The organism is Stenotrophomonas sp. YJH_SMC_4, assembly GCF_059371575.1.
This window is the reverse complement of sequence record NZ_JCAFUR010000006.1, coordinates 164,445-220,722: the sequence shown is the minus strand read 5'-3', so window position 1 is coordinate 220,722 and position 56,278 is coordinate 164,445. Positions and strand designations below refer to the sequence as shown.

52 protein-coding genes (2 of these 52 only partly in view) are annotated in these 56,278 nt (G+C 66.6%); 15 read left to right on the top strand and 37 right to left on the bottom strand.

What is annotated here, in order from left to right:
• Positions 1-1,111: the 3' portion of a MacB family efflux pump subunit gene (locus tag AC5P9F_RS12160; RefSeq protein WP_099481564.1), read on the top strand. The gene continues 833 nt to the left of window position 1, outside the view; only the last 1,111 of its 1,944 coding nucleotides appear in the window; its start codon lies beyond the left edge, outside the window; it ends in the stop codon at positions 1,109-1,111.
• A 109-nt stretch (positions 1,112-1,220) separates the two neighbouring features.
• On the opposite strand, the gene AC5P9F_RS12155 is transcribed toward AC5P9F_RS12160, so the two are convergent.
• From AC5P9F_RS12155 to AC5P9F_RS12145, 3 genes are all read right to left on the bottom strand, one after another.
• Entirely contained in the window at positions 1,221-1,814 is a 594-nt protein-coding gene (locus tag AC5P9F_RS12155; protein ID WP_049395964.1) for a mechanosensitive ion channel domain-containing protein, read from the bottom strand.
• Between the two features lie 5 nt (positions 1,815-1,819).
• Positions 1,820-2,686 carry a glucose 1-dehydrogenase gene (locus tag AC5P9F_RS12150; RefSeq protein WP_012480369.1) on the bottom strand — a complete coding sequence of 289 codons (867 nt, stop codon included), beginning with the start codon at positions 2,684-2,686 and terminating at the stop codon, positions 1,820-1,822.
• Positions 2,687-2,786: 100 nt separating this feature from the next.
• Complete coding sequence (locus tag AC5P9F_RS12145; protein ID WP_274849851.1) at positions 2,787-3,170, bottom strand: sensory rhodopsin transducer; 384 nt, start codon at positions 3,168-3,170, stop codon at positions 2,787-2,789.
• 59 nt (positions 3,171-3,229) lie between these two features.
• Between AC5P9F_RS12145 and AC5P9F_RS12140 the strand changes: the two genes are divergently transcribed.
• Positions 3,230-4,216 (top strand): TIGR03885 family FMN-dependent LLM class oxidoreductase, encoded by a 987-nt coding sequence (locus AC5P9F_RS12140; protein WP_111118069.1) that lies wholly within the window; start codon positions 3,230-3,232, stop codon positions 4,214-4,216.
• Here the strand turns inward: AC5P9F_RS12140 and AC5P9F_RS12135 are convergent.
• On the bottom strand, positions 4,186-5,772 hold the full coding sequence (locus AC5P9F_RS12135; protein ID WP_088429704.1) for an alpha-amylase family protein: 1,587 nt from the start codon (positions 5,770-5,772) through the stop codon (positions 4,186-4,188). The genes AC5P9F_RS12140 and AC5P9F_RS12135 overlap by 31 nt on opposite strands.
• 161 nt (positions 5,773-5,933) lie before the next feature.
• Here AC5P9F_RS12135 and xth point away from each other — a divergent pair, with 161 nt between their 5' ends.
• A complete protein-coding gene (gene xth, locus AC5P9F_RS12130) occupies positions 5,934-6,725 on the top strand; it encodes an exodeoxyribonuclease III (RefSeq protein WP_012480366.1) in 792 nt (263 codons plus the stop codon).
• Here xth and AC5P9F_RS12125 read toward each other — a convergent pair whose 3' ends face one another.
• The 14 genes from AC5P9F_RS12125 to AC5P9F_RS12060 all read right to left on the bottom strand — a co-directional run bounded on the left by AC5P9F_RS12125 (position 6,726) and on the right by AC5P9F_RS12060 (position 19,609).
• A complete protein-coding gene (locus AC5P9F_RS12125; RefSeq protein ID WP_005413551.1) occupies positions 6,726-8,444 on the bottom strand; it encodes a sensor domain-containing diguanylate cyclase in 1,719 nt (572 codons plus the stop codon).
• A gap of 120 nt (positions 8,445-8,564) precedes the next feature.
• The gene (locus AC5P9F_RS12120) at positions 8,565-8,759 is read right to left on the bottom strand and encodes a hypothetical protein (RefSeq protein ID WP_005413550.1); all 195 of its coding nucleotides are present in this window, start codon (positions 8,757-8,759) and stop codon (positions 8,565-8,567) included.
• The gene (locus AC5P9F_RS12115) at positions 8,759-9,394 is read right to left on the bottom strand and encodes a DNA-3-methyladenine glycosylase (protein WP_180881190.1); all 636 of its coding nucleotides are present in this window, start codon (positions 9,392-9,394) and stop codon (positions 8,759-8,761) included. The genes AC5P9F_RS12120 and AC5P9F_RS12115 overlap by 1 nt, the downstream gene beginning before the upstream one ends.
• 72 nt (positions 9,395-9,466) lie before the next feature.
• The gene (locus tag AC5P9F_RS12110; RefSeq protein ID WP_076740035.1) at positions 9,467-10,426 is read right to left on the bottom strand and encodes a cation diffusion facilitator family transporter; all 960 of its coding nucleotides are present in this window, start codon (positions 10,424-10,426) and stop codon (positions 9,467-9,469) included.
• Positions 10,427-10,495: 69 nt separating this feature from the next.
• Positions 10,496-11,080: an AprI/Inh family metalloprotease inhibitor gene (locus AC5P9F_RS12105; protein ID WP_005409785.1), complete on the bottom strand. Its 585-nt coding sequence runs from the start codon at positions 11,078-11,080 to the stop codon at positions 10,496-10,498.
• A gap of 210 nt (positions 11,081-11,290) precedes the next feature.
• Positions 11,291-11,548, bottom strand: coding sequence for a hypothetical protein (locus AC5P9F_RS12100; RefSeq protein WP_005409784.1), 258 nt, complete (start codon positions 11,546-11,548; stop codon positions 11,291-11,293).
• Entirely contained in the window at positions 11,545-12,897 is a 1,353-nt protein-coding gene (locus AC5P9F_RS12095) for a membrane protein (RefSeq protein ID WP_005409783.1), read from the bottom strand. The genes AC5P9F_RS12100 and AC5P9F_RS12095 overlap by 4 nt, the downstream gene beginning before the upstream one ends.
• Positions 12,898-12,917: 20 nt before the next feature.
• Positions 12,918-14,057, bottom strand: coding sequence for an SPFH domain-containing protein (locus AC5P9F_RS12090; RefSeq protein ID WP_062607140.1), 1,140 nt, complete (start codon positions 14,055-14,057; stop codon positions 12,918-12,920).
• A 142-nt stretch (positions 14,058-14,199) separates the two neighbouring features.
• On the bottom strand, positions 14,200-15,492 hold the full coding sequence (locus tag AC5P9F_RS12085) for a transporter (protein WP_065183549.1): 1,293 nt from the start codon (positions 15,490-15,492) through the stop codon (positions 14,200-14,202).
• Between the two features lie 46 nt (positions 15,493-15,538).
• Positions 15,539-16,288, bottom strand: a complete 750-nt coding sequence (locus AC5P9F_RS12080; RefSeq protein ID WP_111173785.1) for a hypothetical protein — start codon at positions 16,286-16,288, stop codon at positions 15,539-15,541.
• A gap of 12 nt (positions 16,289-16,300) precedes the next feature.
• The gene (locus AC5P9F_RS12075; RefSeq protein WP_123958612.1) at positions 16,301-17,005 is read right to left on the bottom strand and encodes a C39 family peptidase; all 705 of its coding nucleotides are present in this window, start codon (positions 17,003-17,005) and stop codon (positions 16,301-16,303) included.
• A gap of 99 nt (positions 17,006-17,104) precedes the next feature.
• On the bottom strand, positions 17,105-18,421 hold the full coding sequence (locus AC5P9F_RS12070) for a FapB/FapC family functional amyloid domain-containing protein (RefSeq protein ID WP_005409778.1): 1,317 nt from the start codon (positions 18,419-18,421) through the stop codon (positions 17,105-17,107).
• A 43-nt stretch (positions 18,422-18,464) separates the two neighbouring features.
• Positions 18,465-19,082 carry a FapB/FapC family functional amyloid domain-containing protein gene (locus AC5P9F_RS12065; RefSeq protein ID WP_111118066.1) on the bottom strand — a complete coding sequence of 206 codons (618 nt, stop codon included), beginning with the start codon at positions 19,080-19,082 and terminating at the stop codon, positions 18,465-18,467.
• On the bottom strand, positions 19,079-19,609 hold the full coding sequence (locus AC5P9F_RS12060) for a FapA family amyloid fibril periplasmic chaperone (protein ID WP_065183551.1): 531 nt from the start codon (positions 19,607-19,609) through the stop codon (positions 19,079-19,081). The genes AC5P9F_RS12065 and AC5P9F_RS12060 overlap by 4 nt, the downstream gene beginning before the upstream one ends.
• Positions 19,610-20,005: 396 nt before the next feature.
• Between AC5P9F_RS12060 and AC5P9F_RS12055 the strand changes: the two genes are divergently transcribed.
• Positions 20,006-21,361: a sigma-54 dependent transcriptional regulator gene (locus AC5P9F_RS12055; RefSeq protein WP_060380358.1), complete on the top strand. Its 1,356-nt coding sequence runs from the start codon at positions 20,006-20,008 to the stop codon at positions 21,359-21,361.
• Here AC5P9F_RS12055 and AC5P9F_RS12050 read toward each other — a convergent pair whose 3' ends face one another.
• The 4 genes from AC5P9F_RS12050 to AC5P9F_RS12035 all read right to left on the bottom strand — a co-directional run bounded on the left by AC5P9F_RS12050 (position 21,362) and on the right by AC5P9F_RS12035 (position 24,185).
• Positions 21,362-21,670, bottom strand: coding sequence for a DUF6958 family protein (locus AC5P9F_RS12050; protein WP_005413537.1), 309 nt, complete (start codon positions 21,668-21,670; stop codon positions 21,362-21,364).
• Complete coding sequence (locus AC5P9F_RS12045) at positions 21,663-22,199, bottom strand: GFA family protein (RefSeq protein WP_111118065.1); 537 nt, start codon at positions 22,197-22,199, stop codon at positions 21,663-21,665. The genes AC5P9F_RS12050 and AC5P9F_RS12045 overlap by 8 nt, the downstream gene beginning before the upstream one ends.
• 67 nt (positions 22,200-22,266) lie before the next feature.
• Positions 22,267-23,148, bottom strand: a complete 882-nt coding sequence (locus AC5P9F_RS12040; RefSeq protein WP_111118064.1) for a TolB family protein — start codon at positions 23,146-23,148, stop codon at positions 22,267-22,269.
• Entirely contained in the window at positions 23,145-24,185 is a 1,041-nt protein-coding gene (locus tag AC5P9F_RS12035) for a hypothetical protein (protein WP_111118063.1), read from the bottom strand. Before AC5P9F_RS12035 ends, AC5P9F_RS12040 begins: the two co-directional genes overlap by 4 nt.
• A gap of 91 nt (positions 24,186-24,276) precedes the next feature.
• On the opposite strand from AC5P9F_RS12035, the gene AC5P9F_RS12030 reads away from it, so the two are divergent.
• Genes AC5P9F_RS12030 through AC5P9F_RS12015 form a run of 4 tightly spaced genes read left to right on the top strand, consistent with a single transcriptional unit; the run spans position 24,277 to position 26,324 of the window.
• Positions 24,277-25,203, top strand: coding sequence for a LysR substrate-binding domain-containing protein (locus AC5P9F_RS12030; protein WP_111118062.1), 927 nt, complete (start codon positions 24,277-24,279; stop codon positions 25,201-25,203).
• The gene (locus AC5P9F_RS12025; RefSeq protein WP_043033399.1) at positions 25,200-25,661 is read left to right on the top strand and encodes a helix-turn-helix domain-containing protein; all 462 of its coding nucleotides are present in this window, start codon (positions 25,200-25,202) and stop codon (positions 25,659-25,661) included. The genes AC5P9F_RS12030 and AC5P9F_RS12025 overlap by 4 nt, the downstream gene beginning before the upstream one ends.
• A gap of 10 nt (positions 25,662-25,671) precedes the next feature.
• Entirely contained in the window at positions 25,672-26,097 is a 426-nt protein-coding gene (locus AC5P9F_RS12020; RefSeq protein ID WP_032966828.1) for a VOC family protein, read from the top strand.
• Positions 26,094-26,324: a hypothetical protein gene (locus AC5P9F_RS12015; protein WP_180881191.1), complete on the top strand. Its 231-nt coding sequence runs from the start codon at positions 26,094-26,096 to the stop codon at positions 26,322-26,324. The genes AC5P9F_RS12020 and AC5P9F_RS12015 overlap by 4 nt, the downstream gene beginning before the upstream one ends.
• A gap of 6 nt (positions 26,325-26,330) precedes the next feature.
• Here AC5P9F_RS12015 and AC5P9F_RS12010 read toward each other — a convergent pair whose 3' ends face one another.
• From AC5P9F_RS12010 to AC5P9F_RS12000, 3 genes are all read right to left on the bottom strand, one after another.
• Entirely contained in the window at positions 26,331-27,026 is a 696-nt protein-coding gene (locus AC5P9F_RS12010; protein ID WP_154329449.1) for an HAD family hydrolase, read from the bottom strand.
• A gap of 104 nt (positions 27,027-27,130) precedes the next feature.
• Positions 27,131-27,871 carry a DNA/RNA non-specific endonuclease gene (locus tag AC5P9F_RS12005; protein WP_099523575.1) on the bottom strand — a complete coding sequence of 247 codons (741 nt, stop codon included), beginning with the start codon at positions 27,869-27,871 and terminating at the stop codon, positions 27,131-27,133.
• Between the two features lie 289 nt (positions 27,872-28,160).
• Entirely contained in the window at positions 28,161-29,474 is a 1,314-nt protein-coding gene (locus AC5P9F_RS12000) for an adenine nucleotide alpha hydrolase family protein (protein WP_308678759.1), read from the bottom strand.
• Positions 29,475-29,617: 143 nt separating this feature from the next.
• Here AC5P9F_RS12000 and AC5P9F_RS11995 point away from each other — a divergent pair, with 143 nt between their 5' ends.
• Entirely contained in the window at positions 29,618-31,192 is a 1,575-nt protein-coding gene (locus AC5P9F_RS11995; RefSeq protein WP_180881193.1) for a S15 peptidase family protein, read from the top strand.
• 87 nt (positions 31,193-31,279) lie between these two features.
• The gene (locus AC5P9F_RS11990) at positions 31,280-32,731 is read left to right on the top strand and encodes a S41 family peptidase (RefSeq protein ID WP_180881194.1); all 1,452 of its coding nucleotides are present in this window, start codon (positions 31,280-31,282) and stop codon (positions 32,729-32,731) included.
• 58 nt (positions 32,732-32,789) lie between these two features.
• On the opposite strand, the gene AC5P9F_RS11985 is transcribed toward AC5P9F_RS11990, so the two are convergent.
• The 7 genes from AC5P9F_RS11985 to AC5P9F_RS11955 all read right to left on the bottom strand — a co-directional run bounded on the left by AC5P9F_RS11985 (position 32,790) and on the right by AC5P9F_RS11955 (position 41,780).
• Complete coding sequence (locus AC5P9F_RS11985; RefSeq protein WP_099497465.1) at positions 32,790-33,719, bottom strand: DUF6708 domain-containing protein; 930 nt, start codon at positions 33,717-33,719, stop codon at positions 32,790-32,792.
• Positions 33,720-33,780: 61 nt separating this feature from the next.
• Entirely contained in the window at positions 33,781-34,800 is a 1,020-nt protein-coding gene (locus AC5P9F_RS11980) for a sugar kinase (RefSeq protein WP_099497466.1), read from the bottom strand.
• A 10-nt stretch (positions 34,801-34,810) separates the two neighbouring features.
• On the bottom strand, positions 34,811-35,998 hold the full coding sequence (locus tag AC5P9F_RS11975; protein WP_099562189.1) for a GDSL-type esterase/lipase family protein: 1,188 nt from the start codon (positions 35,996-35,998) through the stop codon (positions 34,811-34,813).
• Positions 35,999-36,019: 21 nt separating this feature from the next.
• Entirely contained in the window at positions 36,020-36,772 is a 753-nt protein-coding gene (locus AC5P9F_RS11970; protein ID WP_308678756.1) for an SDR family NAD(P)-dependent oxidoreductase, read from the bottom strand.
• Positions 36,773-36,814: 42 nt separating this feature from the next.
• Positions 36,815-38,119 carry an MFS transporter gene (locus AC5P9F_RS11965; RefSeq protein WP_024956790.1) on the bottom strand — a complete coding sequence of 435 codons (1,305 nt, stop codon included), beginning with the start codon at positions 38,117-38,119 and terminating at the stop codon, positions 36,815-36,817.
• The gene (locus AC5P9F_RS11960) at positions 38,116-40,344 is read right to left on the bottom strand and encodes an oligoalginate lyase (protein ID WP_308678755.1); all 2,229 of its coding nucleotides are present in this window, start codon (positions 40,342-40,344) and stop codon (positions 38,116-38,118) included. Before AC5P9F_RS11960 ends, AC5P9F_RS11965 begins: the two co-directional genes overlap by 4 nt.
• A complete protein-coding gene (locus AC5P9F_RS11955) occupies positions 40,341-41,780 on the bottom strand; it encodes a polysaccharide lyase 6 family protein (protein ID WP_099527459.1) in 1,440 nt (479 codons plus the stop codon). The genes AC5P9F_RS11960 and AC5P9F_RS11955 overlap by 4 nt, the downstream gene beginning before the upstream one ends.
• A gap of 241 nt (positions 41,781-42,021) precedes the next feature.
• Here AC5P9F_RS11955 and AC5P9F_RS11950 point away from each other — a divergent pair, with 241 nt between their 5' ends.
• From AC5P9F_RS11950 to AC5P9F_RS11935, 4 genes are all read left to right on the top strand, one after another.
• A complete protein-coding gene (locus AC5P9F_RS11950; protein WP_049460002.1) occupies positions 42,022-44,913 on the top strand; it encodes a TonB-dependent receptor in 2,892 nt (963 codons plus the stop codon).
• A gap of 102 nt (positions 44,914-45,015) precedes the next feature.
• A complete protein-coding gene (locus AC5P9F_RS11945) occupies positions 45,016-45,759 on the top strand; it encodes a FadR/GntR family transcriptional regulator (protein WP_005409753.1) in 744 nt (247 codons plus the stop codon).
• Positions 45,760-45,876: 117 nt separating this feature from the next.
• Positions 45,877-47,643, top strand: a complete 1,767-nt coding sequence (locus AC5P9F_RS11940; RefSeq protein ID WP_049460001.1) for a hypothetical protein — start codon at positions 45,877-45,879, stop codon at positions 47,641-47,643.
• Between the two features lie 164 nt (positions 47,644-47,807).
• Positions 47,808-48,407, top strand: a complete 600-nt coding sequence (locus AC5P9F_RS11935; protein ID WP_065183560.1) for an NADPH-dependent FMN reductase — start codon at positions 47,808-47,810, stop codon at positions 48,405-48,407.
• A gap of 19 nt (positions 48,408-48,426) precedes the next feature.
• Here the strand turns inward: AC5P9F_RS11935 and AC5P9F_RS11930 are convergent, their stop codons facing one another.
• Positions 48,427-50,073: a fatty acid--CoA ligase gene (locus AC5P9F_RS11930; RefSeq protein WP_180881196.1), complete on the bottom strand. Its 1,647-nt coding sequence runs from the start codon at positions 50,071-50,073 to the stop codon at positions 48,427-48,429.
• A 129-nt stretch (positions 50,074-50,202) separates the two neighbouring features.
• Here AC5P9F_RS11930 and AC5P9F_RS11925 point away from each other — a divergent pair, with 129 nt between their 5' ends.
• Positions 50,203-50,877, top strand: a complete 675-nt coding sequence (locus AC5P9F_RS11925) for a response regulator transcription factor (protein WP_062607091.1) — start codon at positions 50,203-50,205, stop codon at positions 50,875-50,877.
• Between the two features lie 4 nt (positions 50,878-50,881).
• Here AC5P9F_RS11925 and AC5P9F_RS11920 read toward each other — a convergent pair whose 3' ends face one another.
• The 4 genes in view from AC5P9F_RS11920 to AC5P9F_RS11905 are tightly spaced (at most 36 nt apart) and all read right to left on the bottom strand, a layout consistent with a single transcriptional unit that may run on beyond the window.
• A complete protein-coding gene (locus tag AC5P9F_RS11920) occupies positions 50,882-54,211 on the bottom strand; it encodes a hybrid sensor histidine kinase/response regulator (RefSeq protein ID WP_180881197.1) in 3,330 nt (1,109 codons plus the stop codon).
• A gap of 36 nt (positions 54,212-54,247) precedes the next feature.
• The gene (locus tag AC5P9F_RS11915; protein WP_180881198.1) at positions 54,248-54,724 is read right to left on the bottom strand and encodes a MaoC family dehydratase; all 477 of its coding nucleotides are present in this window, start codon (positions 54,722-54,724) and stop codon (positions 54,248-54,250) included.
• Positions 54,721-55,599 carry an alpha/beta fold hydrolase gene (locus AC5P9F_RS11910; RefSeq protein ID WP_180881199.1) on the bottom strand — a complete coding sequence of 293 codons (879 nt, stop codon included), beginning with the start codon at positions 55,597-55,599 and terminating at the stop codon, positions 54,721-54,723. The genes AC5P9F_RS11915 and AC5P9F_RS11910 overlap by 4 nt, the downstream gene beginning before the upstream one ends.
• 32 nt (positions 55,600-55,631) lie before the next feature.
• Positions 55,632-56,278, bottom strand: the 3' end of a protein-coding gene (locus AC5P9F_RS11905) for a TonB-dependent receptor (RefSeq protein ID WP_258014608.1). The gene runs 1,552 nt beyond the window's last position; only the last 647 of its 2,199 coding nucleotides appear in the window; its start codon lies off the right edge, out of view; the stop codon is at positions 55,632-55,634.

Genomic DNA, 56,278 nt, shown 5'->3' with positions numbered 1-56,278 from the left:
CATGCTGGGCATCATCATCGGCGTGGCTGCGGTGGTGACCGTGGTTGCGTTGGGCAAGGGCGCACAGGCGCAGGTCGAGTCACAGATCAACGAACTGGGTGCCAGTACGCTGGAGATCTTCCCGGGTGCGGATTTCGGCGACCCGCGCTCGGCCGAGATTGAAACGCTGGTCGTGGACGATGCCGATCACCTGGCCGCATTGAGTTACGTAGACAGCGTAAGCCCCAACCTGAGCAGCTCGGTGGCCGCTCTGCAGGGCAACCGGCGCGCCAACACACAGGTGCTTGGCGTGGGCGCTGATCTACCCCGCGTGCGCGGGCTGCGCCTGAAGGCGGGCCGGTTCTTCACCGATGCCGAGGTGGATGCGCATCGCGCGGTGGCCGTGCTCGACCAGAAGGCGGCCAAGGCACTGTTCAACGGCAATCCGATCGGCGGCACGGTACTGCTGGGCGGCATGCCGGTGGACGTGATCGGTGTGGTGGGTGCCAGTGCATTCGCAGGCGGCGCGACGCCCACGGTCTACGTGCCTTACACCTCGGCGGCCTCGCGCCTGCTTGGCAGCCAGCGGCTGGAGAGCATCACCGTACGCGTGCGCGATGACGTGCCAACCCGTGCAGCTGAGGCCTCGCTGGGTGCGGAACTGCAGCGGCTGCATGGGCGCCGCGATTTCTTCATCTACAACTCGGACCAGATCCGCAAGGCGGTAATGAAATCCAGCCAGACCATGGCGGCGCTGGTCTCGGCGATTGCGGCGGTGGCGCTGGTGGTCGGAGGCGTGGGCGTGATGAACATCATGCTGGTGTCGGTGAAGGAGCGCGTGCGCGAGATCGGTGTGCGGCTGGCAGTGGGGGCCCGGCAGGGCGACATCCTGCGCCAGTTCCTGATCGAGGCCGTGCTGATCTGCCTGTTCGGTGGGGTGCTGGGCGTGTTGTCCGCGTTGGGTGTGGGAGCCTTGTCCAGTCTGCTGTCACTGGGCGTGCCGTTCCAGTTCACGCCTGGGCCGGTGCTTGCCGCGCTGGCATGTTCGTCGGCAATCGGGCTCGGTTTCGGCTACTTCCCGGCCCGCAATGCCGCGCAGCTGGACCCGATCCAGGCATTGGCGGCGGAGTAGCGTCGTCCGCGGTGGCATCGTAGAGCCGGGCCCGCGCTCGGCTGCTCTCCATTCAGACCGCGCTGCGCCCTGCGCCGCGCGCCGAGCATGGGCTCGGCGCTACAGCGACTCAGCGCGCCTTGCCTTTGATCGGCACGCTTCCTGGCAGCTGCGCATAGCCGCTGTCACCCCAGTGGCGGGTAATGCGCTGGAAGAACAACGAGTTGGGCACGCGCAGCAGGCAACCGCGCGCGCCTTCGCCACGATCACTCAGCGTGGTGTAGATCAGGTTGATGTCCACCACCTGACCACACAGGCCCGGTTTGTCCACGCTTTCCAGCACTTCGATGGTGTCATTGATGCGGAATGGGCGCGTGGCGACGATCAGGAACGAACAGAACAGGTTGGACAACACGCTCCACGCGGCAAAGAACGCCACCGCGCCGACGGCCATGAACCCGGTCAGCGCGGTCCACAGCACCGAGCGCGAAACGCCCAACCGCTCCAGTATCAGCAGCGCGGCCGCCAGATACAGCAGCAAGGCACCGCCGCGACGCAGGCCGACATGAAGCTCTGGAGCCAGCCTGCCGCGCTGCCGGGCCTGCACCAGCAGCCACGCCAGCGCACGCACCATCACCCACGCGACGCCGAGGATGGCCAGCACCTCGGCCACCGGCACCACCACGGTCAGCCAGTCCTCGATCCAGGCAGGCAATCCGGTCATGGAGGCTACAGCGTCGCCGCGCCGCCAGAAATGGTCAGCAGTGCACCAGAGGTATAACTGGCGCTGTCCGAAGCCAGCATCACATAGGCCGATGCCAGTTCGGCTGGCTGGCCGGGGCGGCCGAACGGCGTCTGCGAGCCGAACTGCTCGACCTCCTCGGCGGCCATGCCTGCCGGAATGAACGGCGTCCAGATCGGGCCGGGCAGCACCGCATTGACGCGGATCTGGTGCTCGGCCAGCAGGCCCGCCAGCCCCAGCGTCAGGTTGGCCACCGCGCCCTTGGTCGCGGAGTACGGAAGGATGTTCGGGGTCGGTCGCTTGGAATTGACCGATGCGGTGTTGATGATCGCGCCGCCACCGCGCAGGTGCGGGACGCACAACCGGGTCAGATTGAACACGGCATGGACATTGGTATCGAACGTCCGCTTCCAGTCATCCAGGGTGATGTCGTCGAAGTGCTCGTAGTAGCGCTGGTAGGCCGCGTTGTTGACCAGGATGTCGAGACCGTCCAGCTCGCTGGCCACGCGGTCGACCAGCGAGCGCGCCTGTGCCGGGTCGCTGATGTCACACGGCACCAGTACGGCTTTGCGCCCGGCCTGTTCGATCTGCTGCTGCACATGGCGGGCATCGTCCTGCTCACCATCGAGGAACGCGATGGCAACGTCGGCGCCTTCGCGCGCAAAGGCGATGGCCACGGCTGCGCCGATGCCGCTGTCACCGCCGGTGATCAGTGCCTTTTTGCCCTGCAACAAGCCATGGCCGCGGTAGCTGTCTTCGCCGTGGTCCGGACGCGGTTGCATCTGCGCGGTCTTGCCGGGGAAGGATTGCTGTTGGGCGGGGAAGGGCGGGCGTGGGTAGTCGGGCAGGGCCATCGTCACTCTCCGGAAGGAAACCGGCGCCAGTCTCCCTCCATACGGGTAAACGGCCGGAGGGCGCGGTGTCGTTGCAGCGTGGACGCCTGCGCGGAGGACTTCACAACGGATGGGCGATCGTGGTCATGATGCTGTTGGCCGGTTGCCGTGAATCCAGCCGCGTGTGCTGCACGATGATCGGCTGGTCGGATTCAACGAGGGTGGCAAAGCCGGTGCCGCGCGGCACCGGCGCCGGATCCTGCAGGTCGTTGAAGCGCAGGTGACAGGTGCGTCGCGCCGGCACGGTGACCCGGTAGGGGCCCACCGGATCACGGTCTTCGAAGTAGAGGGTCAGCGCGACATGCGCGGGCTCGTCGCCGGCATTGAGTACGCAGCAGGTTTCGTGACTCTGCATCTCCGGTGACGGGCCGTTGCTCCAGGCTGGAATGTAGCCCTCGGCGATAGCCCAGCGTCGATGCCCGATGCAGGAAGCGTTCGTTTCCATGACGCGGTTTTAGCTGGAGGGGTGTTGCCATCGTGTCCAGTCCCCGCACGGAATCCGTGATGACCATCGGCTACCACGCATCGCATGAGCAGTTCCCGCCCGCCACCTTGCTGGGCCTGGCGCTGCGCGCCGAACAGGCGGGATTCGAGGCCGTGATGTGCTCGGACCATTTCCATCCATGGACGACTGCGCAAGGGCAGTCCGGCCACAGCTGGGTGTGGGCCGGTGCGCTGGCGGTGCAGAGCGCGTTGACCCTGGGCATGGTGACCTGCCCGATGCTGCGCCAGCACCCGGCATTGGTGGCACAGGCAGCGGCGACGCTGGAGCAGCTGGCGCCGGGCCGGATCTGGCTGGCGCTGGGTACCGGCGAGGCCCTGAACGAGCGCATCACCGGCCAGCCGTGGCCAGCCAAGCGCGAGCGGCAGAAGGCACTGCGCGATGCGGCCGAGGTGATGCGGCGGCTGTGGGGTGGCGAGCAGGTCGACCACGACGGTGGCTTCCAGGTGCGCCAGGCACGGCTCTACAGTCGCCCGGCGCTTCCCCTGCCGCTGCTGGGTGCAGCGGTCACGGAGGAGACTGCACGTTGGATGGGGGGCTGGGCCGATGGTCTGATCACCATCAGCCAACCGCTGGCGCAGTTACAGCGTGTGGTGGCAGCGTTCGAGGCAGGCGGTGGCAGGGGCAAGCCGATGTACCTGCAGGCCAAGCTCTCCTACGCGCGCGCCGAACAGGCGGCGCTGGAAGGTGCGATGGAGCAGTGGAGTGCCAACGTGCTGTCGCCGGAACTGGCCGAAGGCCTGGACCAGCCCGAACAGTTTGAAGCACAGGCCCGATCGGTCAGCGCCGAGGTGGTGCGCCAGCACGTGCATGTCTCGGCAGACCTGGGCCAGCATCGGGCCTGGCTGCAGGAGCTGCAGGGACTGGGGTTCGATCGCATCTACCTGCACAACGTGAACCGCGAGCAGGAACGCTTCATCGACGACTTCGCCGAACACGTGCTGCCCGCGCTGCGCACTCAGGCACCTTCGGCAGCCAGCCACGTATAGCCGTGACCCTGCAGGTAACAGCGGCGACCCTGCAGTTTGGCGCCGTGGCCCACCAGCGTGTTCAGCGGGCCGCGCAGGGGCACGTCCACCTCCGCTGGCTCGTCGCCGAAGTTGATCAGTGCCAGTGCCTGATGGGGTGCCTCACCGTAGCGGAGCATCAGCAGCGCAGGTGAGGGCGGGTCGAGCGTGTGAGGACCCTGCTGCAGCACGGAATGTGCATTGCGCTGCTGCAGCAGCTCGCGCACCCGCAGCAGCAGTGAACCTGGCGTCGCGCGTTGCGCCTCGACGTTCACCGTGCGGTAACCGTAGGGGCCGTCTGCCGGTGGCGCGCGCCAGGCATGCCGCGGTTCGTCGGTGAACCCAGCCCCTGGGCCGTTATGCCAGTGCATCGGCATGCGCACGGCATTGCGTTCGGGCAGTTCCAGGCAATCACCGAGGCCGATCTCTTCGCCATAGCGGATCACCGGCACCTGGCCCAGCGACAGCAGCGCCGCCCAGGCCATGGCCTGCCATGCGATGTCGCCCTCCAGCATCGGTGCCAGCCGGCGGCGGATGCCACGGCCATAGATGCGCATGCCACGCTCAGGGGCGAAGCGTTCCATCACCGCTTCGCGCTCATCCGGCTCCAACTGCTCAAGGTCCAGTTCATCATTGTTGCGCAGCCAGGCAATGCGTGTGTCCGGCGGCGCGTGCGGGCCGTACTCGGCCATGACCCGCGCCACTTCGCTGGCATCGCCACGTGCCAGTGCGAGGAAGAAATGATTGTTGAGGTGGAAATCCAGCAGGTGCGAAAGCCGCCGCCCGTGGCACAGGAAGTCACCGTAGTGGGACGCGCGGACATCCGCTTCGCCGATCAGTGGCAGCCCTGGTTGCTGCGCGTCTGCCGTGGCGCGCATCGCCTCCAGCAGCCACAGCCCGTCGTCGCGCGGGTCGGCGTGGCGGGCGCGCTCGACCATGTACGGAACGGCGTCCACGCGGAAGCCGGCCACGCCGCGCTGCAGCCAGAACGTCATTACCCGCAGGAGTTCCTCGCGTACCGGCGCATGGGCCAGGTCGAGGTCCGGCTCGTGCCGGTAGAACATGTGCCGGTTGAACGCGCCGGCCTCGGCATCCCATGTCCAGACAGAGGCCTCGATCGGCGGGAACATCGGCTGCAGGCCGTCGTCAGGCATGTGGTCGCTCCACAGGTACCAGCGGCGCCAGGCCGGGTCGCCCTGCTGTGCGGCGACGAACCACGGGTGCGCGCTGGCGGTGTGCTGCATCACCAGTTCGACGATGATGCCGATGCCGCGCGCGTCGGCCGCATCGACCAGGCGCTGGAAGGCGGTCTCGTCGCCCAGGCGTGGATCGATGCGGTAGTGATCGGTGACATCGTAGCCGCCATCACGGCCGGCGTTGCAGTAGAACGGCAGCAGCCACACATGGCTGATGCCGAGCCACTGCAGGTAGTCCAGCTTTTCGGTGATGCCATCCAGGGTGCCCCAGCCGCGGCCTTGGCTGTCGCGGAACAGATACGGGTCGACCTGGTAGATCGCGCGCAGCGGACGCACCGCCATGGGGCTTCTCCGGCACTGTTCACGGGTGACCAGCCTGCTGTGCGCCGGGGCAGCGGTTCGTGAACCGAATGGCACCGCATCATGACGTGGCATCCACGGCCCGTGCATGCCCGGGCGCGCAGAGTGAATGCTCGTCCCGCTGCGCCGAGGAACCTTTATCCATGCCCCGCCGCAAAACGCTTCGTATTGCGACGTTCAACGTCAACGGCATCGGCACGCGCCTGCCGCAGCTGCTGGACTGGCTGCACAGGGAATCGCCGGACGTGGTTGCCCTGCAGGAACTGAAGGCGACCGACGCCGCGTTTCCCGCTGCGGCATTGGAACAGGCCGGCTACGGTGCACTCTGGCAGGGTGAGGCGCGCTGGAACGGCGTGGCGCTGCTGGCCCGGGGCACCATGCCGGTCGAGAGCCGCCGCCGATTGCCGGGCGAACCCAAGGATACGCAGAGTCGCTACCTGGAGGCGGCGGTGCACGGCGTCATCGTGGGTGCCCTCTACCTGCCCAACGGCAACCCGCAGCCCGGACCCAAGTTCGACTACAAGCTGCGCTGGATGGAACGCCTGATCCGGCATGCACGCAGCCTGGTCGAGCTGCCGCACCCGGCGCTGCTGCTGGGTGATTTCAACGTGATTCCCACAGACGCCGATGTCTATGATCCCAAGGCCTGGCGGCGCGATGCGCTGTTCCAGCCCGAGGTTCGCGATGCCTTCGAGCGGCTGCTCGCGCAGGGCTGGACCGATGCGCTGCGGAAGGTGCACGGCGACGCCACGATCTATACCTTCTGGGACTATTTCCGCCAGCATGCCGAGCGCGACCGTGGGCTGCGCATCGATCATCTGCTGTTGAATCCCGTACTGGCGGAACGACTGAAGGATGCGGGCGTCGACCGTTGGGTGCGGCTGCAGGAAAAGGCCAGCGACCACGCACCGGCTTGGGTGACGGTGCGTGCGTGATCAACGCGCGGCAGGGTCTTCGCGTCGCTCCCGACGCACGCGCGCGCGGGTTCGGTACAGGCGGCTGTCCGCCTTCTGGATGGTGTCGGCCACGGGCTCACCGGCCGTGTTGATGGCCGCGCCCATCGAGAACGCGCTGGGCGAAAGCGCGGCGTGGTCCTGGTACCAGTGCTCGAGTTCGCTTAGGCGGCCATTCGCTGGCGCGACCAGCACTACCATGAACTCGTCGCCACCCAGCCGTACCACGGTCTCGTCCTTGCCCAGCGGCGAGCGCAGGAAGGTGGCGAACTCGACCAGCACGGCATCGCCACGGCGGTGGCCCTGGGTGTCGTTGATGTGCTTGAAATGGTCCAGATCGAACATCACGCAGGCCCAGCGCTCGTCAATCAGTTCATCCAGCCGGTGCAGGTAACGCCGGTTGTAGCACTGCGTGAGCGGATCCTTGAAGGACATGTCGCGCAGCTGCTGCTCCTGCATCCTCAGCGCGGTGACGTCCTGTGCATGCCCCAGCACGTAGGGCGGGCTGGCTTCGTTGTCGAGCACGTTGTGGTACGCCCAGTAGTGGCGCGTACCATCGGCGGCAATCAGCTCGATCACGCCAGCGTCGGTGTGGTTTGCCTGGATCCGGGCGAGGTAGGCCCTGAAGCCTTCGCGTTTTTCCGGCGGCATCAAGTCACACAGGCTGCGCCCGATCATCTGGCTTTCCTCGAAGCCCAGTGACTGCACCGCCGCCGGATTCACCGAGGTCAATGTGCCGTCCAGCGTGTGGGTGCAGATCAGGCCCAGGCTGTAGTGGAACAGCCGACGGTAGCGGGTTTCGCTCGCTTCCAGCGCGTCCAGCGCGGCTCGTTCGTCCGTGATGTCCTGGATTGCCCCGACCAGGCGCGGATGGCCGTCGACCTGTTGCCGGCTGCCGACCACCCGGGTCCAGATCGCGCGCCCGTCGGCCGTGGTCATCGGCAGCTGTACTTCCCAGGATGTCCCCTCGTCGATGCAGCGCTGTACCGCCGCCTGGATGATATTGCGGCTGTCCTCGCGATAGAACGAGAGTGCGGTCTCCAACGTGGGCGTGAAGTTGCTGCGTACGCCATGCAACTGCTTGGTTTCCCGTGTCCAGCGCACCTCGTTGGTCAGCAGGTCCATCTCCCAGCCGCCGACCCGTGCGGCACGGTTGGTACGCTCCAGGAAGTCCTCACTGCGCTTCAGCTCGCGATGCAGCGCCTTGGCCTGGCCAACCTGCGCCATGAGGGTGCTGCGCTGTTCCAGCACCTGGGTAGTGACCCGAGCCAGATGCACCATCAGTTCACGCTGGGAGGGTGACAGCACACCGGGCATCGGGTCGAGCAGGCACAGCGTGCCGATGCGTGCGCCGTGCGTCGACCCCAAGGGAATGCCGGCGTAGTGGCGGATGCGCGGCCCACCGGTGACCAGTGGATTGGTGGAAAAGCGTGGGTCCTGGCGCGCATCGGGAATCTCGAACAGCTCGTCCTGGCGTATGGCATGGGTGCAGAAGGAGATCTCGCGGGCGGTCTCGCTGACGCCCTCCAGGCCGATGTTGGCCTTGAACCATTGGCGGTCTTCGGCCACCACGGTGATCAGGCCCATGGTCAGGCCGGTCGCGGCGCGGGCCGCGGCGACGATGGCATCGAACACCGGCTCCGGTGGCGTATCCAACAGGTGCAGTCGTTCGATTTCGAGCAGTCGTTCGGCTTCGTCCATGGCGCTTTTCAGGGCTGGGTGGCGAGGGCGGTTGCGGCGGCTGGCTGGCGCTACGCTAGTGCGCGCGCCGTTATGTATCGCCACGGCGGGGTGATGCCGATGTGAGGTGGGCGCGCCGGCTCAGTGCTGTTGGAGCGATGCCTGCAAGGCGGTGGCCAGTGCAGCGTCTCCGGATACCAGGTCCTGCCAGCGCAGTGTGATGCCCTTGCGCCGCCCCTTCTCAACCAGCTTGAGTCCCTCAGGGGCCACGGTGAGAGTGTAGGGTTGGCCGTCGATGTGCAGTTCGCGGCGCAGTGGCTTGTCGAGCGGGGTCATTATCGTTTCCTCGCTGGGGCGGAAGCGCGACGTGGCTGGATCGATAAGTGACGATGATCACGGATGTGCCAACGCCAGGGGAAATCAACAGCGCGGGTGATGCCGATGCGGGGCCCGACCACTGGATCCTCCGGCGGCGGCACGCCATCGCTGGCGATGACAATGCCGTGGTTGCCGGTCACCAGATCAGCGCCGTCGAAACTGCGGTCCAGCCCGAAGGCCTGCGAGAGCTTGCCGGGGCCGCTGGCCAGATCGTGATCCCGGCGCGCGGCGGGGCGCAGTTCGCGCATGCGCTCCAGGCCCACCAGCGGCTCGATGGCCCGCAGCAGCACCGCCACGCCTTCACCCACTTCGCCGCAGACAACGTTGCTGCCCCAGTGCATGCCGTAAGTGAAGTAGACATACAGGTGGCCGGCCTCGCCGAACATGCTGGCCGTGCGCGGGGTCTGCCCGCGATAGGAGTGTGCGGCCGGATCGACACTGCCCGCGTAGGCTTCGACTTCAACGATGCGACCGGCCCGGCCATCGTCACGGACGAGGAGTTTGTTGAGCAGCTCGGGCGCAACCTCGACGGGCGGGCGCCGATAGAAGCTGCGGGGGAGGATCTGAAGAGCGGCGGGCAACCAATCCGGCACGGTAGAGGCAGGCTCGGGAAAACGGTGATGGCACTGTGGCACCAGACAGGTGAAACGGGCGCAGACGCAGTGTCATTCCTGCGCAGGCGGAACGGCCAGTGCCGCGCGGCGGGAGGCATAGACCTCGGGTGTCTGCGGCTTGATGAACAGTGCCACCAGTTCCGGATACTCGCGCTTCACGGCTGATTCGATGCGGGTGATGCACGCCTCGATCTGCGGTGTCTTCCGGTCATCCTCGAACTCGGCGCTGAGCATGGCCACGACCTGTTCGGGGCCCATCTGCATGGTGGTCACGCCATTTGCGCGGCGCAGGTCCGGATCGGTTTCCGCCACGGCCATGATCCGCTCGGCCACGGCCGGGTGGGCCGGCTCACCCACCAGCAGTCCCTTGGTTTCGCGTGCGAGAAGAAAGGCGGTGGCGGCAAGCACGCCAGCGATGCACAGCGACGCCACACCATCAAGCACCGGCATGTCCAGGACCTGGGCAGCCGCGAGCCCGATCAGCGCGAAACCCAGGCCCAGCAGGGCCGCGCTATCCTCCAGCAGCACGGTGAAGGTGGACGGGTCCTTGCTGCGACGGAAGGCTTCGAAGTAGCCCAGTTTGCCCTTGGTACGCCGGAACTCCCGTAGCGCGATCCACCATGAAGCCCCCTCGAACAGGATGGAGATGCCCAGCACGCTGTAGCTCAACGCGTGGTTGGTGGCCGGCTCCGGCCGGCGGATGTGCTGGATGCCCTCGTAGGCCGAAACACCGGCGCCGGCGGCGAACACCAGCAGGGCGACGATGAAGCTCCAGAAGTACAGCTCGCGGCCGTAGCCGAACGGATGCACGGGGTCTGGCGCCTTGCCGGCGCGGCGCAGGCCGTACAAGAGCAGGAGTTCATTCAATGTGTCGACCAGCGAATGCACGCCCTCACTGAGCATGGCCGAGCTGCCGGAGATGCCGGCAGCGATGAACTTGGCGATGGCGATGGCCAGGTTGCCCGCGAGGGCGGCGTAGATGACCAGACGGGAACCGGTGGGAGCGGACATTTCGGCGGCGGGGTGAGGCGGATTCCTGATCTTCCTGATCAGCGCGTGCCTACTGTGTGCACGGTGCGATCAGCGCCCCTTGGGATTGAGGTACAAACGCGCCCCATCCGATTCACGGTAGCCCGTCCAGCGCCCACCGCCTGACGCGCGGAAGCGCCCGAACACGGTGTTGCTGGTGTCGGTGAGCAGCAGCTGATTGCCCGACAGTACCCAACGGTTGGCCGAGAAGAAGCCATCCGGGCAGCCGGCGGGCACGTAGGCACTGTAGCCGCCGAACCACTCGATGTTCTTCAGCTCGATGGAGCAGGTGTTGCCGTTCTCCTGGCCCAGCGTCCAGCTGCCGAACAGATCGCTGTCGCGCACATCGCGGCCGCCACGGTGGCGGTCGTGGCCCCAGTCGTCGTTGTCGTCGTGGAAACCGAAGCCCACGTCGATCTCTTTGCTTTCGCTGCGTGACTCGGACTGCGAGCTGCCGCTGGTGATGGTCTGGGTGGTCACCGCGCCACTGCTCTGGGTCTGGGTGCTGCTGGATTGCGTGGTCTGGTCGGTGTGGGTGGTCTGTTCGCCGAAGCCGAACGAGGCGTCCTGGGCAAGGGCGGGCAGGGCCAGGAAGTACAGCGCCGGCAGGCAGCTACGGGCAAGCAGGGCAGCCATCGCAGGATCCTCGGAAGGGGAGCCGCGCGAGTATCGAGCCGGTGGGGTGGGAGACGGTGTGAGGGCGCGCCCTGAGGCAAGCCAACCAGGAACAGGTGCTGTCCGCCGAAGGGTAGTGCCGGCCGCTGGCCGGCTCCCCTTTGACGCCCAGAGTCCGAAGGAATGCCGGCCAGCGGCCGGGCACTTCCCGCAGCCAGGCATGGCCTGGCGCTACGGGTCGGGTTTCACCCTCACCACCCGTTTCCGGTACTCGTACACGTTGTCACCGCGGATGCGCTTCTCTTCGGTGCCGGTGACCCGGCCCACCTGCTGGTCTGAACCGGTCACGGGCTGTGCCTCGATTTCGGTCTCGTGCTCGAAGGAATGCGATTTGTCGGTGTTGCGGTAATAGCGGTACAGCGCCCAGTACAGCGCGGTTGCGCCGGCTGGACCTGCCGCCAACAGCCAGAGGCCACTGTCGTCGCTCATGTCGATGCTACCAGGAAGGCAATTGCGAGGGCTTCAATGACGGTGCCGGTGGCCAGTGCCGCCAGCAGCATCTTCCATTGCTGCACGGGCACGCTGCCCATGGTTTCGCCGGTACGGCCGTTCACCGCGATGTAGTGCAGCATGCCGCCGTTCTTTCCGGGCTGGTGGTAGGAGTACAACCACACCGGCAGGTACATCGACACCCAGCGGGTGCCATGCACCTCCAGCTGTTCCTGCTCCCAGCGCACGCCACGGTTGTAGCGCTTCACCGAACCTTCCACCTGCGCGCGGGCAATCGACAGTAGCTGGTCTTCCAGCCGCGGCCGCAGCTTTTCCACATCCAGGTTGCGCTTCTCCGAAGTGAAGCCGGCCAGATAGGACGCGTTCCACTTCACCGCGTTCTTGGTGTCGAACGGCAGGATGGTGTTGATGATGTTGTTGGTGTTGGCGCGGGTGTCCAGATTGCCGCGCTCGGCCGAGGATTCCAGCGGCAGGTCATCAACGGTGAAATCGACCTGGCGTTCGACCTGGTAGACATCGGCGTCGTAGAGGGTGCGCTTGTTCTTCTCGCTGCCCACCGTGTACTCGCGCGTCTTGATCTCGCCCTTGCCGGCCACGGCCGCGCTGACATTGCTGTCGACGATCATGTAGGGGAGGAACACGCCCACCACGTTTTCCGGGGTGAACTGGTCCTTGAACGCTTTCAGCGCGAACATCCGGCGCTTGTCGACGAACTGGCGGATGCGCGCGACCGCGTCGTCCTTCTTGATATGGAAGGGCAGCACTGCATCAGGTACCGCGCCATTGCTGATCTGTTCATTGACGCCGAATACGTGGCGACACCAGTGGCAGCGCGCCGTCATCGTGCTTTCGGTATTGACCGTGACTTCGGCGCCGCAGCCGGTGCACTTGAACGTCATCAACGCCGAGGTGTCGGCATCGATGTCGCGTGCGCCGGACGCGATGACGGTGCCGCGCAGCTGGTCGATGGCTTCGCCCAGCCCGAATTCCTCCTCGACCCGCGCGCCATGCCATTCGTGACGGCAGTACAGGCAGACGAGGATGTCGGTGCCGGCCTTGGGCCGGATGTCGGTGGCGCCGCACTTCGGGCAGCGGTTGAGGCCGTCCTTCAGCTCGCTGGCCGAGGTATCGATGGCCACGGGATCGGGCGCTTCCACTTCATCGCGGATCGCCTGCGGCAGCTTCGAGGTGTCCAGCGGGAAGCTGCCGGGCAGGGGAGGGACGTCCTGCGGCGAACCGGGCCCATCCAACGACGCCGCCGGCAAGGGCGGCGGCGTCGCGGGCGCGGATCCGGGCAGCGGCGGTGGGCCGTTTCGGGGATCGGACATGTCGGTTGTGCGTCCTGCTGTTACAGGCCCAGTGCCTTGGCCTTGAGCGCGTCGTAATCGCTCTGGGTGATCAAGCCCAGGTCCAGCATTTCCTTGGCCTTCTTCAGCTTGGCGACCGGATCGTCGGCAGCCGGGGTGACCGGCTGCTGCATGCCGCCGACACCGAACATGCCCGAGGCCATGCCGACACCGACCAGGCCCGCCGCACCGCCGTTCTCGCCGGCCGACTGGATGCCCTGGGCGACGCTGGCCTGCAGGTTGGAATTGCCGCGCGAACCGGACAGCGCATCGGCGCGCTGCACGGTCTTCAGCAGTTCGCGGGTGTTGGCGTCGTACTCGATCGAGACGATGGCGGTCTTGACGATGGCCAGGCCGCGGTCGGACTTCCACTGGTAACCCTGCTCGACGGCGGCCGACAGGCTCTGCGCGAAGCCCAGCGAGTCCTGCTGCAGCTTGGTGATGCGGTTGCCCTTGCCCGGATCGTTGGTATACAGGCTGAAGGCCGGGGCCAGCGAACCGACCACTTCATTGAACAGCTGGCTGGCAGCGGCGTTGTCCAGATCGGTGAAGTCGAACACCTGGCCCGGCCGCAGGTAGCTGGCCGGTACGAAGTTCTTCACGAACAGGATCGGGTCGACGATCTTCAGCGTGTACGAGCCGCGGGTGATCGCACCGACCTGGGTATTGAGGAAACCGTCGTCCCAGTAGATTTCCGACTGGGTGCCGAAGCGGTTGTCCGGCAGTTCCTTCAGCGAGACGAAGTAGGCCGCCTGCTGCGCGCCCGGCTGGCCGCCGAACTTGAAGCGTTCCCAGCTCTGCTTGATGAAGGTGCTGACCAGGCCGTCGCCGGCGAAGATCGACTGCGAGTTCAGGTCGTCCGAACGCCATTCGTAGCCACCCGGTTCGGCGACGAATGCGGTGATCGCGCCGTCCTGGAACAGCAGCAGGCCGTAGCCTTCCGGCACGATGATCTTCGAGCCGTTGGTGATGATGTTGGACGAGCCGCTGGTGTTGGAGCCGCGGCCGGCATTGGTGCCCTGCGGCACCGCCGCGAACAGGGCGGCCGTGGACGGCAGGCCCGCCGGCACGGTGTAGAAGTCCTTCCACTGGTCGGCCAGCACACCGCCAACCGCACCCTTCACCGCCTGTACCAGACCCATGTCCAACTCCCTGTGATTCGAGGGCAGGCACCATGCCTGCCGAGCTGGACTGAATATAGCAGCGGGCAGGGACCGCTGTGGTGCCGGAAGATGAATCCGGGCCATGCCGATGCACGGCGCAGCGCCGTGCCTGGCGCTGTTGCTACAACATGTACGGAATCTTGAACGCCAACGTGAAGTCCGGCGCATCCGGGGTCAGCCCGATGCCCAGCAGCGTCACCAGCGTGGTGTGCTGGTTCAACGCATAAGTCACGCCCAGGTTCAGGGACGCCGCATTGGCATCACTGCCGATCACCTTCATCCACTTGCCGCCCTCGAAGCGGGTGGAGGCGCGGGCGCTGATGCGGTCACTGAAGGACAGGCTCAGGCTGGTCCGCTCGTTGAACGCAAAGGCCACGCCTGCGCCGAAGTACACCGAGCCACCCAGCTTCACGTCGCCCGGATTGACCGTGTCCGGATTGCTGTCGATGTCGTTGAATCCGCGCGGGATGGAGTGCACATAGCCGATATTGGCGAACAGGATGGCCGGGTCGGCGGTCTTTACCATCGACAGGCCGAGGTTGGCCTGCCATACGCCGTTGCCGGTGGGCTGCTCGCGCGGCACGGCGAAGCGGATGTAGTCATCGTCATCGCGCTCGATCACCTTCCAGTCCAGGCCGTAGGGTGCGCGCCCGGTGGGGGCGGTGACGCCGGCCGTGAGCACGGTCTCCGGGCGCCAGCCGCGTTCGCCGAACAGCCGGTAGTTCGCGCTCAGGCCAATGTCGCCCAGGCCGTTGCCGTTGGTCTGCTCCTGCGCGATGGCGGCTGCTGCACCGCCGGCGCCGCCTTTCTGGTACACGGTGCGCCGCGCCAGGTAGGGCACATCCAGGTTGAGCGTCAGGTTCGGGCTGACGCCCCAGCGGGCAGCCACGTTGTAGGTCAGTGAGTCGGACTCCACGTTCTCGATGGCGATATTGCCGAGGAAGATCGCGTCCAACGCGAGGAAGCCGTTGAGGGTGAGCTGCTTGCGGTCGTAGCGTGCGTAGGTGAGGCTGTTCTCGATGGTGAAGCGGCGCGAGAACAGGGCCGATTGCTGCTGCTTCACATCGTCCACGCTGCGCCGCGACTCCTGCCTGGCCTGTTGTGCTTCTGCGGCGGTACTGGCGTAACCCTCGCTGCTCGGTGGAACCGCGGCGGCCGCTGCCTGCGCCAATGGCGCGGCCGGTGGGGTCGAGGCTGGGCCAACCCGCCCGCCCAGGCGCGCCTGCATGGCCTGCACCTGCATGTCCAGCTCGCGCAACCGCCGCACTTCCTGTGCGTAGTTGGCCTTCAGCTGTTCCAGCTGGTTGGCCAGGGCCTGCACGTCGGCGCCATCATCCGGCGTCGTCGGTGCGGCAAGGGCGGTGCCCGCCAGCGCCGCCAGCGCCAACGGGGTGATCCTCATCAGGGTGTGCATGATCGTGTCCTGCGTTGTGGAGCGTTTCCCCCAATGCCAGGCCTTGCTACTGGCCCGGCCCCATGCCGCGGTTCAACGCAATCGCCTGGGCCACGTTCTGGCTCAATGGCAGGTTGCCGCCCACGGCGTTGCGCACCAGCTCCAGCTGCAACTGGTTGCTGGCGATCTGGCCGTCACCGGCGAGGGCGATGCCCTGGCCGACGCTGCCATTGCGGATCCACTGCTGCACCAGCCCCTGGCCATCCACCTGCAGCAGCAGGCGTGCCTGGTTGCCTTCCAGCACCGCCGTCGCGCTGGCGCCGCCCTGCTGCGCACTGACATTGCCTGCGCCATCAGAATGAGCCGCCGGCACGTCACCCTCGCGAACCGTCAGCGTGGTGACGTTGCGCGCGAGATTGCCATCGCCGGCCACCTGCACGCTTTGCACCAGGCCGCTGGCGTTGGCCAGGCCGCTGCTGTCGATGCTGCGTCCGTGGGTATCGGGCAGCGGCGCATCGGCTGCCGTGACATGCACGCTGGGCTGGAAGCTGAGTTTCGGCGCGCCACCGCCACGGAAGTCCATGCCCAGGGTCAGGCCGCCCTGCAGGGTCGTGCCGTTGCTGGCCTGCCACTGCGACACCATGGTGACCCCGAACCAGGCGACGTTGTTGCCGCCCACGGTGTAGCGCCCCCGCATCAGGCTCAGCTCCGGATCGGGGATTTCCGTGAGGCCACGCCCGGTCCTGCCGTCGGCGGCCTGCAGGGGCAGGGCAGGGGCCATCAGCAGCAGAACCATCCATACGTGTTGGCGGAACATGGTCATACCTCCTCAGAACAGGTCGGCGTGGCTGAAGCCGAAGTCGACCAGTTCGGCATCGGTGATCGGCCCTTGCCGCGCGAAGAGCGCGCGGGCACTGGGCCGTTCGCTGGGTTGCAGAAGAGCGGTGTTGCGATCGAAGTCGCTGCCGATCACCACGAAGACCGCGCGCGATGGCCAGGCGGCCAGGAACTCTGGCAGCGCCAGGCTGCGGTTGCCGAGGATCGGGTCAGCCACTTCCACGATGCCGTTGCGCACCTGCTTGAGCACCACGAAATGGCGGAAACCGCGCACGTCCATCAGCGCCAGTCCCGGCACGCGAAGGGTGCGCAGTCGTGTTTCATCGATGCGGTAGCCCCGGCCACGCATGCCCAGCGATTCCACGTAGCGCTTGATGTCGAGCAGGGAGAAGCCGCGTTCGGCCACCAGCGCTGGATCGGAAACCCCCATCATCCCTTCAATCACCGTCGCCTCGTCGGTCTGCAGGTGGTAGGCGTGGCGAAGGATGGTCGCCAGCGCCGCAGCCCCGCAGCTGTAGTCGGTGTGCTGGCGTACCACGTTGCGGTAGCGCCGCTCCTGCATGCTCTCCACCTTCTGCTGCAGCAGCGCTCCATTGGGCAGTACGCCACTGAAGCGCACGTCGCCCGCCCACGCAGGAACAGTGGCCAGCAGCAACAGGCAGGCCAGCAGGCACATCGAAAGACGGCAACGGATCATCACGGTCTCCGGCAGCAGGGGGGAGCCCCTGCCCCAAGGGGGAGGAGGGACAGGGGCTCCCGGGAACCCGGCCATTGGCGGACGGCCGGGGTGTTGCGCTTACTCGCCGCTGCCACCACCGCCGCCGGTGCTGGGCTGGGCGACTGCCAGGGCCAGGCTGTTGGCCTGCAGGTTGCCGGTGCCTGCAGCCACGTTCACGCCGATGTTGCCGGAGGCGCCGGAGAAGGCGCTGCCGGACAATGCCGAGGTGTTGGTGGCGTTGACGTTCACCCAGCGCGTGGTGCTGACCGTGCCGCTGAGGCTGGCATACAGGTCGGCCACGCCCAGTTCGACGAACTGGCTGGTGCCACTCTCACGCGTATCGAAGCCCAGGCCGCCCACCCCCGGCCGGTTGGGGTTCATCGTGGCGTTCTGGATCTGGTTGTCCAGGTCGATGTGGCCGGTGCTGTTGCCACCAGGGTGTGGCAGCTCGCCACTCCACGTATCCAGGTAGTAGTTGGCCATCTGGTAGGCGTTGCCGGTACCGCGGTAGGTGCCCGCGCCATAGGCCAGGGTCAGGCCGCTGACGCCGCCATGCATGCCGACCTGCACGGTATCGGTGTAGGACTGCACGAAGCCGGCGTTGCTGACCGTGTTGCCAGTGGAGACCTGGTTGGAGCTGATGCTCGACTGGGCCACCGCGGTGGTCGCGACCGAGGCCGCGAGCGCGTTCTTCTGCTCGTTGTTGTTGCCCGAGGCGATGTTCACGCCGATGTTGCCGGACGCGCCGCCGAAAGCGTTGCCGCCAAGACCTGCGGCGTTGGTGACGCCGGAGTTCATGGTGGCGTTGCCGAAGCCGGCCTGGTTGACGAACACCTCGGCGTCAGCCATGCCGAAGCTGAAGGACGCATCGGCAGCGGACAACGACGCGGCATTGTCCTGGGCATTGTTGTCGCCGGAGACCACATTGAAGCCGAGATTGCCCGATGCGCCGGCACCCACGCTGTCACCGATGGACGCACTGTTGGTGACCAGGCTGTTGCTGGTGGCGTTGTTGCTGATCGACTGGCGGTTGTCGATCACGGCAATGGCCGCCGAGTCGAGGTCGATGTCGCCGGTGATGTTCGGATCGCCGGAGAAATTGATGTCGGTGCTCAGCCGCAGGTCCTTCTCCAGGTTCACGTCGACGCCGTGGTTGTTCTTCTCCTTGCGTTCGTCGGCCTGGATGTTGCTGTGCTTCTGCACATTGACGTTGACGGTGCGGTTGCGCACGTCGTTGTCGGTGTGGTTGTGCGTATCGTTGCGGGTTTCGCTGACGGTGTGGTTGTGGTTGATGTTCGCGTTGGCGTTCTGGTTGTCCCAGCCATTGGCCGCAGCGGCGGTCGAGGCAGTGGCAATCGCCATGGCGAGCATGGTCTGTTTGACGGTCGCTTTCATGGTGCCCTCTCTCTCATCAGGTGGTGCATCGGTTGGGTGGTTGTCACGGGCGGTCCTGCACGACCAGGCCCAGTACGTTGGCCGTATCGTTGCCGTTGCCCGCGATCTGATTGAGTTGCAGGACCCCGTCGAATCCCCGCAGCGCGGTGCTGGCTACACCGGCGCTGCGGGTGCCCGTCGCGACGCCGCGACCGGTGTCGTCCCGCCCCCCTGCCAACGCGGAACCCTCGGCGGCCAAGGCCGTATCGTCGGTTTCGCGTATGCCCTGTCGGGCCAGCGTCGCGCTGACGACGTTGAGCGTCGTGTTGGCGATGCCGCTGGCCTGGTTGATGGATGCGATGCCACTGGCACCGGCCAGTGCATCACCGCCAATGTATGCAGTGGCCTGCAGCGGCCCGGACAGCACGCGGTTGCCCTGCTGCAGTTGCCGCGCATTGATCGCCACGTCGGCGCGATCGCCCTTGGCGATACCCCGCAGGTTGGCCTGCACGTTGAGGTCGCCGGCGGCCTGGTTCACGGCGATGGCGCCATTCGCCCCGGTCAGCGCGCGGCCGTCGATCCGGGCCACGTCGAGATAGGCGAGCATGCCGCTGTAGTCATCGGCCCGGGTCGCCGAGGGCGCGGCAGCGAGCAGCAGAAGCACGCCGTGCAGGGGCTTCATTTTCCACCTGCCGGGGCCGTGCCCTGCAGCGGGAACTGGGCCAGTGCGCCGCGCACGGTATCGGCGATACCGCGGGTGCTGCCGCCGACCGCACCGAGCGGCCCACTCATGGCGCCCCCCAGGCTGCTGCCGACCATGCCGTCGCCACTGCGGCCCAGCGTGCCGCCCAAGGCCTGCTGGGTGACCCGTTCAACGGTGGTTCCGCCCGGCGCCGCGATGGACGCGGCCTGGCCGGCGCCCATGCCGGCATAGTCCTCATCGCTCAACTCGTCCATGCCGGTCGTCGTGCCGCCGACCCCCAATGCGGCGGCGATCTCGCGCTGTGGCTTCGGGTCGGCTATCAGCGCCATGCCCGGTGGTGCCATGCGATAGGCCGGCCGCGCGGAGACGTCCCGCAACAGGACGATTTCGCCCGGTTGTGCCTTCACGCCCTGGCGGGCGCCCGATGCGGACGCGTCGGCGCCAACCGACAGCAGGGCTGTTGCCAGTGCTGCGGCCAGGCCGCGAATCAGGGTGGTGCCGTCCATGCCGATCTCCCGCGATGGGTGCGGCGGAACCACGCATCAACCGTGCCAACTTCGAAGTGTCCACCCGCCAACGCCGTGATCGTGCAGCACCTGACCGGGCTGCTGCCATGCTGTTACAGGCACGTCGCGGAATTGTTGGGATTTCGAAGCCCCAGGCACCGCAGGGCAAGGGCGGCGGGCGACTGTCGCATCGGTGTTACAGGTGGCGTCGCCGTCTGCAACGGTGCAGCTTCAGCCTCGAATTTCTTGACGCACTGCTCATTGCGCCGCCGTTTAGGGAAGCGCTAGGATCCGCCCAACAAAGGCCATCCCGGTGGCCGTAGAGGTCCCGGCGGGGGGCGGCACGCCGGTGATTGCCTGACAGTCCGCCGACGGTGTCCGGATGCTGGGGGAAGCATGGCAGCGGTCCCGGAGGCTTCTACGTCGCGTTGCGTGCTCTGGTTTGGCGAGCCGTTGGCGAACGAGCGCAGTGCGCTGGCGGCAGCGGGCTGGTATGTGCGCAGCATCCATCCCGATCCCGCCATGGCGATTGGCCTGCGTGGGCGCGATCGTTTGCTCGCCGTGCTCGATCTGCGCCATCTCGATGCGGTCGCGCTGCAGCTGCTGGCGCCGTGGATCGAGCAGCACCAGCATCTGCCCTGGTTGGCGGTACTGCCACCGGGTGCCGGACCCACATCGCCGGCTTGGCTGCCGTTGCTGCAGCGATGCTGCGCGCGCTTCACGCTGCCGTTCGGCCTGCAGGACCTGGTCTGCGCAATGCGCCAGCAGTTCGACGCGGATGATCCGCCTGTCGACGCAACCTGCGGTGGGCACGGACCGCACGCGCTGATTGGCGAAAGCGCCGCGTTGCATGCGGTGCGCACGGTGCTGCACAAGTTTGCGCCGGTGGAGCTGCCGGTGCTGGTCACAGGTGAAACCGGTACAGGCAAGGAACTGGCCGCACACGCGCTGCATGCGCTGTCGGGGCGTGCCGGCAAGCCTTTCATTGCAGTGAACTGCGGTGCGATTCCGGCCAACCTGGTGCAGTCGGAGCTGTTCGGCCACGAACGTGGCTCGTTCACCGGTGCCGACAAGCGGCAGATCGGCGTGTTCGAATCGGCCCACGGCGGAACGGTGTTTCTTGATGAGGTGGGCGATCTGCCGGCAGAGGCACAGACCAGTCTTCTGCGTGTGTTGCAGGAAGGAACCTTCGAGCGCGTGGGCAGCAGCCAGCCGCTGCGCGCAGACGTGCGTGTGCTTGCCGCGACCCACGTCGAACTGGAACACGCGGTGGCGCAGGGGCGGTTCCGCAGCGATCTCTACTACCGCCTGAATGTGCTGCGCCTGCTGATGCCGCCGCTGCGCGAGCGCGGTGCCGACGTGCAGCTGCTGGCCGAGCACTTCCTGCGCTGCTTCCGGTTGCGCCACGGCGTGCGTGCACGCGGCTTTGCACCGGCCGCAGTACAGGCCATGCGGCGCTTCGACTGGCCCGGCAACGTACGCGAACTGCTGAACCGTGTGCAGCGTGCAGCGATCATGGCCGAAGGCGAGCTGATCAGTGAGCGTGACCTGGAGCTGGGCGCATCGGCGGCGGTCCTGCCGGCGGCGATGCTGCACGATGCACGGGGGCAGGCCGAGCGCGATGTGCTGCTGCAGACCCTGCGCCAGACCGGCTACAACGTCTCCGAGTGTGCGCGGCAGATGCAGATATCGCGGGTGACGGTGTATCGCCTGTGCCGCAAGCACCGGCTGGAGCTGCCTGCGCAGCGCTGATCAGCCGGCCGCGAGGTGCTTGAACAGGCGCAACGGCTTGCCCGCGACGCGCTCGATCACGCCCTTGGCTTCCAGGTCCAGCTGCACGGCCTTCAACCACCAGCCGGCGGTGGCACCTGCCGGGAACAGGGTGGCGGGCAGATGTGGCAGCAGTGCCTGTTTTGCCTGCGCAACGGTCAGGCCGGGCGGTTGCGCAGGCAGGGCCCGCAGCAAGGCATGGCGCATGGCGAGATACTTGGCGCGATCCACGCGCTGGATGTGCCCGGGCGTGGTGATGCTCTCGATCTCGATCCGCTCGGGCTCAGACATGGGTATCTCCCGCGACTTCGATGCGCGGGCTGCGGAAGCCCATGGCGATCCACGCCTTCATCAGGCGGGCGTAGAACCGCAGCGAGTGGGTCTTCAGGTTCGGCACATCGTCCGGAAGGACAGACGGGTCAGGAAGATCACTGACCATCGTCCGCATCTCCACGGCGGGTCTTGCCGACGCCGGCCACAACAGGCCATACAGGCTCAGCCAATGGCCGCCGCTGAACTCCAGGAAGAGTGGTGTGTTGCAGCATCCCGCCACGACGCGGCGGCTGCCGCCCGTGCTGGACAACCGCAACGCGCGCAGCATGGCATGTCCGGCATCGATGCTGACGCGATCCTTGCGGTGCATTACGAAGAGCGTCTGGCCGTGCGGGCCCAGGACGTCCGGTGCTCGGGGCATCGACTGCAGCATGGCGCCGGCCTTGCGACAGCTGTCGCAGCAGCATTCGACGGTGGCAATGGGTTGGCCCGTGGCGGTCAGGCGCACCTGGCCGCAGGCGCAGGCAAGGGACTGGTGTGAGGCCATCTGCGTTTTCTCCTGGGGTTTCATCCTCTCGACGAACCGGGGCGCCGAAAATCGACAACATCTGCCTTCAAGGGCGCATCATCCGAAAGCGGATTCGATACAGGTCCAACCCTGCACCGTCCGCGCGCCGCGCCGAATAGGTCAAGGTGTCGGGTTGCGAGCCATCCAGCATCGCGCCGTAGCTGTCGCCGGAGGCCTCGTTCAAGGGGGAGGGCAATGCAAGGCCCGCGTCATAACGGCCTCCACGCTCGTAGGCGATGAACTGGCGTACCGGTGCACTGCCGAAGTCCAGAGCGCGGGCAAACACCAGCGTCCGGCCGTCGCCCAGGAAGGTGGCATCGAACTCCTGCGCTGCGGTATTGAGGTCTCCCGGCAGCGGCCGTGCCGGCTGCGCAATGCCACGGACCATCGCTGCGACGTAGAGGTCATGGCCACCCGCACCGCCTGCGCGATCGCTGGAGAACAGCAGCGTGGCTGCGTCGGGCGAGAGCATCGGCGCGAATTCATCGGCCGCGCTGTTCACTGCCGGGCCAAGATTGACCGGCTCCCCGAATCGACCGTCGCTCCCCATGCTGACCCGGTACAGATCGTCGCCGCCCTGGCCGCCTGCGCGATCCGAACAGAAATACACCACGCGGCCATCGGCGGAAAAAGCGGGATCGAAGTCGCGCCCCGGCGAGTTGAACGGCACCGGCATCGCTGGCCGCCAGCGCTGACCATCGTTGCGGGAGATCCAGATGTCATACCCGCCTGGACCGCCGGGCCGGTTGCGGCTGAACCACAGTGCGGTTCTACCGTCCGGGCTCAAGGTCAGTCGAATCTCGTCGTATTGCGTGGATGCAACGCCCGGGGCGAAGCGCTCGGCGGGTCCGACGATCCGCAGCACTCTGGATGGAGACGCGGGAGACGACGCAGCAACCAGCAGCATCACGGCCAGCAGCGCCTTCATGCCTGTCGCTCGAAATCGCTGACCCAGTTGGTTTCCCAACTGCGTCCACCATCGGTCGAGGCCGCCTGTTCCCAGCGCGCCGAACGCGGGGTGATGCGTGACCAGATCACCCGTGTCTGGATTGTTCGACCGTCGTGCTGGTCTTCGCCGAAGAAGCGGCCGACACCGGCCTGGAAACCTCCGCGCAGTGGCGCGCCGATCCGGGTTGGCTCCCGGCCATCCAGCCACCAGCTCAGCCAGTGCCGCTCCGCCGCATTCCAGGCGCGGATGCCCATGCCGCGCAGCGGCGCTCCAGGCATGTCCATCAGGTTGTCACCCACGTTGCCGAATCCTCCCAGGACCGGCCAGTTGTGCAGGGTGCCGGTGAACGCGTCCCATGCATCGCTGCCTGCCATCCGAGCGCGCAGGCGACGATGGCGCACGTTCCAATGGCCCACCAGGAAATCAAAATCGCCCGGTGCATCCGGCAGCTTCGGAAGCGGAGAGGGGACCGCAGCAGTGCGGCGGAACCAGTTGCGCCAGTTCACTTCCCAGTGCGCACCGGCATCGTCGGAGAACGCCTGTTCCCACCACGGCTCCTCGCCGTGGATGTCATGCCAACGGAACCAGACCTCGATGGGGCGCCCGTCGATCCGGTCGGTGCCGCGGAAGCTGCCGGCATCGCCCTTGAAAGCGCCGCGCACAGGGGCTTCGATATGGGCAGGGTTGCGGCCATCGATCCACCAGATCGACCACGTGGAAGACACCGGATCGAATGCGCGCACGCCCAGGCCCCTGTAGGCGCCCGAAGGCAGCGCCATGACGTTGTCATCGATGGTGCCGAGTCCGCCCAGGGTGAGCCAGACCGCGCTGGAACCGGTGAAGGACTCCCAGCGGGTATCGCCGACCAGGCGCTCCTTCAGGCGTCGGTGCCGGACCTGCCAGTTGCCCTGCAACCATTGCCAGTCTTCGCTGTGGCTGGGCAGGGCCCACCCGGGAGGCAGCGCCGTAGATGCCGCCGCGGCGGCCAGGCTGGCCAGGAACTGCCGTCGATCCATGTGCGTGATCCCCTGTCGAAGGTGCCTCCATCGTTGCGCGTACCAGGGGGATTGACCACGCAGATATCGGGGCTCAGGCTAAGTCACACTTATGGTCACCCAACGCCAGCTGCCATCGCTTGCCGCCATCCGTGCCTTCGAGGCGGCGGCGCGGCTGGGCAGCTTCGCGCGTGCCGCCGAAGAGCTCGACACCAGTGCGGCATCGGTGAGCTACCACGTGCGGCGGCTGGAGGCCCAGACCGGGATCTGCCTGTTCCTGCGCCACGCACAGCACGTGGAACTGACGGTGGCGGGTGCCAGCGTCGCCCAGGAGGCGACCCGGGCATTCGATGCACTGCGCGCCAGCTTCATGCGCGCCGCTGACAGGGATGCGGCGCGACTGCGCCTGTCCGTGCTGCCGACGCTGGGCACCAGTTGGCTGACGCCGCGGCTGGGCATGTTCCGCGCCCGCCACCGGCAGTTCGTGCTGGAACTGGACCTGTCGGCAGCGCCGCAGGATCTGGCCGCCGGTCACTTCGATGCCGCCATCCGCAATGGCCAGGGCGAATGGCCGGGTCTTCAGGCAACTCCCTTGTTTCCCAGCGTGTTCACACCGTTGTGTGCGCCGGCGCTGTTGCACGAGGCGCGTGGGCTGGGCAGCAGCGCGCTGGAGATTCCCCTGCTCGGGCGGCCGGACTGGTGGGCCCTGTGGTTTGCCGCGCACGGGCACATTCCACCGCCGGCACCGGAGAGTTTCGTCGCGCCCTTTGCCGTCGAGCATCTGGATGTCGGCGCCGCGATCGCCGGGCAAGGCATCGCCATTGGTTCGCCGATCCTTTTCCAGGCCGAGCTGGACAGCGGGCGGCTGGTGCAGGCGCATCCGGGTGTCGCCAGCGACGGTCGCAGTTTCTGGTTCGTGGCACCCACGGCGCGAAATGGCAGTGCCAAGGTCATTGCATTGCGTGACTGGCTGGTCGAGCAGGCCGCTGAGGCGCGGCACGCGGCACGCCACTACCTGGCCCAGGCGGTGGTGCCATGAACCAGAGCCCCGAACTGCTGCGGCGCCTGCTGCGTGCCAAGGACCGGATGGACCGCGCCAGCCATGAGGAATGGCCGGTCGCGCGCCTGGCCGAGGTCAGTGCAGTGTCGCCGGCGCACTTCGCCCGCTCGTTCAAGCAGGCCTTCGGGCTGCCACCGCACCGCTATCTCCTCAGCCGGCGCATCGAACGGGCCGTGGCGATGTTGCGTGACACCGAGTTGCCTGTCACCGAAATCGCCGCGCAGACCGGGTGGAGCAGCCTGGGTACCTTCGGCCGCATCTTCCGTGACATCACCGGTGACAGCCCGGGCAATGTGCGTGAGCGTGAGCGTGCAACCCCGGCGGCGTCGGCCAGCGTGCCGGAATGCCATGCACGCGCCGCACAGCGCCCGGACCTGAAGATCGCAGTTTTGGAGAAGCGCCGCCGCGAGGCGGTTGCTAACGTGGACCCCACCTGAGGGAGGTCCCATGACGAACACTGTGAACACGGTCGGCCTGTATGTGCGCGACCAGGATGAGGCGCTGGCGTTCTACGTCGGCAAGCTCGGCTTCGAAGTGCATACCGACGTACGCAATGGCAGCTACCGATGGCTGACGGTACGCAGTCCGGGCCAGGATGGTTTCCAGCTGGGCCTGTTCGTGCCAGGCCCGCCCACCCACGACGCCGCTACCGCGCTTTCGCTGCAGCAGTTGGTCGCCAAGGGCGCAATGCCGCCGCTGGTGCTGGCCGTGGATGACTGCCAGGCGCGCTACGCGCAATGGCTGGCACAGGGCGTGGAATTCACCCAGGAGCCGATCGAGCGCTATGGCGCTGTCGACGCCGGATTCCGTGATCCATCAGGCAACGGCTGGAAGATGATCGAAGCGCGCTCCGAGGCGAGGCGCCGGCAATGAGCCGCAGTGGCTGGGCACGGCCCGTGCATCGTTGGACCTCGATCGTCTTCACCCTGGCGGTGATCGCCAACTTCGTGGTGCGCGGGCTGGGGCAGGGCGAGCCCGCGGCGTGGATCACCTATTCGCCGCTGCCGCCGCTGTTCCTGCAACTGTTCACCGGCCTGTACCTGTTCGCGCTGCACTACGCCGGAAAGCGCCGCAGCGCCGCACTGGGCACTGCGGGCTGAGCAGGGTCAGGCGACGGCGTCAACCGCGTAGGCGGCAAGCAGGCCCGGCAGCTGGTCCATGCGCTGGAAAATCACCTTTGCACCCGCAGCACGCAGGGCTTCCGGCGTACTGTGGTGCGGGCCACCCTCACTGAAGCCGAACACGGTGGCGCCTGCGGCAACGCCCGCAGCGGCGCCGGTGACGGTGTCCTCGATCACTGCACAGCGCGTCGGGTCCACGCCCAGTGCTGCGGCAGCAGCCAGATACACGTCCGGGTGCGGCTTGGTGCGCGGCATGTCCTGGCCGCTGAAGACGTGGTCGCCGAAGGCATCGAGGATGCCGACCTTGCCCAGCTGCAGCTTCACCTTGAACAGGTCGGCACCGGAAGCGCAGGCGATCCGCCCGCCGGTGGCCGCAGCGATCGCACGCACGGCCTCGGGCGCCCCCTGGATCGCTTCAAGGTCACGTTCCAGTGCCCGGTTGCGCTGCTGGCGGAATTCTTCAAGCCATTCCTCGGTGAACGGCTTGCTGGTGCGCTCTGCAATCAGACCGGCCAGATGGGCCACGGACTGGCCGAGGAAGACTTCACCCGCCTGCGCCGGGGTCAGCGCCCAGCCGCGTGCGGTCAGCATTTCCGAGAGAACGCGGGCGACCAGCGGCTCGGAATCGACGAGTACGCCGTCGCAGTCGAACAGCACGGCATCAAACGGGAAACGGGACATCTACAGCTCCAGGGGGCAATGCAGTGGTGCAATTGCCCGCCATTTTCCCACAGCCATCCCTGTGTGGCACCCGGACCGGGTGCCACCCATTCCCGGCCGGCCGGTCAGCCCAGGTCACAACCCGCCGGCTGCGGCCAGGTGCTGGCCGGCAGCATGTTCTTCAACGAGGCGGGTGCGTTGATCGCCACGTAGCTCGCACCCAGCAGCTCCTCCAGATCGGCGATGGTCACCAGATAGTTGTCGAGGCTGCCCAGATTGGCTTCGTTGGGAATGATCCAGCTGATCGCCTTGGCGGTGCCGGTGTTCGGGTCACGGGTGATGATGGTCTTCCAGAAGAACTCCGGCGTCGGGATGCCGTGGCTGGAAAGGAAGTAGTCGTTGGAGGCGTCGCCGTAGACCACGCCACCATAGACATCCACCGGCGCGATGTCGCGGTAGCACTCGGCCACGTTCTCGGCCTTCACCCAGATGCCCTGGTTGAAGCTGGACACCTGCGGAACGATGTTGGTCATGTAGTTGGCGCGGCGGATGTAGGTCGCGTTGTAGTCCATGTGGTTGGACGTCACCAGATGGCCGCGGTCATAGCCAGACTTGATGCTGGCGTAGGAAGCGGTGCTGGTCTGGCCGAGGCAGCCTCCCGGCAGGTCCGGATCCTTGTAGAAGCTGGACGGGCGCGCGGCCGAGCCGGTGTCTGCGGTCAGGGTGTATTCGTAGCGGGTGGCGCTGTGGATGCTGCAGTCGTAGGTGAGCACGAAGCCGCCCTTGTTGAGGGTGACGACCTGGGCCTGGGCAGCGCCGGCGAAGGCACTGAGGACGAACGCGAAGAAGAAGCTTGCAAGGCGCATTGCGGTTCTCCAGCAGAAGTTCAGGGCGCAGCCGTCCGCCACGACCAGGCCGGGGCGAAGTCATGGGAGGGCGTTGCGGGGACGGGTGCTACGGATTGCGGTAGGACGTGACCGCGATGACAGGGCCGTGGGGGCCGTGCGGTGTCGTAAGCGTCACAAGCTGTCGTCTTTCGGTCAACGACGAAAAGACCAAGCTGTGACAGCGCGCAAGCACTGGAGATGTGTCAGATGGAGCAGGGCGTGACTGAAACCCAGGCGTGCTAGGGCATCGCGACGCCTGCAGCGGTCGTCAGGGGTTCGCCTTCAACACGTAGTCGCCATTGCGTGTTCCCGGCACCAGCGACCACTCCGGCTTCAGGTCCAGCGACCATCCCGGCCCCTGCAGCGGCGGCTCAGTATTTGCGGGCGCCTGCACGAACACCGCCTTCCAGTCGCTCTGCATCAACGCACCGTCGGTGACTTCCAGGCTGCCCCAGACGTCGGTCAGCCGCATCGTTGGATATACCGTGCCACGGCCAGGCAACGGCTGCATCGTGTTGGGGTTGAACTGGATGCGCATGCTGCGCAGGTCCAGGCGCACGACCGGGCCTGTCACGAAGCGCGCACGATTGTGTTCCAGCTGCGCCAGGCGCTGCTGTTCGCGCAGCGTTTCAGCTTCGCGCAGTGCTGGCCCGTCGTAGCGCGTGGCAGCTGCCCGCAGTGCGGTAACGTCCGTCTGTGGAGGTGCACCGGTCGCTTCGGCCAGGCGCGTGCCGAGATCCCGGGCGTGGTGGGCGAGATCGCTGCGCCAACCGGGGGCCGCCTGGTCCAGCAGCAGGCCATAGGCCGGGCCGGTGGCGTAGGCGAAAGAGCGGACGAAGCTGCGATCAGCAACGTGCGCCCGGAGGTCATGCAGCGCCGCCTGGACGCGTGTCGCGGGTGACGGGTTGCCGACGACCACGCCGGTGTATTCAGCCAGGCCCTCGTTCAATTCCAGCGCGGCTTCGTCCTGCGCGGCCGCAGGGAACTGGTGGTGGCGTTCGGCGCGGAATGCAAGCGCATCCATCATCGCAGTGTGCTGCGCCACTGCATCGGTGGCCGCAAGCGCATCCGCCAGTGCGCGCCATTCCAGTTGCAGCCAGTAGCGTCCTTCAAGCGTGTCGAGGTGTTCGTTTCCGCCCTCGGTCGGCGCGATGATGGGCAACGCCGGTTGCAGGCGATGGAACATTTCGTGAGCCAGCAGGGTACTGCGCCGGGACGCGTCCTGCGGCAATGGCCACAGCAGCTGCGTCCAGCGTGTGCCGGACCAGTCCACGGCGGTATTGGCGACGATCGCATCGGCCGGAAGCTGGCCTGCGAACAGGTTACCGCTTGCCTTCAGCGCCCCCTGTACGTCTGCGTGCGAGGCGATGACCTGACGGCTCCCTGGATCAACCAGCATCATCGGCCCGCACAGGGAGTGCCCCCACAGTCGGCCCTGGTCTCCGTTGCAGAGTTGTTCTGCGTGCAGGAAGACCTCCCGGGCCGCCGCGTCGGAGAGCTCCCGTTCGTTGGCCATCACGGTTGGTTGCGCACATAGCGCCAGTACAGCAAGCAGCAGGAAGCGTGACCCCATGACGTCCATTCATCCTTGAGACCGAGCTCTAATAGCATCGATCCCACGGGCCGGCAACGCAGCAAACGTCATGCTGCGTCGCAAGGTGCCACCCACCATTCGCACTGGTACGGTCCAACCCGTTGCACCACCACCGACGGGGAGAGACGACGATGCGCAAGGTATTGCTGCTGTTGATCCTGCTGACCGGCCTGGCGCCGACCGCCTGGGCCGCCACGGTCAAGACCACCCACCGCACCATTCCCGGCTGGGATGGAACGCCTCTCGGGGCCTTCGTCATCGAACCGCAGGACGCGGGCAGCGGGCGCTATCCGCTGCTGGTGATGCCCAGCAGCTGGGCGGTGCCCAGCGTGGAGTACGTGGGGGTGGCGCAGTCGCTGGCTCGGCGCGGCTATGTGGTGATCAGCTACAGCTCGCGTGGCTTCTGGGAATCCGGCGGCAGCATCGACATCGCCGGCCCAGCCACGGTCGAAGATGTCAGCGCCCTGATCGATTGGGCGCTGGACAACACCCGCGCCGACCCGGCCCGGATCGGCGTTTCGGGCATCTCCTACGGTGCGGGCACCAGCCTGCTGGCGGCGGCACGCGATCCGCGCATCAAGGCCGTGGCAGCGCTCAGTGGCTGGGCCGATCTGCAGGCCTCGCTGTACAGCAACGATACCCCGAGCGCGCAGGGCATCGCCCTGCTGGTGGCGGCCGGGCTGGTGACCGGACGTGCCGGCTCGGAGCTGGCCACGATCAACCGCAATGTGCTGGTCGGCAACTACCAGGGCGCGGTGGATTCGCTGCTACCGGTGGCGGCGCAACGCAGTCCTGCGGCCAGCATCGACGAGATCAACGCCAACCAGCCGGCGGTGTTCCTGGCCAACGCCTTCAACGACAGCCTGTTCCCGCCGGGCCAGCTGGTTGACTTCTTCAACCGGCTGAAGGGCCCGAAGCAGCTGCAGCTGCGCCACGGCGACCACGCGCTCAACGAAGCGTTCGGTGCACTGGGCATCCCCAATGAAGTCTATGACCAGGTGGGCGACTGGTTCGATCACTATCTGAAGGCGGCGGCCAACGGCATCGACCGCCAGCCGGCGGTGCAGCTGAAGTCACAGAAGGGCAGCTGGAGCAGTTACCCGGACTGGCAGGCGACCAGCAAGGGTGCGGTCAGCTACGGCCTGACCGCACCCTCTGGCCTGCTGCTGCCGACCGGTGGCCTGGTCGAGAATGGCAGCAATACTGGCTGGAACTATCGCATCGGCAGCGGGCTGCTGACCGCAGCCAGTTCCGGCGTGGCGATGGCCTCCGGCGCGCTGCAGATGATCAATCTGCCGCCGGGTGCCTACGTGCCGTTTGTTGGCCGCAGTGCTGCCGGCGTCTGGCAGGGGCCGATCCAGTGGAGCGCCAAACGGCTGGACGGTACGCCGGAAGTGCGCCTGACGGTCACGCCCAGCCGCGCCAATACCACGCTGTATGCCTACCTGTACGCCGAGGATGTGCTGGGCAACGGCCAGCTGATCAGCCACAAGCCGTACACGCTGCGCGGTGCCACGCCGGGCCAGCCGAAGACGCTCGACCTGCGGCTGGAAGCGAGCAGCTGGAACCTTCCAGCCGGCAGCCGCCTGACCCTGGTGGTTGATACCGTGGATCTGCGCTATGCGGGCATCAGCCAGTTGGGTGGCACGGTGAGCTTCAGTTCACCGGCGAACGCGCCGTCGGTATTGAAGGTGCCGCTGCATTGATGTGGCGCCGTGCCCGTTGCGGCGGGCACGGTACGCCAGCGCGGAAAGCTGCGAGACTGCAGGTCGGTCCGGTAGAGGGATGAATCCATGGCCATTGCATGGCTGTTGCTGGGTGCAGTGCTGGCTGCACCTGCCACGCAGGACGCGCCGATCGACTGGCCGAGTACGCTGCAGAAGGATCTGGAGGCTGCCGATGCGGCGATGCGCGGCAGCCATCCCGGGGCCGTTGATCGGCAGAACCCCGGATTCGGCGCCCAGCTGGACGCTGCCCTGGCACTGGCACGCTCCCGCGTTGGAAAGGCGAAGAGTTTCGCGGGCTACTGGTGGGCCATGAAGGGCTATGCAGCCTCTTTCAACGATGGTCATGTCAGCCTCAATGCGCTTGCCGGGGCTCCCGAGCTGCCAACGCGGTGGCCCGGCTTCCTGACCGGCTTCGATGGCGACACGCAGGTGGTCGTGACCGTGGACGGTGGCCCAGGCCATCCGCCACTTGGAGCACGATTGCTGTCCTGTGATGGCATCGATGCACAGACGCTGGCTGCGCGCAGGATCGGGGACTTCAGCGGGCGCTGGAACCTGCAGGCGAGCCGCATCCACGGCGGCGGTGAGGTATTGCTGGAGCAGGGCAATCCTTACGTGCCGGCACTGCGCACCTGCGTTTTCCTGGTGGACGGACGCGAGAAATCCTATGCACTGCAGTGGCAGCCGCTGCAGGCCGCACAGCGCAAGGAGCGGCTGGCCGACACCCGGCGCAGCTTCCGACCGGCCAATGGCTGGCACACGATGCCCAATGGCGGCTACTGGATCACCACAAGCAGCTTCAATGCCGATCCCACTGCGGCCAATTTCAAGGAGCTGACCCGGATGCTGCAGCAACTCACCCCGGTGGCTGATGCGTTGCGGCAGGCGCCATGGGTTGTGCTCGATGTGCGCGGTAACAGCGGTGGTGCGTCGCACTGGAGCATCGAGCTGGCGCGGTTGATCTGGGGGCGCGAGGCCGTGGACGCAGTGCGTGACGACAGCTGGGTGGAGTGGCGGGCGTCCGAGCCCAACATCGCACAGCTGCGTGGCTTTCTGGAGAAACTGAAGCAGGCACCTGACGCATCACCGGCGTTGCTACACATGCTGCAGTCCGTGACCGAAGGGATGGCGCAGGCAAGAGAGCAAGGCCAGCCATTTTGGCGGGAACCGGCCAATGATCCGGCCGCCGCGGTATCGCAGGTAGAGCAGGCCGGATCCGGACACACGGGCAGGGTGGTGATCGTGGCCGATGCCTCCTGTGGCTCGGCCTGCCTCGATGCACTGGATCTGTGGAAGCGGCTGGGCGCGATGCAGGTCGGCGTCGAGACTTCGGCCGACAGCCTCTACATGGATGTCAGGCCGGAGCGGCTGCCGAGCGGCCTGGCCAGGATCTCCGTACCGATGAAGGTTTTCCGGGGCCGGGTGCGCGGTTCCAATGAACCGCATGTTCCGGATCGTCGCTATGACGGCGACATGCGGGACACACGCGCACTGGAAGCGTGGCTGCTGGCGCTGTGAGGACGCGCCTGCCCATGACGCGGGATTCCCGCGTGCTGTTGCCGGACGCAACGCTGGGTCAGCGCAGGTCCGGTGGATTCATCGAAGCGTCGCGGACACAGGGATCACCGGCGTCCGGTGTCAGGCGCGCCTCGATGTCCGGTGGAAACTGCGGAATCCTGCTGGTCTGCATCACCACCCAGCGCATGATCGTGTGCAGGTAGTTGAGTGGCAGCATCGTGAGCCACATGAAACCCGGGAGCTGCGCGTCTTCGGCGAAGATGCGCTCCTTGCCGGACGCGAAGCTCTCGCGCTTGCCGTCCAGCGGCATGCAGCAGAGCACCGCGTCCACGACGGCTGCCGGTCCTTCTTCCATGTAGCGCCGCAGGAACTCCCAGTGGGCATGTGCGTTCTCGATGCGAGAGGTCGCGATGCAGAACGCGAACGTCTCCCGTACTGTGACGCCATCTGCGTCCAGGATCAGTCCGCGGACATCCCAGTTGTACCATCCGAAGGTTCCGGTTCCGCGGCCAAGCGTGAAATAGACCTGGTCCCAGGGCACGCTGAGGGTGGTGCCATCCAGCCGGAACACGTGTATCTGCCGGTGCTTGCGATCGAGCGCGATCGGATAGTAGGTCCAGCGGAACAGCTCGAGGCAAGCCACCCAGATGCTCGCTGCAATGAAGGCGGCCAGCATCGCCATGCCGATGAATATCGCCTCCCACAGGCCGTTTTCGTTGGGTAGCCTGTTCACGATCAGCAACCAGAGCAGCATCAGCATGCCGCCCAGCCCGAAGGCAATACCGATCGCGCCCAGCAGGGCTGCAAAGCCACGCGCGGCGAACCAGCGATCCACCGAAACCAGGCCGTTCGAATTCATCTTCACCACGCACAGCTGCGCCAACGGCACGACATCCACCCGCTTCTTCTGCAGCAGGCGGTGCTCGCGTTCAAACGCATTCAGCGGGCGGTTGTTTGGAAACTTGCGCGTGTATCCGGTGTAATCCATGGGCGATCCCTGCGCGATTCCAGCGCCCGTTGGATTCTAGCGGGATTCTCCCGGGGGAAGATCAGCGACGAACGTCGCACGGGTGGCTCTCCATCAGTGCCCGGACTTCAGCTTCGCGGGCAGGGCTGAAGTCGCCGGGAATGGCGTGCTTCAACGCGCCCGCGGCCAGTCCGAAGCGGACGGTGCTTTCTGCGTCTAGACCGGACAGCAATCCGTGCAGGATGCCGGCGGCAAAGGCATCGCCACCGCCGATGCGATCAACGATGCCGGGCAGCGGCCTCGGAGCAGCCTGCGCGCGGGTTCCATCGCGTCCCAGCAGCAGCGCACCGAGCACGTGATGGTCGGCGCTGATCACCTCGCGCTGGGTGCAGGACAGCCACCGCAGGTGCGGGAACGCGGCAAAGGCAGCGGCCGCAGCGGCCTCGGTTCGGGCGACCGCATCGTCCTGCGCGAAGTGCAGCCCCAGCACCAGTTCGATGTCCCGACGATCGGCAAAGACAATGTCGGCCTCGGCGAAGACCTCGCGCAGGATCGCCGCTGCGTCGCCATCCCAGCGTCGCCACAGTGAGGGACGATAATTGCCGTCGAAGGACACCTGCACTCCGGCCGCGCGAGCCGCACGCACGGCACCCAGCACCGACTCGGCCACTTTGGCGCCCAGCGCCGGACTCACGCCCGAGACATGCAGCAGGTGCGCGCCGGACAGCAGGGCGGGCCACGCATGGTCACTGGCATTGCTGTTTGCGAATGCAGAACCGGCCCGGTCATACACCACTTCACTGGCGCGCTGCACCGCACCGGTCGCCAGGAAGTACAGGCCCATGCGGTCACCCTCCACTTCACGCACGGCGGCCACGCCCACGCCATGCCGCCGCAGCTCGGCCACGGCATGCCGGCCCAGCGCGTTACCGGGTACCGTGCTGACCATCTGCACATCGTGGCCCAGGCTGGCCAGCGAGACCGCCACATTGGCCTCGGCACCTCCCACATGGACCTGCAGCTGCGGCGTCTGCAGCAGCAGTTCACGACCGGGCGCGCCCAGGCGCAGCAGCAACTCACCGAAACAAACGACGCGGCTCATCGGTTCTCTCTCACTCGGGGGTGGTGCAGCCCAGCATGCGCAGATCGATGGCATCGGCCATGCGCCGGTAGCCTTCGTCGTTGGGATGCAGATGGTCGCGGGTGATCTCGTTGGGCAACGATTCGGCTGCCTTCGGGTCACGCAGCGCGGCATCGAAATCGATGATGCCATCGAAGCCGCTGTTGCCGCCGCGTGCCCACTGGTTGATCGTGGTGCGGGTGGCGGCGGACACGGGCTCGTAGCGCTCGGAACCGCCGAACGGGGTCAACGTACCCAGCCAGGCGCGGATGCCGTGCGCATGCAGCCGCGCCGCAACCTGTTGATAGCCCAGCAGCATGTCCGCCGCATTGCGTCCAGGCAGCGGCTGCGCGCCACCGCCGTGGCGGATGTCGTTGATGCCTTCGAACAGGATCACCTGATCGGCGTCGGCCACCGCGATCACATCGCGATCCAATCGTGACAGCGCACTGTGGCTGCGGCCATGGTCAAGCAGCTTGTTGCCGCTGATGCCCTGGTTGAGTACCACGAACCGGTTCGGGCAGGCCTGCTGCAGGCGCTGCGCCAACCGCTCCGGCCACTGGTTGAAGGTGCCGCGTCGTGCGGTGGCGCCTTCCGTGATGGAATCGCCCAGCGCCACGATTACCTGGGGACGATCATCACGCTGCACCATCACTGCCGAGAAAACGTTCTGCTGGTAACTCAGCCGCACGCTGTCGGCGACGGCTGTCTGCCTGCCATCTGCGACCCGCAGCTCGGTGCGGCGCACGGCGGGGCGGGTGGGCTGCGGGAAATAGGCACTCACGCTGATCTCCTGCAGCGCCGCCACCGGCATCCGCACCGGGTCGCTCAGCAGCGCGGCTCCGACCGGCACCTCGATGACCGCGCGGCCATCCACCGTTACCGGCAGCGGTGCGGCCTTGCCGTTCTTCACTCCCACGCGCAGGTCCTCGACCCGCAAGGGCGCCGTGCCGAGCTCGTTGCTGATGCGCAGCCGCAGCGCATCGCCACGGCTGCCGATACGCATGTCCTGGCGCACGGTCTGTGCGGCGAACTGTACCGGCGCATCGGACGTTCCGTCCTTGCGGTCGGGCGCGGGCGCGGCCGTCCAGGCAGTGACCCACACGGGTGCGGCCCACACGGCGGGCGCCGTCATGGCGGAGCAGAGCGTCAATGAAAACAGAAGTGTCCAGCGCTGCATGGGCAGGAGTCCGGTAAGGTGTCAGGAGAAGTAGGTGCCGCCGTTGACGTCCAGATTCGCGCCGGTGATGAACGCCGCCGCATCCGAGGCCAGGAACACCGCAGCGTCGGCGGCTTCGTCCGGCGCGCCCTGGCGGCGCAACGGGGTGGCGCCGGCAACGGCCGTGCGTACTTCCGGCTTGGTGAATTCATCGTGGAAGCGGGTGGCGATCATGCCGCAGCACAGCGCGTTCACCCGGATACCCTTCGGCCCCAGCTCCTTGGCCATGGCGCGGGTGAAGGTCATCACCGCCGCCTTGGCGGTGGCGTAGATCGATGCGCCCGGGCCGCCGCCATCACGACCTGCCTGCGAGGCGAAGTTGACGATGGCCGCGCCTTCGAGCATGTGCGGCACCACCGCGTGGGTGGTGAGGTAGGTCGAGGTCAGGTTCAGGTCCATCACGGTGTGGAAGAACACCGGGTCGATGTCGGCCAGCGGCCGGCGCTGCACCATGCCACCGGCCACGTTCACCAGCAGGTCGATGCGCTCGCCGAACGCGGCCTGTGCCGCAGCGACCAGGCCGGCGACGGCCGTGGCATCGGTGACGTCGGCGCGATGCACCATGGCCTGGCCACCGGCCGCCTGGATCCGTGCCAGCGTTTCCTGGGCACTGGCCTCGTCATTGGCGTAGTTGATGCAGACGCGTGCACCGGCGGCAGCCAGCTTGATCGAAACGGCGCGACCGATATCGCGGCCACCGCCGGTGACAATGGCCACCTTGTCCTGGAACGACATGCGGAAAACTCCTTGGTTTGCGGGGGGATGAAAAACGTGGGCTCAACCGCCGCGGCGGTCGAGCTTCCGGATAGGGCCGGTCCACCACCACAGCGCGGCCAGCGACAGCGGCACCAGGGCGGCAACGAGGATGAAGATCGGGGCATAGGAGTGGCGGGTCAGCACCGGCACCAGCCAGGTGGTGATCAAGGTGCCGGCCACGGCGGCCAGGCCACCCAGGCCTGCCAGCGTGCCCACCGAGCGGCCGTCGAACAGGTCGCCCGGCAGGGTCTGGATGTTGCCGATGGCCACCTGGAAGCCGAACAGCACCGCAGCGATTGCCAGCACCGCCAGCAGCGGCTGGTTGGCCAGCACGGCACCCAGCAGGGCAGGAGCCATGACCACGCAGCCCAGCGTGATGGACAGCTTGCGGGCGCGGTCCACGCTGTGCCCGGCGCGGATCAGGCGCCCGGACAACCAGCCACCACTCAGGCTGCCCAGCATCGCGCCGACAAACGGAACCCAGGCGAACAGGCCGATCTGCTTGATGTCGAAGCCGAAGGTTTCAGCCAGGTAGATCGGCAGCCAGGACACGAACAGCCACCAGATCGGGTCCAGCAGGAAGCGGCAGGCGAGCATGCCCCAGCTCTGCCGGTGGGCCAGCAGCTCACGAACGCTGGCCTTCGGCGCCACCACCGCCTGTTGCCCGGCCTGGTCTTCCTGGATCAGCCGGCGCTCGGCATCGCTCACCCACGGGTGCTTGTCCGGGCCGGCGCGGTAGACAAACAGCCATGGCAGCAGCCACAGGAAACCGATTGCACCGACCAGCACGAAGGTGCCGCGCCAGCCCAGCCACAGGTACAAGCCGGCGATGGCCGGTGCGGACACGATCGCGCCGATCGACGCACCCGCGTTGAACACGCCTTGCGCCAATGCGCGCTCGCGCGCCGGGAACCACTCGGCATTGGCCTTCACCGCGCCCGGCCACGCGCCTGCTTCGCTGATGCCGAGCATCGCCCGCACCAGGCTGAAGGACAGCATCGAATGGGTGATCGAGTGCAGGGCGATGGAGATCGACCACACGCTGATCGACAGGGCGAAACCCAGGCGCGTGCCGATCATGTCGAACAGGCGGCCGAACAGGAACTGGCCGGCGGCGTAGAACAGCATGAACACCGTCACCAGCAGGGCGTAGTCATCCTTGGTCGCGCCCACTTCCCTGGCGATTTCCGGCCACATCACCGCCAGTGCGTTGCGGTCGATGTAGTTGATGACCGTGGCCACGGCAATCAGGCCCACGATCAGCCAGCGCACGGCTGAACGCACCGGCACCTTGCGCAGCTTGGCCACCACCGCAGGGCCGTTCATTTGCCGTCACCCTTGCTGCGGTCCAGGCGCGCATGGCTGCCGTTCCAGCGGTAGACGTGGCCGTCGACGGTCACGCTGTGCTCGCTCGTGGTGGCGCTGTTATCGGCGACACCCAAGGCGATGCGTGCACCGCTGGCCAGGCGCAGCTCGATCACCTCGGCATCGCTGCCGCGGGTACGCACGATCTCCCTGATGCGGCTGTCGGCGCCATGCACGTACTCGGCGGTGCCGTTGTACTCGCCATGCGGCTCCAGCACGCTGAAGAAGGTGACGTCCTTCTGGCCGTCCACGCGCTGCAGCAGGGCAGGCTCGCGGCGCAGGTTGAATTCCGGATCGTTCGCGCCGCTTTCCACCAGCAGCGCCTGCGCCGGCGCACTGCTGCCGAAGCGGTAGGTGTAGAAGCGCCCGTCCAGCAGCCACGCCAGCGACCGCGGCTCGCTGCCGGGTTTGCTGCGTGCATCCAGCCACAGGTGCTGGTAGCCGTTGTCCTTGCCCAGAACCGGGCGCTGGCTGGGGAAGTGCTCGGCCTCGAAGCCGGTGGTGACGATGTGGCCGTTGAAGTGCAGCGGCAGGTCGTAGCGCGCGGCCTTGTCGCCGTGCACCTGCAGCAGGTCCAGCACCACCGGCAAGCCCAGGTCGGGGTGGCGCAGCAGCGCCTGGGTGCGGGTGAACGCCACGCCGGGATAGGCATCGCGCATCGTTGCCGAGGCAATCTGGGTATCGGCATCGGCCTGGAAGAAGCGCACTTGCGGGGCATGCGCCTCGCCACGCTTCCAGTCGCCGTTGAAGTGGCTCTGCTCGTCCACCACCAGGGTGTTGTGGGCCACGGTCTGCTTGGCCCAACTGCGGTTCTCGGCCAGGTAGATGCCACCGCGCTTGGCTTCCACGTTGAGGAAGCGGGTGGCGCCGTAATCGGTCACCACCGGGTTGCCGTTGTCGTAGAACAGCCAGTTGAGCTTGTCGAAGTGGCCGTGTCCCATGCCCTGCATCGTGTCCTTCTGCACCAGTGCCTGGCCGCGTTCGCCGTTCATGCGCAGGATCGCCAGGCCGCCGCGGTCGCCGTCGGGGCCATCGCGCAGCAGCATCGGGCGGTAGTCGAAGGGCCTGGCCTTGTTGGCGGCCAGTGCCTGCGCCACCTGCAGGCCTTCGGGCGAAAGCAGCAGGCGTTTCTGCTGCTGGGCCACCGACAGCAGGCGGTCATCACCGGTGCGCGCATAGGCGATGCCGATGCCGGCCACCAGCTCTTCGGTGTCGATGCCCTTGTCCAGGATCGCATCGTTGATCGGGAAGAACAGGCCGCCATAGCTGGACTGCACCAGCACATCCACCGCCTTCAGCAGCACGCCATCGCGACGCGCGAAGATCTTCCGCTGCGGCTCATTGCGTTCGATGGCGTTGGCGAACAGCAGGAACGGCGCCAGTGCATAGCGCTGGTAGTAGGGGCCTTCCTCGTAGTAGCCATCGGGCGAGAACAGCAGGTCGATCTGCCGCAGGAAGCCGAACTTGTCGTCCTTCTGTCTGCCGCGCAGGGACTTCTCCACCAGTTCCTGGTCGCGCAGCACGTAGCCGGTCATGCCGGTGGCGGCCACCGCCCACGTGGCGTGGTTATGGATCTGGTCGTAGTTCTTCGGTTCGCTGACGAGGAACTCGGCCATCGGCCGGAACACCTTCGATTCGATGGTGCTGCGGTCCTCGGCGGATAGCGTGTCACGGATCGCGTCGTAGCCCTGGATGGCGTTGACCAGCCACACCGAATCGTTGAGCACCTGCCAGAACACGCGCCCGGGAATCTGGCCGCGACCCTCCGGATGCGGGCCCAGCGTGGGGTAAAGCTGGGCATACTGCAGCAGCATGTCGCGCGCGTAGTCCACGTAGGCCCTGTCGCCGGTCAACCGGTACAGCGTGCCCGCCGCCAACAGTGCCTGGTAGTTGCGCTTGTGCTGTTCATGGGTGCGCCCGCCGCCCTTGTCCCTGGGCACCGGCACGTCGATGCCGGCCTTCATCATCTTCTTCAGTGTTGCCTCGGTGCGCGCCTGCTCCTTGGCGAACCACGGGTAGCGGCTGCCTTCGCTGGCCATCTGCTGCCACTGCGCAGCGGTGACCAGCACCGGCGCGGTGTCGGCCTGCCGCGCAGCGGCAGCGGGCGCTGCGAGCAGCGACGCGGTCGGCAGCAGGGCGCAGGGGGCGGCCAGGGCCAGGAAAACGAACAGCGGCTGCAACCTCATCGATCAACTCCATTGCGGGTGCGTGACAGGGCAACTTCGCCCACCTTGGGATACCAGTCGACGCCGGTCGCCTCGCGCGCGGTCATCGCCAGGGCAGGATCGGCGCCCACGGCGGGCAGGGCAGGCGTGGCCACCCACAATCCGCTGGCAGCCTGCTGCAGGCTGACGCCACGGCCCTCTACGCCACCCGGGAACACGGTGCTGGCTGCCGGCGACTGCACGTTGCCGCTGAAGTCGATGCCGGCCAGCGAACTGGCGGCATTCGGCGGGTTCCTGCTGCTGCGGTTGACGATCAGGTTGCCGGTGAAGCGGCTGCTGCTGGCGGCGACCACGATGCCTTTGGCTTCATCGTGGCCGACGCCGAAACTGATCTTCGCCACGTCCACGAAGGTGTTGCGATTGATCGTGGCATTCACCACCGGCGCATAGCCGGACAGCGGAGGACTGGCCTGCGCATCCATCACCGCCAGTGCCGAGCGGTTGCTGGACCCGGCCAGCCGCTCGAAGTAGTTGTTGCTGACGGTCTGGTCGGCGTTGATGATGCGTACGCCGCCGGTGCCGGCCTTGTCATCGCCGAGGAAGACGTTGTCGATCACCCGGTTGCCGTTGCCATGGCGCAGGGTCAACGCGCCGGCCGAACGGTAGAACACGTTGCCGCGGTAGGTGTTGCCGCCGGACTTGTTGCTGATGATCTCAGTCTCGCCGTCGCAGCCTTCGAACCAGTTGTTCTCCACCGTGCTGTTGGAATCGCTCAGTGAGCTGTCGCTGGTGCCGACGCGGATCGTTTCGCCCCCGTTGACGCCCAGCGCCGGGCGCGGCCCGAACCAGTTGTGGTCGATACGGTGCTGGTTGTCCAGGCCCTGGGTGGCATCGCGCACCACCACCACGGTCGGCCCGGCGTTGGTCTTGCCGCGCAACTGGCTGTGATCCAACCGGTTGTTGCTGCCATACAGCGATACCCAGTAGTCCTGGTCGCTGGCATCCGGGTTGGTGTAGTCATCGATCACCAGGCCGGTGACGCGGCTGTTGCTGGCGACTGCCTTGCTCGACTCGCGGAACGCCACCACCGCATCACCCGGCGCATAGCCGTTGCGGAACACCAGGTTGGACACCTGCAGGTAGTTCCCGGCCAGGCGCAGGTCCGAGCGTCCGCTGAGGACGACCTTGCCGGCGGTCTGCGCGCGCAGCACGATCGGTGCGGCTGCCGTGCCCTGACCCTTAAGCAGCAGCCGGGCATCGGTCCAGGTGCCGTCAGCCAGCACGATCTCATCGCCAGGCTGCAGCGCCGAGGCGGCGGTAGTGAACTCCGCGACATCGTGGACGAGCCAGCTGGCTGCACTTGCTGCTGAAGTGGTCAGGCACATTGCCAGACCAGTGGTCAGGCAAAACAGCCATGAATCATTGGATCGGTGACGCGCCAGTGAGTGAATGCGCATGAAATCCTTCCAGGGACGGCCGGGCCGTCGTTTCAGGGTGGGCCTGCATACCACTTTCGGGTCTGTTGTAAGCCAGCTTTCGCGCAAAGTCATGCTGCATGAGCACATTAAATTGCGATCAACTGGTATGGGTCAAAGGCCTTTGAACAATCGCATACCAATTGGTTGACATTTTCATGTCGCCGTGCCGAAGCTGCGTCCCACGCCTGGCATGCAGGCGATCCTTTGGGAGGAGGAAACCATGCGGCGACCCGCCGGAGCAGTGCACAGCATCTCGTTGTCCCCCACACCCCTGATCGTGGCGCTGCTCGCCGTGCTGGCGGGGCTGCCCACGGCCCAGGCGCAATCCGGCAAGGACGCGGCAGGGCAGGATCCCACCACGCTGGACCAGGTGCAGGTCACCGGCATCCGCGAATCGATGCAGAGTTCGATCAACAAGAAGCGCGATGACACGGTCATTGCCGACGTGCTCTCGGCCGATGACATCGGCGACCTGCCGGCGCCCTCGCTGGCCGATGCGATCGAGACCCTGACCGGCGCCGCTTCGACCCGCGACAAGACCGGCGCCTCGGAAATCTCCATCCGTGGCCTGGGCGCCTTCCTCAGCAGCACCAACTTCAATGGCCGCGAGATCACCAACGGCAGCGGCGACCGCTCGGTGAACTTCAACATGTTCCCCGCCGAGCTGATCAATACGGTGGCCATCTACAAGACCCAGCGCGCCGACATCATCGAAGGCGGCGTGGCTGGCACCATCGGCCTGGAAACAGTGCGCCCACTGGAGTACGGCAAGCGTGCGGCGCAGCTGGACCTGCGCGGCAGCTGGGCCGAGTATGACAAGAAGTACCGCGACGACGACGGCATCGGCTATCGCGGCACCGCCAGCTACATCGACCAGTTCGAGTTCGGCAACGGGCAGAAGCTGGGCATCTCGCTGGGCTTCCAGCGCCTGGACGGCACCGACCCGGAAGAGAGCATCACCAGCGGTTCCACCTGGTATGCCTGCGATGGCACGCAGAACGTGGGCAATGCCAACTGCAATGAAGTGTCCGCGCAGGCCATCGCCAACGGCGCGCCGTACTACCTGGTGCCAAGCAGCCGCATCTACCGGCTCAAGCAGGAGCGTAACGACCGGCAGAGCGAGTTCGCCGCATTGCAGTGGCGGCCCAATGACGTGGTTGAAGTGAACCTCGACTTCGAACACACCGAGCGCAACTGGTACGAGAACCGCAGCGACCTGAGCCTGTCCAACGCCCGCCGTGGCATCACCCGGCGCGAGGTGGACGAGGACGGCATCGTGCGCCACCTGCATGGCAGCACCTCGATTGATTCCACCTCAAACCGCTACTGGCGTGGTGAGGAGTACACCGGGGGTGGCCTGAACCTGATCCTGCGACCGACCCCGGCCTGGGAACTGTCCACGGATCTTTCGTACTCGCACACCAATCGCCTCGACAGCGAGCGCATGACCCGCCTTCGTGCCAACCAGCGCGACGTCAACAATGCCATCGTGCCGGGCATCAGCAGTGGTGCCACCGGCTACGTGGACTATGACTGGGACTGGCACGGCGAAGTGCCCAGTGTCGCGCTGGCGCCGAACTTCGACCCCAACAACTGGGACGCCTACACCGGCGCGGCGCGCGTCACCTCCAGCGCAACGGAGAACGACCACAGGATCAAGGCCGGCCGCTTCGATGCCAGCTTCATGCCGGAGTCCGGCTTCTTCACCCGTATCAAGGGTGGCGTGCGTGCCAGCCAGGCGGACTACCGCCTGCGCGACAACACCCTGGTAAGCGATTACGACCAGCGCGTGGCGGCCGACAAGGCGAAGATCATCGCCGCCAACCAGGTCTGCCGCGCGCCGTTCCCACAGGATGACTTCATGGATGCCGCCAGCGGCAACACGATCTCCTCGTGGGCGTACTTCGATCCGAACTGCCTGTACCAGTCGTTCCGTGGCAGCCTCGACAGTGGGTTGGATCCGGGTTTCCAGGATCCGAACAATGTCGATATCACCGAGAAGACACGCGCGCTCTATCTGATGGGGGAGTTCAGCAGCAGCCTGTTCGGCTTGCCGGTGACCGGCAACCTCGGCCTGCGCTGGGTCAAGACCGACGTTCGCTCCGAAGGCGTGCGTACCGGGCTGCGTATCGAGGACAATGGTGACGGCACGATCCGCCTGCAACCCACCGGTGCGTACAGCACGCAGGTGTTCAAGGCGGGCAACGACAAGCTGCTGCCCAGCCTCAACGCGGCCTTCGAACTGCGCCCGGACGTGTTGCTGCGGGTCGGTGCATACCGCGCGATGTCACGGCCGGACATCGCCGCGCTGGGTGCCGGGCGCACCATCAACGTGAGCAGTGATGCCACCTACGGCAATCTGGCCGACGCGCTGGATGACATCAGCGCCAGCGGCAACCCCGCCGCGCAGCCGCTGATGTCCTGGAACGGCGACCTGTCACTGGAGTGGTACCCGAACCCGGACACGATGCTGGCCGGCGCGGTGTACTGGAAGCAGTTCAACGGCGGCACCGCCACTGCGCTGGTGCCGGAGACCTACACCATCGACGGCCAGAGCGTGACCGTGCCGGTACGCCAGCAGGTAACCACCGACGAGGACAGCACGCTGACCGGCTTCGAGCTGACCGCCACCCATCGACTGTCGTACCTGCCCAAGCCGTTCGACGGGCTGGGCTTCAAGGTCAGTTACAACTACGCCGATGCCGACTACCGGACCCAGGACTCGCGACTGGGCGAGCAGCTGGCCAGTGACGGCACGATCCTTCCGGCGATCGTGCCGCCGGCGGGCCTCAGCGGCTTCTCGCGGCACGTCCTGTCCGGCTCGATCTACTGGGACGTCGGGCGCTTCAACATCCAGGCCATCGGCAAGTTCCGCTCGCACTACTACCAGGACTTCACCGGCAACACCGCACAGCAGAACCGCTACTACGATGACAACACCAGCGTGGACCTGCGCCTGCGCTACCGGGTGAACAAGCGGTTGTCGCTGTCGCTGGAGTTGATGAACCTGACCAACGAGCCGCGCGTGGCCTACCAGCCGCTTTATGGGAACTTCCGCGAAGTGGTGACCTACGGGCGACGTGCGTATTTCGGTGTACGATACAAGTTCTGAACAGGGCGGCGCGGCCAGTGGTCGCGCCGTCGCTCCAACCGGACCCTTGCCGGCCGCGGTGGCAGGGCAGGGACCGGGAAGGAATCGCCAAGGGTCAGCCGCATGTCCGCCAACCGCCTTTACCAGACCATCGCTGCCAAGCTCCGCAAGCTGATCGAGGACGGCGAATTTCCACCGGGCTCGCGGCTGCCGGGCGAGCGTGAACTGGCCGAACGGTTCGGTGTCAGCCGGGTCACCATCCGCGAAGCCGAGATCGCACTGGAAGCACAGGGCTGGATCGCGATCCGCATCGGTTCGGGCGTGCATGTGAAGCCGCGCCCGACGCAGGCGCCCGGCGGGCTGCCGGATGTCAGCGCCTTCGACCTCACCGCTGCCCGCGCGGTATTCGAGGCCGAGGCCGCCGCTCTGGCGGCAAGCAATCTGGATGATGCCGGCATTGCCGAGCTGCAGGCGCTGGCCGAAGCGCTGTGCCGTCGCGACCTGAGCGACGCGGAAGCCGGCGAGTACGACCGCCGTTTCCACCTGGCCATCGCACGGCTTTCCGGTAACCCGGTGGTGGAGTTCTTCGTGCAGCAGATCTGGCGCATGCGCAGCGAACTGCCGCGGGTAACCGAGGTCTATGCACGGGTCTGCCATGATGATGGCGCCAGCCGTGCCGACGAGCACATGGCGATCTTCGAAGCCCTGCGCGCGCGCGATCCGGTGGCCGCGCGCAATGCGATGCGCCATCACTTCCAGCGTCTGTTCGAGGCCATGCTGCAGGCGACCGAAAGCCAGGCGCTGGAGGAGATCCGCCGCCGCACGCAGCAGGACCGCGAACGGTTCATGGCCACGACGCGTATCTGAGTAACGGCGTTTCCAGGGCCGCCGGGGCGGGTCAGGACGCTGTGACGTGCGGGGAATCATCCTTGCGGGTGCCGACGAGCGCGAAGTAAGCTCTGCTTCGTCGACGAGGGGGACACCATGTACGCAAGGATCGCGGCAGCTGCGCTGCTGTGTATGACGGCCCTGCCTGCGTCGAGCGCCAACCGCGGCTCGACGGTGATGGAGGACTACGCGGCGGCGCTGAATGCCCGCGGGCAGATTCTGCAGTTGGATACCGGTGACATGTTCGGGGAAAGGATCGGGCTGTTTACCGGCTCGGTGGAATTTCTGCAGACGGACGTCGACCTGCCGGGCAACAGTGCGCTGGAGGTGGGCATCAAGCGGCGCTTGGTGGCAGGTGCGCAGGGCCGGCAGGGATTGGGCATGTTCGGGGTGTGGGACCTGGCCCTGCCCAGGGTGCATGGAACGTTCAGCACCCAGGGGGGATGGAAGAATTACGTGGTGGCCGAGCCGCTCAACCGCTGTTCGAAGTTCACCCCGCCTCCAACCGAGATCGTCACGGTGAAGGCGCAGACGCCGACCGGGCCAGGGACATTCACCGAGTACTTCAACTCCGACGAGTTCTGGCATGGAACGCAGCTCTACCTGCCAGAGACCGGTGACGAGGATCTACTCGCGCAAAGCAACGAATGGCCGGTGCCGAGTACAGGCCATGCGTACCCGATGCGAACCAAGAGCGGCAATGTCATCCGCTGCGTCGCCATGGACGACGGGGCGGGTGAGGGCTTCGAAGTCACAACGCCTGCCGGCATCACCTACACGCTCAATCATATGGCCAGCCTTGGTAGCGGACCGCCATTGATCAAGAAGGGATACTCGCGGGGAAACTTCGGCTCGGTTACGGAGTTCGAGTTCGTTCTTTTCCGGCAGGAGTTCCATATTCTTCCGACCAATGCCCGAGACCGGTTTGGAAATTCGGTGACCTACACGTGGGATCCGGCAAATCCACGGCAGTTGCTGCGCATCGCAGCCAACGATGGCCGCACCGTCGATCTCGAATGGACGGCTGGATCGCCCAGCACGCTGCCAAGCGAAGTGAGCGCGGTCCGTGCGGGCGGGAGGACGTGGACCTACGGTACCGTGGTGGGTGGCTACAAGGTCACCTTCCCGGACCAGTCCTACTGGCAGACTACGGGGTTCAACGTAGGCACCATGGGTGCCGGTGCCGTTCCCGCAGAGCGGGGTTTCTGCCGGAATCCGGGTGTGGTGACCTACGGCCATTCCGGTTCGATCCGCCATCCCAGTGGTGCAGTGGCGAGGTATCGCTTCGAGCCGACGCTGCATGGCCGCTCGTGGGCGCGTTATGGCTGCAATATGCCCGACAGCACGGGTAGCGGGTTCCTCGACTCGATCGAATACACGCCCGCCAGGTACTACACGTGGTCGCTGGTTTCCAGGACAGTCACCGGGCCGGGCATCGACCAGCCTTATACGTGGGCCTACAGTTACGGCCCGGCCAACGGGTGCTATGCCGACGGCAGCAAGGAACTGTGCCAGGCGAATTCGCCGGCCACGAAGTGGGTGGACGTCAAGGATGCAGAGGGTGTCACCACCCGGCACACCTTTGGCAATCGATTCAATGTGGACGAAGGCTATCTGCTTTCCTCGGTCCAGCCGGGCCGCGCCACCACCCTCAGCTATCAGCTTGACGCTTCCGGCAGCTATCCGGCATTGGCCGGGCGACCGGCATATCAGCGTGCCAGCGGAATCATCGCAGCCAAGCAGATACCGTTGTTGCAGAAGGTCATCGAGCAGGATGGCGTGCGCTACATCTGGAAGGTCAATACGTTCGACAGCATGGCACGACCTGTGTCCATCACTGAAGCCAGCCAGCCCGTGCAGTAGCATCGCCCCGCCGCGCCCTGTTCGCCCTGGAAGAGGGAGCAGCAAGGACGAAGGCACTACACCGCCGGAACCGTGATCCTCTGCAGATCCAGTCTGGCCCTCGCCCACCCGTGCTGTCGGTGTCTGCCCCGTGACCCCGCACCGACGCATCCGAGGAATCCCGCATGTCCGACAACCCTCCACCGCTGAACATCCTGGCGTTTGCCGGCAGCCTGCGCAGCAACAGTTACAACCGGCGCCTGGTCAGGGCAGCAGCAGGCGCCGCGCCTGCGGGCCTGCTGCTGACCGTGCATGACACCATTGCCGATATTCCGCTGTTCGACGAAGACCTGGAAGCCGCCGACCCGGCCGGCCCTGCCGGGGTCAAGCGCCTGCGCGCGGCCATTGCGGCCGCTGACGGCGTGCTGATCGCCACGCCGGAGTACAGCCAGTCACTGCCCGGCGTACTCAAGAACACGCTCGATTGGCTGTCCCGCGACGATGCCGAGTACCGCACGGTCCTTTCGGCCAAGCCGGTGGCGATCATCGGCGCTACGCCGGGCCGCTGGGGCACCAAACTGGCACAGTCGCAGCTGCGCCATACACTGACCGCCATGGGCGCATTGACCATGGCCTCGCCACAGCTCTATGTGGCCGAAGCAGCGGCCGCCTACGACGATGACGCGGAAGATTTCGACGCGGCGACGCGCAAGCGCCTGCAGCGCTTCCTGGAGGGATTCCAGAGCTGGGTCCAGCTGCTGCAGGGTGGGGCGTCGCGCGGTTGAGCGGTGCCGGCAGAGGCCGTCATCGCCCGCCGGTGCCAAGGACCGGATCATGCAGCCCGCGCAGCTTCTTCTTGTTGATCTTGCCCACGCTGGTCCGCTCGATTGCATCCACGAAGCTCACGCGCTCCGGGATCGCATAGCGTGAGATGTCTCCGGAACGGCTGCGCGCCGCGACCAGTTCGATGATCTCCGCTTCGGCCACATGGCTTCCCGGCTTCCTGACCACCAGTGGCAATGGCCGCTCGCCCCATTTCGTGTCGGCGATACCGATCACCGCGACCTCGCTGACCGCCGGGTGCAGTGCGATGATGTCTTCCAGCGCGAGCGAGGAGATCCATTCGCCCCCGGTCTTGATCACGTCCTTGATGCGGTCGGTGACACGCAGGTAGCCAGCTTCGTCGATGTTGCCGATGTCGCCGGTGTGCAGGTAGCCGCCCGCCCACAGCGTTGCCGAAGCCTCGGGATCGTGCAGGTAGCCCTGGGTCAGCCAGGGGGCGCGCGCCACCACTTCACCGGTGGCGATGCCATCATGGGCGACATCGCCCATGTCCGGGTCGACGATGCGCAGGTCCACCAGCGGCACCGGAATGCCGGCCTTGGTGCGCAGTGACAGCACCTCGTCGGCATCGGTCACGCTGTCCACGTCGATCTGGGCGATGGTGAGCAGAGGGCAGGTCTCGGACATGCCATAGCCGCCGAAGATGTCGATGCCCCGCGCCAGTGCGCGCTGCGCCAGGGCACGGGGCAGCGCGGCACCGCCGATGATCACCTTCCAGCCCTCCAGGTCGGTCTGCGCGGCGTCCGGGTGCTCCAGCAGCATGTGCAGGATGGTTGGCACGCAGTGCGAGAAGGTCACCTTTTCGCGGGCGATCAACGCCAGCAGTTTCGCAGGCAGGTAGCGCCCCGGATAGACCTGCCTGATGCCCATCGCGGTAGCCACGTAGGGTAGGCCCCACGCGTGCACATGGAACATCGGGGTGATGGGCATGTAGACATCGTCACGATGCAGGCGGCCCTGGCGGGGTGCGCCGCCGAGCGCGGCCATCGCCGCCAGCGAATGCAGCACCAGCTGCCGGTGGCTGAAATAGACCCCCTTGGGCAATCCGGTGGTTCCGGTGGTGTAGAACACCGTGGCACGGGCATTCTCGTCGAAGTCCGGGAAGCGGACGACCGGCGTGGCACCGCGCAACCCCGCTTCGTACTCGGTGGCGAAGCGAGGCGGCAGCGGGCCACCGGCATCGTCCAGCAGGATGCGCGTGCGCAGGTCCGGCAGCTGCTCGTCGATGGCGTCCAGCAGCGGCAGGAACTCGCGGTTGGCCAGGATCACCCGCGCGCCGCTGTGGTTCAGCGTGTACGCGATCTGCTCGGGGGCCAGGCGCACATTCACCATCATCAGCACCGCACCGATCATCGGAACCGCGAAGTAGGCCTCCAGGTAGCGGTTGCTGTCCCAGTCCATCACCGCCACCGTGTCGCCGTGGCCGACGCCCAACGAGGTCAACAGGCCGGCCAGCTGGCCGATGCGCGCCTGCAGGGTGCGGTAATCGAATCGGACCCTATCGCCATAGACGACTTCCTGTTCAGGACTCACCGCCAGCGGCATCAGCAGCAGCTGCTTGATCAGCAGTGGATAGGCATGGGCATCGGGAGTGGGGGCGGATGACATGGCATTTCCTCGTGGGCGGCGTTGCGGTCGCCGGCCTTCTCCGCACCACACTATCAAGCCCTTCCTGCTGTACCAGCGTACCTAGGTACCTGTTCCCGCGCGCAGCCGATTTGATAATCTCGCCAGGACATGCCAACCCTGCTCATCGCCGATGATCACCCCTTGTTCCGTGCGGCACTGCATCGCGCGGCGGAAGAGGCGGTCGCCGATCTGCAGATCAGCGAGGCGGATTCACTGGACAGCGTGCTGGAGGCGATCGAGAACCAGTCGATCGACCTGATGCTGCTGGACCTGCACATGCCGGGCAACCATGGGCTGGCCGGGCTGGCGACCATCCGTGCGCTGCAGCCGGGCCTGGCGATCATCATCGTCTCCGCCAACGAGGAGCCGCAGGTGATCCGGCGCGCCATCGACCTCGGCGCCGCGGGCTACCTGCCCAAGAGCTCGGGTTTGAACGAGCTGCAGTCCGCGCTGCAGTCCGTGCTGGAGGGCGAACGCTGGATCCCGGCGCTGTTGCGCGAGCCGGTGGCGCGGGTAGCGCCGTTCAGCAGGGATGCCGACCTCGCCGCGCGCCTGGCCAGCCTGTCCGCACATCAATACAAAGTGCTGGGGCTGGTGGCCGAGGGCCTGCTCAACAAGCAGATTGCCGACCGGCTGGGCGTACAGCTGCGCACGGTCAAGGCGCACATGACACGCATCATGGAGCGGCTGGGCGTGCGCAACCGTGCGCAGGCCATCCGCGTGCTGCACGAAATGGGGTTGGCCGATCCGTCGCGGCAGATCGAAGAGCTGCCCGAGCGCTGAACGGTCAGCGCGTGGCAGTGGCCGCCAGCAGGTGGTTGATCGCCCAGCGCAACGCCAACGGCTTGAACGGCTTGTTGAGCAGGGATAGCCCAGCGCCGCGCACCGCCTCGCGTGTATCACTGCTGGTATCCGCACTGAGGATTACCGTCGGCCGCGGTCCATGCATGTCCGCCAGCCGCTGCCACAGCGCAACACCGGTATCGCCGTCATCCAGGTGATAGTCGAACAGCCACAGCGCCGCCTCGTGCGCTGAGGGCCCGATGGCATCGGCGCTGCCTGCCGCGATGACGTCGCAGCCCCAGGAAATCAGCAGTTGCCGCATCGCCTCCAGCGCGTCCGGGTCGTTGTCCACTGCCAGTACGCGGATACCCTTGAGGGCGTTGCTGCCACCCGTCGGTGCCGAACTGCGCGGGGCAACAGGCGGTGCTGCGCGTTGCACGCTGATCGAGAAGGCCGAGCCGTGCCCGGGCACGCTGCGCAGGTGCAAGGGTGCATGCAGCAGATCGGCGATGCGGTGGGCGATGGTCAAGCCCAGTCCCAGTCCCTGGCCGTTGCTGCGATCGACCCGGTGGAACTCCTCGAACACCACCGCCTGCTGCTCCGGAGCAATGCCGGGGCCGGTGTCATGCACGCCGATCATCAGTGCCTGCCCCTGGCGGCGCACACCCAGCAACACACCGCCATGGCGGGTGTAGCGGATGGCATTGGCCAGGAAGTTCTGCAGCACCCGGCGCAGCAGCAGGGGATCGCTATGGACCCAGGCGTGGCTCCGCACATGGCGGAACTGCAGGCCGCGCGCCGCCGCCAGCACCGCGAACTCCTGCGCGAGCGGATCCAGCACCGTCGACAGCGCGAACGGGCGCGGATCGGCCACCAACCCACCGGCTTCCAGTCGCGAAATATCGAGCAGGCCGGACAGCAGGTCATCGGTGGAATCCAGTGCGCCGCGGATCTGCCGCAGGAAACTGTCGAGGAACTCGGATTCGATGTGCTGCGACATCGCCTCGGTCAGCAGCTGGGCCGCATGCAGGGGCTGGATGAGGTCATGGCCGACCGCCGTCAGGAAGCGGGTTTTCGCCGCGTTCGCGCGCTCGGCCTCCTGGACCGCCTGCTGCAGCCTCGCGGTGCGGTCCTGTACGCGGCGTTCCAGCGTTTCATTGCTGCGCTTGAGCGCATCCTCCGCGCGGCGGAACGCCGTGACATCAGTGAAGGTGGCCACGTAGCCACCGCCCGGCATCGGGTTTCCGCGGATCTCGACGATGGTGTCATCGGGAAATATCCGTTCCGACAGGTGCGGCGTGCCACGGCGCATGTGCTCGACGCGGCGCTGCAACGCCCTGGTGGGCGTGTCGCCGGGGCCATCGCCGATCTTCAGCTGCCCCAGTGCCCACGCCGTGAGGTTGACCACCGGCTGCCCGACCTGCAGCAGCTCCGGCGGGAACTTGAACAGCGCGGCGTAGCGGCTGTTCCAGGCCACCAGCTGCAGCTGCGCATCGACCACGCTGATGCCCTGGCTCATGTTCTCCAGCGCGGCTTCGAGCAGTCGCTGGTTGAAGCGCAGCACCTGGGTAGCTTCGCCGACGGCGCGGGTCACCGCATCCAGCGGCGCGGCGCCGCCCTCGCGTGCGGCTTCGACCAGCAGCCGTGCCATGCCTGCGCCCACCACGGCCGTCAGCTCACGCTCGACGGCGGTGACCCGGTCGTCATCCAGCATCTGCCCGGCGTGGCCCTCGAGCAGCTGGCGCGCACGCTCCTGGCCAAGGAAGCGTCCGGCGGTCCTGCGCAGGGACGCCGCAGCCACCGCATCCCGCCTCCGCGGCAATGACGGACGCACGGCCCGCGACACCAGGGCCACGGTCAGCAGGTTGACCGCCAGGCTGGCCCCCATGCTGATGGCGATATGCCCCGGCTGCACGCGCAGCGAGACCACCGACAACCAATGCAGCCCGTCGGCGCCGACCGACGGCGTCGCGGCCGGGATCACCATCGGCAGCAGTACCAGCCACAGCCAGGCCAATGAGCCCAGCACGATGCCGGCGATGATGGCCGCGGAGGGCGTACGTGGGCGATACACCGCCAGCAGCACAGCCGGTGCCAGCTGCGAGAGGGCGGTGAAGGACATCAGGCCGAAATCGCTGAGTGCCTCGGTGTCGCTCATCGCGCGGCTGTACAGCCACGACATCAGAAACACGGCGAGGATGCCGGCACGGCGGAACGCCAGCACGCGCGGGCGCAGATCGGCGTTGGCCACGCCACCCTCGATGCCGCCGAGCAGGCGCGAACCGAAGCCATGGTTGCCCAGCATGATCGACAGCGTCAGCCCGGACAGGATCATCATGCCGGTGGCCGCACTCAGGCTGCCCAGATAGGCCAGCAGCGCCAGCAGATGATGGCCAGCGGCCTGCGGCAGCGCCAGCACGTACAGGTCGGGCGATACCGAGGCCGGCAGCTGCGCAGCGCCGGCCAATGCCATCGGCACCGACGGCAGGCCGATCAGCAGCAGGTAGACCGGGAACATCCAGCGTGCCGTCTTCAGGTCCGAGGTCTGGCGAAGCTCGACCACGCCGACATGGAACTGGTGCGGCAGGGTGAACGCGGAGATCGCCCCCAGCGCGACCATGGTGAGATAGTCCGGCACGATGGCCGGTGGTGGCAGCTGCGCCATCTTCTCCAGCAGCGGTGTGCCGGCTTTGTGCACGGACAGCGCCGCATACAGGCCAATGGCCAGCAGCGCCACCAGCTTCAATACGGACTCCAGGCCCAGCGCGACCACGATGCCTCGGTTGGGCTCGGTGGCCGAGGCCTTGCGTGCACCGAACAGCAGGGTGAACGCGGCCATCGTCAGCGCGAACCAGAACGACATGTCCAGCTTCGCACCGGCAGACGCGAACCCATCACCCAGCAGGGTGCCCAGCCCCTGGCTGACGGCTTTCAGCTGCAGTGCGATGTACGGGATGATGCCGAACAGCGCCACCAGGGTGATGGTGAAGCCGAGGCCGCGATCGGCACGCAGTCGTGCAACGACCAGATCGGCGATGGTGGCACTGTTGTGCTGCTTGGCCAGCCGCCCGAGGCGGAGCAGGAACGGCAGGCCGAACGCGAAGATCAGCGCCATGCCGGCCAGGGTTGGTGGAATGGGGAAACCCCATTGCCGCCCCTGCGAGGCCGCACCGTAGTAGGTCCACGCGGTGCAGTGCACGGCCAGCGACAGTGCATAGATGAGCGGCCATGCCTTCGAAAGCCGGTGCCCCCGGCGCTCGCCCCACAGCGCCACGCCAAACAGCAGTGCGGTCCATGCAATGCAGGCGAAGAGGACGATGGAGGGCGTCAACATCGCTCCAGTGTAGGGAGAGAATCGGGCGGGGTGGTGCTAGGGCGTGATCACGATCAGTGACAGCTGCTCAGCGACCAGTGCCAGCTCGCCATCGGCGACCCGCTCGACGGCCTTGCGCTGGATCAGCAGCCACTGGCCGGGCTGGCGCGCATCCAGTGATACCAACTGCGAGCGTACCCGCACCTCGGACCCGCTCGGCACCGGCGCCAGGAAGCGGACCTTGTTCAAGCCGTAGTTGAGCACATGGGCGATGCCGGGGAAGCCGGCCAGGGCGGCCACATCGTCCTCCACCGTCAGCGAGAGCAGCAGGAAGCCGTGTGCGATGGTACGCCCGCCCGGCATCTGCGCCTGCGCCCGCGCTGGATCGACATGGATCCAGTTGTGGTCGCCGGTGGCGTCGGCAAAGGCATCGATGCGCGCCTGGTCCAGGCAGGTCACCCCACTCAGCCGCTCACTGGAGGCCCACCGCTGCACCGCCTGCAGGGCGGGAGGCAGGTCGCTGTCCGCACTCACGCCACACGCTCAAGCAAGGTCAGGATCGCGTCACGTGCCTCTGGTTCGGACAGCATCGGAGCATGCCCGACATCGGGCACTTCCACCAGACGGGCACTTTCCGAGGTGCCCGCCATCTGCCGCGCCACATCGGCCGGCAGAATATCGGACAGCGCGCCGCGCACCACCAGCACCGGCACCCGTGCGGTCAGCCCACGGACCGCACGCCACAGCAGCGGACGCAACAGCCACAGCAGCCATGGCCGGGTGGTGCGGATCACTGCCGGGTCGTAGTCCAGTTCCAGCAGGCCATCGCTGCGCGGGCGGAAGGTGCGCACCGCCATCTGCCGCCAGTCGTCGGTGCTGAAGCGCGGGAACGCGGCCTTGCCGATGGATTCCACGTAGGCCGTGGCCTGCACCAGGTCCATCGGCGGTACCGGCTTGCCGGCATACTTGCCGATCCGTGCCAGCGCCTCACGCGGCACCCTGGGGCCGGCATCGTTGAGCACCGCGCCCGCGATCCGCTCCGGCGCGCGCGAGGCGAGGGTGATGGTCACCAGCACGCCCAGTGAGGTGCCGACGAACACCGCCTTGTCGATGTTCTGCGCGCGCAGCAGCGCGACCATGTCATCTGCGTAGGTGCGCGGGTTGTAGCTGGACGGATCATGCGCACGTTCTGAACCGGCGCGGCCACGCAGGTCGACGGCGATCACGCGCCATCCCTCGGCGGTGAGTGTTTCGGCCAGTGCATCGAAATCGGCACCATTGCGGGTCAGGCCGGGAATGCAGACCACGGTGCCGCGGGGCGCCTGCCGGGCATCCGCTGCATGGTCGCGCGCGTGCAGGCGCAGGCCATCGTCGCTGTTCCAGTACAGGTCGTCGTAAGACTGCGTCATGCAGAAGCTTCCTGAAGATCGTAACGGATGCGCTAGAAATCGTAACGGACGCTGAGGCTATATTGGCGCGGCGGACCATAGAAGCCAATCAGCGTGCCGACTGCAGGAATGTTGTAGCCAGTAGTGCGGTATTCCTTGTCGGCCAGGTTGGTGCCCTGCAACGAGAAGGTCCACGCATCATCCAGGCGCCAGACGACGCCGGCGTTGACCAGCCCGTAACCCTGCTGGCGGATCACCGGGCTGAGGTCGGTGGTCGGCCACACTTCGCTCTGGTAGCTGTAGCTCACGCGTGCCGACAGGTTGCTGCCGTTGGCCAGGTCGGTGCGGTATTCCACGTTGAACGCACCGGAGAAATCCGGGGCATTGGTGAACTTCATCTGCCTGGCCACGTTGATGCCGCGGTCCATGTACTCGTCGTATCTGGTATCCAGCCACGCCAGGTTGCCGGAAATCAGCCAGTGCTGGCTGGGCAGGTACTGATACTCGACTTCCAGGCCTTTGACGGTACCGGCGCCGGCATTGGTGAAATCACCGAAGAAGGAATCATCGATGCCATCGCCATTGGTATCCAGGCCGGTGAACACCGACAGCTGGATGTCCTTGTACTTGTTGTAGAACGCTGACAGGTTCAGGAACAGGCGCTGGTCGAGGAAGGCCATCTTGCTGCCGACCTCATAGC

Coding starts and splice junctions, on each gene's coding strand:
- AC5P9F_RS12155 (WP_049395964.1), bottom strand. CDS start 1,814: ATGACCGGATTGCCTGCCTGGATCGAGGACTGGCTGACCGTGGTGGTG.
- AC5P9F_RS12150 (WP_012480369.1), bottom strand. CDS start 2,686: ATGGCCCTGCCCGACTACCCACGCCCGCCCTTCCCCGCCCAACAGCAA.
- AC5P9F_RS12145 (WP_274849851.1), bottom strand. CDS start 3,170: ATGGAAACGAACGCTTCCTGCATCGGGCATCGACGCTGGGCTATCGCC.
- AC5P9F_RS12140 (WP_111118069.1), top strand. CDS start 3,230: ATGACCATCGGCTACCACGCATCGCATGAGCAGTTCCCGCCCGCCACC.
- AC5P9F_RS12135 (WP_088429704.1), bottom strand. CDS start 5,772: ATGGCGGTGCGTCCGCTGCGCGCGATCTACCAGGTCGACCCGTATCTG.
- xth (WP_012480366.1), top strand. CDS start 5,934: ATGCCCCGCCGCAAAACGCTTCGTATTGCGACGTTCAACGTCAACGGC.
- AC5P9F_RS12125 (WP_005413551.1), bottom strand. CDS start 8,444: ATGGACGAAGCCGAACGACTGCTCGAAATCGAACGACTGCACCTGTTG.
- AC5P9F_RS12120 (WP_005413550.1), bottom strand. CDS start 8,759: ATGACCCCGCTCGACAAGCCACTGCGCCGCGAACTGCACATCGACGGC.
- AC5P9F_RS12110 (WP_076740035.1), bottom strand. CDS start 10,426: ATGTCCGCTCCCACCGGTTCCCGTCTGGTCATCTACGCCGCCCTCGCG.
- AC5P9F_RS12105 (WP_005409785.1), bottom strand. CDS start 11,080: ATGGCTGCCCTGCTTGCCCGTAGCTGCCTGCCGGCGCTGTACTTCCTG.
- AC5P9F_RS12100 (WP_005409784.1), bottom strand. CDS start 11,548: ATGAGCGACGACAGTGGCCTCTGGCTGTTGGCGGCAGGTCCAGCCGGC.
- AC5P9F_RS12095 (WP_005409783.1), bottom strand. CDS start 12,897: ATGTCCGATCCCCGAAACGGCCCACCGCCGCTGCCCGGATCCGCGCCC.
- AC5P9F_RS12090 (WP_062607140.1), bottom strand. CDS start 14,057: ATGGGTCTGGTACAGGCGGTGAAGGGTGCGGTTGGCGGTGTGCTGGCC.
- AC5P9F_RS12085 (WP_065183549.1), bottom strand. CDS start 15,492: ATGCACACCCTGATGAGGATCACCCCGTTGGCGCTGGCGGCGCTGGCG.
- AC5P9F_RS12080 (WP_111173785.1), bottom strand. CDS start 16,288: ATGTTCCGCCAACACGTATGGATGGTTCTGCTGCTGATGGCCCCTGCC.
- AC5P9F_RS12075 (WP_123958612.1), bottom strand. CDS start 17,005: ATGATCCGTTGCCGTCTTTCGATGTGCCTGCTGGCCTGCCTGTTGCTG.
- AC5P9F_RS12070 (WP_005409778.1), bottom strand. CDS start 18,421: ATGAAAGCGACCGTCAAACAGACCATGCTCGCCATGGCGATTGCCACT.
- AC5P9F_RS12065 (WP_111118066.1), bottom strand. CDS start 19,082: ATGAAGCCCCTGCACGGCGTGCTTCTGCTGCTCGCTGCCGCGCCCTCG.
- AC5P9F_RS12060 (WP_065183551.1), bottom strand. CDS start 19,609: ATGGACGGCACCACCCTGATTCGCGGCCTGGCCGCAGCACTGGCAACA.
- AC5P9F_RS12055 (WP_060380358.1), top strand. CDS start 20,006: ATGGCAGCGGTCCCGGAGGCTTCTACGTCGCGTTGCGTGCTCTGGTTT.
- AC5P9F_RS12050 (WP_005413537.1), bottom strand. CDS start 21,670: ATGTCTGAGCCCGAGCGGATCGAGATCGAGAGCATCACCACGCCCGGG.
- AC5P9F_RS12045 (WP_111118065.1), bottom strand. CDS start 22,199: ATGGCCTCACACCAGTCCCTTGCCTGCGCCTGCGGCCAGGTGCGCCTG.
- AC5P9F_RS12040 (WP_111118064.1), bottom strand. CDS start 23,148: ATGAAGGCGCTGCTGGCCGTGATGCTGCTGGTTGCTGCGTCGTCTCCC.
- AC5P9F_RS12035 (WP_111118063.1), bottom strand. CDS start 24,185: ATGGATCGACGGCAGTTCCTGGCCAGCCTGGCCGCCGCGGCGGCATCT.
- AC5P9F_RS12030 (WP_111118062.1), top strand. CDS start 24,277: ATGGTCACCCAACGCCAGCTGCCATCGCTTGCCGCCATCCGTGCCTTC.
- AC5P9F_RS12025 (WP_043033399.1), top strand. CDS start 25,200: ATGAACCAGAGCCCCGAACTGCTGCGGCGCCTGCTGCGTGCCAAGGAC.
- AC5P9F_RS12020 (WP_032966828.1), top strand. CDS start 25,672: ATGACGAACACTGTGAACACGGTCGGCCTGTATGTGCGCGACCAGGAT.
- AC5P9F_RS12015 (WP_180881191.1), top strand. CDS start 26,094: ATGAGCCGCAGTGGCTGGGCACGGCCCGTGCATCGTTGGACCTCGATC.
- AC5P9F_RS12010 (WP_154329449.1), bottom strand. CDS start 27,026: ATGTCCCGTTTCCCGTTTGATGCCGTGCTGTTCGACTGCGACGGCGTA.
- AC5P9F_RS12005 (WP_099523575.1), bottom strand. CDS start 27,871: ATGCGCCTTGCAAGCTTCTTCTTCGCGTTCGTCCTCAGTGCCTTCGCC.
- AC5P9F_RS12000 (WP_308678759.1), bottom strand. CDS start 29,474: ATGGACGTCATGGGGTCACGCTTCCTGCTGCTTGCTGTACTGGCGCTA.
- AC5P9F_RS11995 (WP_180881193.1), top strand. CDS start 29,618: ATGCGCAAGGTATTGCTGCTGTTGATCCTGCTGACCGGCCTGGCGCCG.
- AC5P9F_RS11990 (WP_180881194.1), top strand. CDS start 31,280: ATGGCCATTGCATGGCTGTTGCTGGGTGCAGTGCTGGCTGCACCTGCC.
- AC5P9F_RS11985 (WP_099497465.1), bottom strand. CDS start 33,719: ATGGATTACACCGGATACACGCGCAAGTTTCCAAACAACCGCCCGCTG.
- AC5P9F_RS11980 (WP_099497466.1), bottom strand. CDS start 34,800: ATGAGCCGCGTCGTTTGTTTCGGTGAGTTGCTGCTGCGCCTGGGCGCG.
- AC5P9F_RS11975 (WP_099562189.1), bottom strand. CDS start 35,998: ATGCAGCGCTGGACACTTCTGTTTTCATTGACGCTCTGCTCCGCCATG.
- AC5P9F_RS11970 (WP_308678756.1), bottom strand. CDS start 36,772: ATGTCGTTCCAGGACAAGGTGGCCATTGTCACCGGCGGTGGCCGCGAT.
- AC5P9F_RS11965 (WP_024956790.1), bottom strand. CDS start 38,119: ATGAACGGCCCTGCGGTGGTGGCCAAGCTGCGCAAGGTGCCGGTGCGT.
- AC5P9F_RS11960 (WP_308678755.1), bottom strand. CDS start 40,344: ATGAGGTTGCAGCCGCTGTTCGTTTTCCTGGCCCTGGCCGCCCCCTGC.
- AC5P9F_RS11955 (WP_099527459.1), bottom strand. CDS start 41,780: ATGCGCATTCACTCACTGGCGCGTCACCGATCCAATGATTCATGGCTG.
- AC5P9F_RS11950 (WP_049460002.1), top strand. CDS start 42,022: ATGCGGCGACCCGCCGGAGCAGTGCACAGCATCTCGTTGTCCCCCACA.
- AC5P9F_RS11945 (WP_005409753.1), top strand. CDS start 45,016: ATGTCCGCCAACCGCCTTTACCAGACCATCGCTGCCAAGCTCCGCAAG.
- AC5P9F_RS11940 (WP_049460001.1), top strand. CDS start 45,877: ATGTACGCAAGGATCGCGGCAGCTGCGCTGCTGTGTATGACGGCCCTG.
- AC5P9F_RS11935 (WP_065183560.1), top strand. CDS start 47,808: ATGTCCGACAACCCTCCACCGCTGAACATCCTGGCGTTTGCCGGCAGC.
- AC5P9F_RS11930 (WP_180881196.1), bottom strand. CDS start 50,073: ATGTCATCCGCCCCCACTCCCGATGCCCATGCCTATCCACTGCTGATC.
- AC5P9F_RS11925 (WP_062607091.1), top strand. CDS start 50,203: ATGCCAACCCTGCTCATCGCCGATGATCACCCCTTGTTCCGTGCGGCA.
- AC5P9F_RS11920 (WP_180881197.1), bottom strand. CDS start 54,211: ATGTTGACGCCCTCCATCGTCCTCTTCGCCTGCATTGCATGGACCGCA.
- AC5P9F_RS11910 (WP_180881199.1), bottom strand. CDS start 55,599: ATGACGCAGTCTTACGACGACCTGTACTGGAACAGCGACGATGGCCTG.